Below are 57671 nucleotides of genomic sequence, written 5' to 3'. Positions count from 1 at the left end.
GATCTGAGCAGCAGCGACCTTTATATGTTTTTCTTTTATCGTTTTCGATTCCCGGTTTTCAGTTTTTGAGGTCGAACCGTCAAAAGGTTCACTTCGAATTCTCTCGTAGCTTTCGATTTTCGGTCCCAGGTCAAAGTAGAGCCTGCCTTGAAGCCGCCTACGGTTGTGGGGTGTAGCCAGGGTGACGCCCGACTCGGAGGTTACGATTATGACTCCCCGCTGGACTAGCACTTCGATGGCGCGGCTTATGCTCGCGCTCGCATATCCCGTATGTCGCTTGAACCAGGAGTGGCTAATCCAAGCTCTGGACCGGTTGTATTTCCGACCCGACTCGCGCCAGCCCAGCGTCTGCCTGATAACGACCAGAAGAACTGCGATGGGAGCTCCCTTGAGTTCGGGTAGCAACCGGTCGAGTACTTCGTTCGGGACTTGCGTCCAGTGGCTAGATTCGCTCGTGTGTTGCCTGGCACGCCTCAAATTCGGGCTGTTTTGTGGTTCCATGCACACAATTTGAGCCTCCAACCAGCGCCTTCCAACTAACGTGCCAAACGCGGAAAGGAAATACGCGAAACTCAAAATCCTGGGGGGATTGTCCGGTCGGAATAAGGCGGGAGAGGGGACACTGAGGTGCGCAGCCGCCTGCTCTATTCCACAAATCGTAAGTTGTGATTGGAGCGGTCACGATGCAAGAGAGAAAGTCTCACCGGTGCTCAGAATACGGCTGGATTTCCCAAAGTCTAACTCTAGTAGCATGAAGATATACAAAGATAAAACTTCGATAACGGTGGAGTGCGATCTTTTCCCGAAAGTCCCGATTTAGTCGAAACCATTGGAACTCTGTTCCGTATACTTCCTGTCGCGTGGACGTATGGCAGCTCCGTCACGCGTCCTGACAGAGGTGTCACCTTAATTCATGAAGACAAAAATAGGTCCGTTATTGGCCCTCGGCGGCTTAGCTCTCATCGGAGGGAGCGGGTTCGCAATCAGAGGCAGTTCAGCCCAGACAACCGGCGGTTCGGGATTACCCGCCGCAAACGCCTACAACATCCGCCTAGTGAGTGGAGGCGAGTACGTCAGCCGGTTCGGCTACTACAACACGGCATTTTCAGCGCCATTCACGAACGGCTCGGTCCTCAACGGCAACCAGCATTCGGTCGAGTTGATGTACCGATATACCAACGGATATGAGACGAGCGGCTCGACAACCGGAGGCTCCACGACCGGAACCCCGCCGAGCACCGCCGGCACACCTGGCCCCATGGCGCACGCCGCCGCATTGGGTGCCCAAGTAGTGACTCCGCCGCCACCAACAACCGCAGGAACGACCACCGGGACCACTACCGGCACAACGACAGGTACCACGACCGGAACGACCACGGGGACCACGAGTGGCAGCTCAACCGGCACGACAACTGGCACTACTTCAGGCGGTAATCCCATCGTTTCCACCGCCGTTTACATATACGTGGCGACGCCCGCCCGCCTGGGGAAGATCAACGGGGACTCCAGCCGGGTTCCGACCTCGGCGGCAATGCCGCTCGGCTTAGTGGGCGCAGTAAAGTGCCAGATCTATCCCGGCGACAACATCCCTATCGAGTACACAGCGCCGGGGACCATCGGCAGCGGCGACGTGTCGCTCACAATCGAGTACGCGAACCTCCATCAGGACGGCTCATACACGTACACCGACACCAACATCACCCACCATATCAAGAAGGCCGGATGCCCGGACACGGGTATCGACACCAGGAAGAGCTACGCGACAGCCAACGAGATCCCTTCGGACCCCAACGCCGCGCCGCGCAACCTTAACTTCGGGGACAGCAAGTTCAAGGGCGGGCTGTTCGTCGGTAACATGGCTCCGTCATCCGGCGACCGGAGCGGAACTTCGCGCACGCAGCTCTATCCGCTCGTGACGAACAACACCGACGGGACCATCGCCGGAAAAGATAGTACGGCTTCACTCGCCATCCTGAGCATGCTCCACATGGGAGCGCCCGCGTCGGCAAACAGCGACCTTGAGATCGGCGTCTACCTCCCGAACGTGACGCTCAGCAGCACCTCTACCGCCGACAACGGCGAGATGACGGCCACGTGGGGAACCGGTTGGAGCATCAGCCCAAGAGCCACCGCGGGAACTCCGCCCGACTACACGCAGGATCCACTGGCGAAGAAAACGCTACTGGGTTTATCGAGTACCGGCACGGGAATCCCTGCGGGCGAATACGCGAGTTTCTGCCTTACGAGCGTGTACGACGCGCAGTACAACGCCGGAACGGTCATGGTGCCGAACATGGTGTGGGGCACCTACGCCGACACGCCGAAGATGGCGTTCAACCTCATCTGCCTCGCCGCCACCCAGGAAGCCGCCATAGTGTCCGGGAACTACACGATGTGGCACTGGCTGTGCAGCAACGAGTATGCGGCCTCAGCAACGGCATTCCCTTACACCGACGGCGCTCCACGCCTTTGGCTCGTGACAGGACAAGTCGGGGTGTACGAGCATTGAAGCGAACTCTGCTGATCGCTAGCGCCCTCGTTCTCGCTTCGACGGGCATCATCATAGTCGGAAGGCAAAGCCATATTCGCACCGTTGCTCCTCAACATGCAGTTGAGCCATCCCCGCTTGCAAAGGCTGCTGAGAACTACGCTTCTAAGCCAACCGAAGCGAAGAAGGAATACGAAGGCTTCGTCCAGAAGAACGCAAAGAGCGATGACCCTAAGGTACAAGACCGCGTAGGCGAAGCTCGAATGCATCTTGGATACCTTGCTGCAAAGCAGAAGGACTTCAAGGAAGCGAGGGCTACCTTCCAGACTGCTGCTATTGAATACAAGGGCACTGGTGCTGGTGGTGACTTCGGGACCGTTTCCGACCAAGCTGCTTACCAAGCCATCGTTTGTCTCTCAGCGGAGGGCAAGAAAGACGAAGCGGCTAAAGAGCTTCGCGGATATATGGAGCAACGTCCTCTAAGCCCGCTTGTGAGGGCTTGCTATAACCGGTTAGTCACACTGAATGGCGAGAAAAGCACGCCAGAGCTTGAGCATCTGCTTCAGGTGGCCATCGAGAAGCAGGAAGCGCATATCCGTTTCGAGACGAGCGTTTGCGGACCGAAGACCATCGAATACTTATTGAGCGAAGGACTCATCAAGGGTCCGAAGAAGGATTACAAGGAGTTGGCGAAGCTCTGCGGGACGACGGACAAAGGCACGACCATCGAAGGGATGCGCAAGGGCTTGAAGGTTCTTGGAGTCCAAACCTTTGCATTCGCGCTGAGTCGCAAGGATCTCAAGTCTGCTCCACGCCCCGCGATCTTGCTTCAAGGAGATCACTACCTGGTTCTCAAGAGTATTGCAGGCGATACCGCTACCGTTTACAACACGCTCAGCAAGGCTGAGGAGAAGCTGAAGCTGCCACCGGCAAGCGATACAGAGTACTCCGTGAACGCCATCTTGTTCCAGGCACCGACCCTATCCAATCCATAAAGCCATGAACACAATTTTTGCAAGATCACTAAGTATCACGGCCTGTTTCTTGGCCTTCAATATCAGCGTGCCCTTTGGGGCGGTCTACACGTTCGGGACCCCGCTTCGAGAAGCGGTTGAGAAATCGCGCCAGGCCAAGCCCTTGAAAGCGGTTTTCGAATCCCATCCGTTAACAGCCAAAGATCAGCGGGCGCTCGCTGGGAAGTCCGGTGAGAACCCGTACCTGGCCGGACAAGCGAAGTGGGACGTCGTTTACAAGGGCGTCAACATGATGACGGGCAACTACACGATAAACGCGACGGACTTGAATTTCGAAAGTTCGTACGGTATCCCAGTTGACATCACGCGCGCTTACAGCGCCAACGATGCGAACGAGGGACCCTTTGGAAAAGGTTGGTCGCTCAGTGCCGACGTTCGCAGCACCGCTGGCGGAGTCTTAAAATCGAAAGGAAGCCCAAATCGGTCCGTTCCGATCAATTTCAAGGAAAGAGCAAGTACTGAACAGGATCCTAACATTGCGGTCCAACCCGTTGAAGCTGTCACGGCGATCGACGCCGGTGGGAAGGATGAAACCATCCAGCGCGACGTGGACGGCGTCCTCACGCCGCCTTCATGGGACCAAAACAAGATCGTCAGTCGTTACGAGATAGTCCAAGCAAACGGCAATTCCTACCAGTTGCTTGCTTCAAACCAAGTCACGACGCCGGAGGGTCTTGTATTTGCCTACGCCAAAGAAGGTTCCTATATCAATGGCGGCACGAAGCCCTGGAACAATTCCGCCGCGACGCCAGAACCTGCGAACGTGCTCAAGATTACGTCTGCCAAGGACAGGCAGGGCAACGTAACCACATATTCCTACGGTTCTGGGTGGGTGACCTTCAACAAGGTGGACGGTCAAACGCAGGAGCATCCGCTGGTGAGCGTGCAGATGCCAAGCGGCCACACGATCACGCTTATTTGGGGCGACGGCTCGGTTGGCCATCCGGCCAATCGGGTGTGGAAGGTCCAGGACAACAATGCGATACGGACGGTGACCTACGGCTATGACGCTACAGGCCTCCTCACCACCGTCACAACACCCGGCGGCAAAACGACCACTTATGGATACGGCGCGGCTATAGCTTCCGGTGACTATCCTTCCGTGGTCGCCAGCAATCTCATAACCTCCGTAACCGCGCCAAATGGCCTTACCACTTCTATTACCTACTGGATGGCGACAACCATCTTGTATCCGAACGGGGTCACGCTGTTCGGGCCGCTGCCGTACAAGGTCATTCAGCCGGACGGCAAGTGCACCCGTTTCCTGTATCCCGGTAACGGGGGGAGTACGCACCCGGTCGACAGTCTGTACCGATCGTACTCATCGCATGGCTCATCATTCGGCATGGTCGAGACCGTCGGAGATTCCGCCGGACAGATACTCTCGCGGGTCTGCTACTACCCGACTGTAAGCTTCGGCTCCTACTCGCTAACGTGCAACAACAACCCATACGATTTCAATTCGGCCCCCTACACCCCCGAGCGGCCGTTTGAGGAGTCAACCTACTCTATTCTTGACCAATCGTGCATCTACGACGCAGTCCACACGTACAAATGGGCGCAGGGTAACTACCACGGAGACGGAAACGAAGACGCGATAACGTTGCTCGCAACGCGCCAGTTCGGGCCCTCCGTGTCGCTCCCTCCGCAGTACACCGAACTTGCAAACTATCCGGAGTACAAGTGCGAAACGGTAAGCCAGTACAATTTCATCGGCAAGCCGCTCAAGAGCAGCGCTACCGACTACGTCAAGACCACTGGAAGCGGTTCGTACACAACGCAACATACGTCCAGCATTGACTACGCCTACTGGGGTGCCGACAAATACTATCAGCAGAAGGCCATCAGAGACCAGTCCGGGCGCTACGCCTACAACGACTATTTCGACAGCGCGGCTCCCGCAGGCAGCAAGGGGCAGACCAAGTACGTTTACGATCCGAAGAACGCGGCCTTCATCCTTGACGCTTCCGTGGTTGTGCCCAGCTACACGGCATCTGGCGACGCCTGGAAATACCAGTTGAAGCCCTCCAATCCCGCCAACTATTCGGCGACCTTCGGTTACGACGCGAAGGGCCGCCAGACCGACTCATGGAAGCTCCAGAAAACGACCACGGCGCCGTGGACGTACGTCCAAACCCACACGACGTACGGCGGAGATTCCGACGGGTCGTGGGGACAGGCGAATTCGATCATAGAGGACTTTGGAGGCATCAACCGGACGACTCAAACTCTTCACTACACCAGTTGGGGGATTCCCGACAAGGTCCAGGATGCTTCGGGGCACATCTTCCAGACGAACTTCGACGTAGACGGGCAGGTGCAGTCGGTGGCTCGCGTCGATGGTGGCGCGAATCAGAGCATCGTAAGCTACGTTTACGGAACGACCCCCGGAACGTTGAATTTCGGCCAGCCGGTCGTAATTACCGACGGGTTGTCTGGAGTCACTCAAAATATAACTTACCAGTCTGTCGGCGGTGGCATCGGAAAGACGAGCCAGGTCACCGAAAGCGGAGGAAGCAACCCGAGCTACACCGTTTCTTACACTTACAATAGCGCCGGGGATCGAGAAACCGCCACCTACGCAACTCCTAACGGCTCGCAGAAGTGGGGATACTTCGACTACGTCGCCGTAGGTCAACCGGCGAAGGCTCAGCGCGTATTTCAAACGTTATGTAAGTTGGACTCATCCGGAAACCGAACAGCCGAGGAATTGCACTACGCGTACGACTCGGCAGGGCACCTTAACGAAGCCGCTTTCGCGCAAACTCCGAAGGTCGGATTTACACCTGGCACGGGCAACCCATGGTACGACTCGACGGATGTGGCGTCGTCGAGGGCGCGCGCTCACTACGAGTATGATTTTGCAGGCAGGTTGCAAACGGTTGCCCACTACTGGGACAGCTGGAATTCGACTTCCGGCAGCTACCAATCCGAGTCGATCTTGGCGAATGCCTGCGCTTACGAGACAGGGGGCCTGAACCGCGGCCTTAAGACGAGTTCGGCCTTCTACGTGAGGCAGTCGCCTGGCTCCGCGGCCTGGCAGTTGCAAAGGACGGAATCCTACGGCTACGATCCGCAGCTCGACTACCTGACTAGCGCCAACTACGGCGACGGCCTCGCCAACGCGACGCAGGCTTGGAGCTATGACGCAGCGGGCAATCGCAACGACGCAGTTTGCGATAACTTGAATCGGGCCCTAACGGTAGGTGGCGTAACAGCCAGCTACGACATTCTCGGAAACATGTGGAGCAAGGGTGGCAAGCAGTTTCTCTGGGACGAGCTTAACCGCCTCACGACGTTTAACGCGGGTGGCGGCAACGGGTACATGTTCTATTCTTACCGGGCAGACGGCATGCGGGTCGGCAAGCAGTCGCAAACTGTTCAGACGACCTACCGTTACGACGGGCAGATGGGGGTCGAGGACGTCGAGACGACGGCTGGGACGACGACGGTGACGGATTACGGAGTGGGAGGCCGAGGAGTTGATTACGTTCAAAGAACTCAGGCTTCGAACGTAACCACCGGCTTTCCGATCTATGACGCGCACGGAAACATGGTCGCGACCATATCGAGATCAGGTGCGGGCTACCAGGTCGGGGACCTTCGCTCCTACGACGCATGGGGGCAGATAAGGTCGGGTAACGCAAGCGGCGATCCCAAGGGGCGGTACTGCGCCAGCCTCGGCCACAAGCAAGACGATGAGTCCGGGCTCACGTACATGCGGGCAAGGTACTACGATTCAAGTAGCGGACGATTCATTACCCAGGACTCGAGGATGCACTCCCTGAACTGGTATGTATACTGCGGGTCGGATCCAATCGGGCGAAACGACCCGTCAGGAAAGTTCTTCGACTTGGGCGTAAGTTCGGTTGAAGAGGCGATAGAAAAGCTGAAGGAAATTCAATTTGCGGACCAATGCAAGCTCTACGCGTACAACACAATTACCAAGATCTTCCAAGCGTACAATGCGCAGATCCTGGCGTACATGGGAGCCTTCACCGGAGCATTCGCAACTTCTACTGGGATCGAGATCGAAGGCGAAGGAGGAAACATGTTCATAGACATCGCCAGCCACGAGGCATACATGAATGGAGTACATATCGACTTTCAAACTGCAGTAGGAACGATCCTTCGGCTTTTCGAAAGTGGCGCGGAATTCAACGACGACGTCGCTGGCCAGAGCATCTTCGAAGCGCTCACCGGTAGGGGCTTTTGATATTGTCGGCAGATGAAAGTGGGCTGAACGTCCTCAGAGTCGCCCGACCCTTCGGAGAAGGGTCGGGCGGCATCAGAGGTTGGCTCGTTCGCCTTCTCGGGACGTTTGACTCGCCTTTGTATTTTCAGGCGCGGGTGAAATTCAGCCGTAGCAGCTACGACGAGTGGGGTTACGAACGATACTATTCTTCGTCTGGGGCGTTTGGTGATGACGCGAGTTCATTGGAAGGGAGAATCAGCGCATTTCAACTCGAAACGGGGGACGAGCGCGGTTTCGCCTCCCTTCGCTACGAGCCTTATTACTGCTCCGACCTCGTTGTGGTCTCCAATCTGGGCATGGATGTCCTTGCGGCGTTAGGGGGCGAGGCATGGCCTGGTGCCTCGGGGCTCGAACGGCAGGGAGACAAACGATGATGACCCCAACGATTGAGATGGCTTTATTGGCCGATTCAAGTGATCCGCTGCTGTATTACCTGGTGCGCGTCCTGGTGCTCGATGACGGACGTCTGGCTCGCGTGGACCCGTCGTTCTCCGCAAGTGGACACCTTTTGCGCAACGTGTTTTTGCCCGATGGCCTTAGAAACCGGCTTTCTTTCGGCTTCCTCGCCGAGGAGTTTGCGGTCGGCTTCTCAAGCTATTGCAAAGGGATCTGCTGCGAGAAGTATCTGCTCACTGGCGATACAAGCGCGTTGGGAGAGGCTGCGCTTAACTACCAGGAATCGGCTGAACGCAGAGGGCGAATTCATGAATTCTATGGGGTGCATGTCGAGGAGGCTTTTTCTATCGCTTGCTACTACGAAGGACCCAATTCTCAGTACATGCAGTTCAGTTGCTCGAACGAGGCCTCGGTCGCGCATCTTGCGAAGGCGGTGCAAATATCCGCCGTCTCGTATGCCGGCCGTTGCTCAGCCAGCCAGATTCTGTCTTCCGACTCTTCCGGCCAATGGATAGGCACGAAACAGGATTGGGAAGTCCACTAGTCAGGCGGCGACTCAGATGCCTGGCCGCGTCCGTTTTTCTTTACGAAGTTCGAAGGGCCGTCTCGGCAATTCAGAAAGGCATAACAGCTTCTTTCTCTATATGAGTGCGCCCGCGTAACCTTATGACCAGAGCCGTAATTTCTCCACTTGAGGCGAGCGGAATACGGTGGCTAGGCCTTCCGCCCTGGTATGTCTATTGGACTGCTTTGCAAACGAGCAGTAAAGGCTGACGGCGAGCGAGGAAGAGACTAGAGACCGGTGAACTCGTCAATATCGCCTGGAGTTCGTAAACGACATCAGGAACGCCAGGTTGGAAATTGATTTGGAAGACAAGCTGGAGGCAACCCGTACCTGATCCGCGGAGTCCAGCCGAGCGCGGAGATGACCGGTACTAGATTAATGCCGTGCAACGGCTCCGATTCCTGCGGGACGTTGAACGCTCCGGTGTCCGGGTGCTCGTGGCTTTGCAAAGCCGCGAGCACCCCTAGGCATTTACGTTACAGGCTTTCCAGAGCCTAGGCACGTCGCTTCCGGCATGCCAGCGTGACCAAGCCCAAACCTAGTGCAGCCATGGTCATCGGCTCCGGCACCGCGTCGAATCTCGCGATGAGCGCCACGGGGCTGCCGTAGTACGCGAAGGGCGTTCCGCCGCTCGCGCCGAACCTGAACGGCAGGTGGTCCGCGTTTGCCTCGCCCGCGCAGTTGAACATGCCCGAAACGCCCGTAAAGCCGACGAAGTACGAGGCTCCCTGGGTCACGTGGACCGCCGGGAACGACCCGCCCGACCAACCTGACTGGGGCGAGAACGAGCCTGCTCCCAGCAAGGTGCCGCCGTCGGCCGGGTCCGCCGTGAATATGCTGGCGGTGACGCTCCTCCCGGCCGTGTCGCCCGAAAACTTGGACTCGATCTTGCCGAGGTCGTAGGTCTGGGTGGGCACGTACGTAAAGCCGACGGTGTCGGTTCCGCCCCAGTCCTGGCCCGCGTACGCGGCGTACTGCCCGTTGACTGTGTCGATGGCTTGGGCGCTCCCGAAGGAGGAAAGCGCGCACGAGCAAAGAATCAATGTAAGTGGTTTCATCACGATCTGGCTCCAAAGCCGCCGCGCCCTTCCGGGATGCCCGCGCGCCGGTAAACGTGAAATCGGTCAGGCATCTGCGGAAATGGTACCAGATTAGTACCGACCTATGAGCCAGCTTTTTTCGTGGGTTTCAAGAAAGCCGTAGACCGCAGCGAACACGACGTCCTCCGCGCCCTGATCGCGCGGTGGCGGACGGATGCCGGGCTCAGCCAGCGCCAGCTCTCGGCCAAGCTCGGACGCCCGCACAACTACATGGTGAAGGTGGAAGGCGGAACGAAAGGGCTTGAGGTGGTCGACCTGGTGGACATCATCCGGGCGCTCGGGAGGGACATGGATGCCTCGCTCACGGAATACGGAAGGTTGCTCGGCCCGTAACTTCCCAAGTTCCTTCGCGAACGTCAGCGGCAGCGGTTCGGGAGCCTATTGCGGGCCTCTTCTCTGCCGATGAACTCCTGCAGCTGGTTGGCGGTGACCCGCCTGGACCTGCCGATCCGTATCGACTCCAGCTCGCGCGAGTCCAGAAGGCGGTAGGCGTGCGCCCTGCTGATCGACAGCAGCTCCGCCGCTTCCTCCACCGTGAATGCCAATTTCGCGTGTGTCTGTCTTGCTTCCATGGCTAATGGTGGGCACGCCCAAAGCGGCCAAACCTAATTTCATTATCCGATTAACGCGCGCGTTAATTAAGACGAGCCCCATCATTTCGACCCTTGAAAACCTGCGACCATCTGGCTTCAGGAGCTGAAGCGATGCTGTACCAGGACCAGAGAATAAGCCCACTGCCCGACCATTGGATCGGCGTGCAGAAAGGCTGGGAATACTACGGCAACGACCCGAGGGACTTCCTGGTGTCAATGCCGATCAGCCGAATGACGACCCATGCTCTCATCATCGGAGCTACCGGCAGCGGCAAGACCAACTTGCTGCACCACTTGGTCTCCCAGGACATTTTGGCCGGGCACTCGTTCTGCGTCCTCGACCTGAGGGGCGATCTCGTTGCGGCGGTTACCGAGCTTATCGCTGGCCGGGTCGATCCACGCCTCACCAAGATCATCGACCTCCGCGAGAAGGTGAGGCCCACCGGCTTCAGCCCGCTCCACGGCGCCGGCGAACCCTATTTCCGGGCCCTCAACGTGCTCCACGCCGTTGAGAGCGAGTCCGACAGCTGGGGAGTCCAGCTCTCGGAGACCATGAGGATGGCGCTGATGCTGCTCGCCGAGGTCGGAGAGCCGCTGACCAAGCTGGAGTCGCTGTTCCACGACCGCCACTTCCTGATGAAGTGCGTGGGCATGTCGCGTTCGGGGCAGGTCACAGGTTTCTGGCAGCGCTTTTCGGAGATGGGCAAGGACAGGCAGGCGGCGCTTGCCATGCCGGTTACCAACAAGCTGTCGATGCTGATGTCCACGGATTCGCTGAGGAAAACGCTCGGCCACCCGAAACCGATGGATCTGGGGCGGCACCTCGATATGCCCGGCAGCGTGACCCTGGTGTCTTTGGCCGTTGACGAGCTGCACGGGGCCGGCAGGATGATGGGCCGCATGCTGCTCTCCTCGATCCAGAGGGAGATCTTCGCGCGCGTGAACGTCGCGGAGGGCGACAGGAACCCGGTCAGGATCTACGTGGACGAGTTCGAGCATTTCGGCTCCGAGGAGTTCGAGAACATCCTCGCCGAAGGGCGCAGGTTCAAGGCCAGCCTGGTGCTGGCGCACCAGACGCTGGCCCAGCTCAGCCCGAGGATGCGCGCGATGGTGCTCGGCAACGTGGGCACCAAGTTCGTGCTGCGGACCGGGAGGGAGGACGGGGCGGTGCTGTCCAAGGACCTCACGGGCGACCCCAAGGCCGTCGATTTCACGTCGTTCTCGACCGGCGACGCCCTCATGTGGTCCAAGGGAACGGAGCCGATCCTGGTCGAGATCAACGAGCCCATCGTCGGCAACGTGGGCCTAGGCAGCGAGGCCGCAAGGGCTTTCGTCCGCCAGGTCAGGGACCTCGACGGTCCCGTGGTCTTCGAGGAGGCCACCGCCGCGGAAGCCGATTCCTGCGATCCGCGCTCCCCTTACGACCGACCGGCACCGGATGAGAAGGCGTTTCGAAGCCGACATGTTCCGGGACCCGAAAGGAAACCGGAACGCGAATCACCGCCGCCTAAGCCCCAAGCAGACACTGAAGAGCGGCATCCGACGGCGAATCCGGAAAAGCCTTCCGTTGCCGAAACTCCCGAGGAAGGCCCTGACCGAAAGGAGGCAAGGGTGGACATGCTGGAGGACTGGCTGTGCGGCTGACGAGGCGCGACCTACAACTCATGCGGGACGTCGCCCTCAGCCACGTCCTTAGCCGCGACCAGATCATATCGCTCGGCTACTTCGGCTCCGTTACCAGGGCGAACACGAGGCTCCGGGACCTTCGGGAACTCGGTTACGTGAAGGCGGTCCAGACGCCGTTCTACGCGCAGCAGATGTACGCGGTAACGCACCTCGCCTGCGACGTCCTAGGAGACAGGATCTCGCCCCTGGTCGCATCCCGAACCGGTTCGCCCAGGTTCCTACAGCATGCCCTATGCGTCACGAACGTGAGGATCGCCATGCTGGCCAAGGGCGCTACCTCATGGCGCTTCGAGCAGCAGCTCCGCGCCGGGTTCCGATACGGCGGCAAGGACTGGCAGGTGAGGCCCGACGGCCTCGCGGTGTCCGACCAGGCCCTTTACGCGGTCGAGGCCGACCTGGGCCACGTCGGTCCCGCCAAGTTCCGCGACAAGCTGCTTTCATACGACGCCTTCGCCGCCTCGGGCGAGTGCGGGCGCAGGTGGGGCGAAACCAGTTTCACACTCCTCGTCGTCACGACCGGCAAGCTTCGGGCCTCCCGGCTTGCCCGGCAACTACCGAGCAGCAGCGCCTTCAAGCTGATCTGCAAGCCTTCCGAAGAACTCGGCATCCCGTTCGCGGGTGCCTGGAGCTGAACGTTATGGACAACTATAATACAAATCGACGCAACCCCGTCAACATCCCCATAACCGGCGTTACGGACATCGTATCGCTGCCCTCCTCGGTCCGCCAAAGGCTCGACAACGCCGTCGGCTTCATGGGCCAAGGCAGGATGGACGACGCCAGGAACATGATCGCGCAGGCCGGGGCGGAACTCGCCAGGACCAATCCCGAGATTCTCCTTCTCCTCTACGCGATGCAGAATGGCACGCGGGGCATCGAGGTAGAGGAAATCGTCACCGACACAAACGAGGTGGTCACCCCGCGCAGGTTCATGGGATTCCGCTTGGAGGACGACGTCACCATCACGACCAACACGCACGCCACGAGGCGGCGGATAAGGTTGGTGTAGCGGCCCGACTCCACGAATCCCCAAAGAGAGCAGGTCGTCGGATGCATTTGCGAAATACCTTGCAGATGCGGCTACAACGGCATCAGCTTTTTATGTCCGAGCCACAATTCAACTGTCTGGCTTAGTCCAAACAAAACTGACCCTCTACCGAGGATCAGTTTTGTTTGGGTGCATGGCTTACCTCCATGTCGTTTAACGGGGCGTGGACACCGCTACCCGCCCATCGAGTCAAAGCGTGCTAAATGCCGGATGGATCCGCATCCTTCGCCAGGCCACCGTTCCCGCCTGACGGCTTCGTCTAGAACTTCCCATCCCCGTCATGCAGAAAGCTAGCGTGGCTTTGAGAGTCGCCTACCGTCACGAACCTGCCGCCGCTTCCGTCGTTCCTCGCTCCTTCCTGAACCCTCCTAAGTCCAATCCGCGCTTGTCTAAGTCTTCTCGTTGCGCCTTCTTCACTTCGACATAATCCGCGTCGGCAAAGACTGGTTCACCGATCAAGTACTTTAATCCCGCATAATCGTCCTTTAGGGCAATCCGCAATGCAGGAACAAACTCCAGCTCGGTGCTATCAAGCTTGAACGCCTTCATACCGGCTTCTAATGCCTGTGTGTGTATGTCCCGGAACATCCACCTTTGCGGGTCTTGCGGAACCTTTGCCTCGCCTTCGGGGTTCTGACTGTCTTCAATGCATCTTTGGAGACTGAACGAATGGTAGCCGATGCAACCCGTCGGGCGGTTTGCGTAGCCAATACAAAGCCCGTCTACATTCAACGGACATAGGGAAGCCCGAAGCACCTGTTGCAAAGGCGCGAGGGTTGCCGTTTCCGCTTCAAATGCGGCTATTCGGTCAAGCAAGGCTTCCATATCTTCGGGGGGCAACTTCTTTTTCAGGTAATGGGCAAGCGTAAGAACCTCGGGGGCAACAACGCTAACCCGAATCGTGCAACAGTAGTGACAACCGGGCTTGCAAGCCAAGTCTAAAGGTTCGGGTTCGTTGCCGAAGTCAACGCGTGTAGGCATTAGGTTTTGTAGGTGTTCAAAGGAACGGTGTACTGCGCGCGTTCCTTCACGTACCGACGCTTCGCTTCGTTCCTTGTCCATCGGTTGAAGGAACATGGCCGCCTTCTCTAAGAAGGCGAAGACGAGCTCCTTGTGCCGGGGGCTTCCGTCGTATTCGGGCGGTACGTTGTCAAGCTGGGGTGGAAGTTGTACGTCGTACTTCTTGTAAAGCCCGAGGATGCTGTCCCAAATCTTCTTGTTTTCCTTTGCCTTCTGTTGCTTTCCCATTACGAAGGTTCTACCCGCACCAGCACTGAATCGGCTCGATTTTTCCTTGGAAGGCCCGTTCTAGGGAATTTGCGCCATTGCCGTGGCGATTCTCGAAGCATCTGGTAGGGTCACGGGCGGTTGCTGAGTTGTCATGCCGTTCATTGCGGGGCTTGCCAATATGAACGGCTCCGCAATTTAGTGCAGCAACCCTACAGCATCGGAGTGGGCAATTGGTTCAGAGGAAATGCGGCACACGTACACCGCGTCAATGCCGCAGCAGTCTTCAACGGTTCGATCCGAGGAGCAAATATGTCTTACAGTCCACCTTGCCAGTTGATTGGTAACTGGCTAAGAACGCTCTAACAATTCCTTTTGAACATGGTGAAAGCTTCGGGCAAACTTCCAAATAAACGGAGGGGGCAGCGATGAGGCGAATACGTACACCCCTTTTTATTCAATTTGGCTCCAATACGTCGATACTTAGCTGTCGTTCTTGGATAACACGCCGTAGCGTTTCGGGGCGAACAGACACCGCTGCGGGTCTCTCAAAGGTCTCTCAGATGGTGGAGAAACGGGGGAGACCACTTGAGACCTCGGCGGACTCAAAAGCTTGCGGTTGTAGCCGCAATTTCCTCGTTCACACCGAGGTGGCCAGGATCAAATCCTGAACCGCCCACTTTGTCGACCATTTGTTTCACCGTCTCCGCAACAAAAATCGGCACCTCGACAACCACCCGCCTCTACATCTCCTTTTATGAGAGGCGCTGGTCACTTCTGAGGGCCTTTCAAGAGTGTCACCACATCACGACTTGCAGGTTTCAAGGTTGCATAGTCCAGGGATTGCGATTCCTTCTTGAGATCTCCATTAACTATGGCTCCCAAATCTGTGGTCGGGGAAGGCGGCAAGATTCCTTCAGCCGATCTCAACTTTGCAACTAAGCACTGCCAAGTGGAGCCGGTGAATGTATATGAGTAAGTCAGCCGCCCGCGACCGTAAGGCTACGTTGTTTTTCGCCGACTTCGGCTATGCCAAGACGGAAACCGCGATCTGCAAGTACTCGCTCGAAATCACCCTGCTATCGTTGGCCGCTTTATCTGCTGTGATTTGCTGCTGGACTCTTTCCTGAAAGACCCAACCGCCACCCCGAGGATCACAGGGATCCCGAGAAACGAAAAAATTCTTGCCCACTGCTCAAGCTTGTCACCAAGTTTTTCCGGGGTAGCAACCTCAGCCTTTTGGGCTGCTTCAATACCGACTTGTCGGAAGACTGCACTATGAACGAATTATACTTTCGGAGCATCACTACTTATGCCATCACATTTGTTTCGTAAGTGACTCACAAAGACTCGGTACAATGTCCTTTATCTCGGGGTCGACTGCACATTTCATGCACCTTGTTCATCTCAGCCCTCGGATGTACATTGTTTCTGCTATCGTAAGTCTTTAAACAGAGAGTGTATATGATGAAACCAGCGTCAACGAATGAAACCCTGTCTGTGGCAAACCAGCTTGCTTTGGCCCAGGTTTACCGCTACCTAAAACTGCGCGTTGGAGACTTTCATGTGCCTTGCCCGTATTTCAGTAATGACGTCTATCTTCAAATTCGAGACGTGCTCAATTCAAAGGGCGTTGGAGCTGATGTACTTGAGGCTATACAGGACACGATAAAGACAAGGAAAGCTTGTTATGGCTGGTCGGCAGGTAAGGCAATGCCTGAGGAACTGGAAGGTGCGATTCCCGAACTCATTGAGCGGTCAGGTCTACACAAGGGTAAAGTAACACCTTATGGCGTCTTAGAGTTAATGAAGCTAAAGGGCCTCGGAGTGGATTGTTCGGGCTTTGTTTTTAACATCCTCTTCAGTACTCTTAAACAACTGAAGCTCGAAGGCGAGTTGATAGAGTCGTTGGCCTGGCAAGGTGACGAGCGAGACGTCTTTCATGCCGGTTCGGCTACATTCAATTTCCCGGCGTCAACTATTATCCCTCTCAGCGATGTATCACCCTTAGACATAATCCTGATTAAGGAGGATTCCAAGATTCTCCATATTGCGCTCGTCGTTTTTGAGCACAATCAACTGTTGGTGGCACAATCGAGTCTGAGTTCAAATCCGTCTGGGGTAACGCTGGTACCGTTCCACGCAAAGAATGACGAAGTCTTATTTGACTTAGAAATAGCCATCGGACGGTACTGGGATGACCTTTACCGATCAGGAAAGCTTACATTTAACAGGCTCGCATGCCTAAGATCATTGCATATTTAGCCGCGATAACGCGGGAGAAGAACTCAAGAATGGAAGATGTCACTGTAGAAGTCAGTATTGTCTCACGCGATCCACGGGACCTTATGATACAAAGAGAAACTTTGGACTTAGCCGAGAGCTTAAGAAGTTTGCAGCCTGAACTCAAGACAATTCAGCTTGGCCCCACGCCAGATGGATTGACTGCAAAAGATTCTGCTATCGAACTTACAAACGGCGCTGTCAAATTGGTTCTCCCTGCTTCAGCGGCTGCGTTGGTCTTAAAGGCTTGGATACAGGAGTATTTTAGATCTCGGAGTGCTAGGAGAATAGAGATCAAGATCAAAGGGGGCAGCAGTGCTATTTTTAGTGGTTATAGTGAGAGTGAACTCGGCCGTCTATTTCCATTGGATAAATCTGCAACTGGTGAGTAATTGCTGATGGCGGGTACTTCGTGGATCGTTTGTATCGGTGTGGGAAGCAACAAGGTCTATCCACAACTGGTGTGCCCAAGCGCTGATGCGACCGCGGTTTTCCAGAGGATTGCATCGGATTGGGAATGCCCACGAGAACAAAGCGTCCTCATTCTCGAAGAGGACGCAACCTCCAAGATCTGTAACACCGCGCTGATTAGAGCTCTGACCGAATCTCGGCTGAATGATAAGGTGTTCATTTTCTTGTCTGGTCACATGAATCCAAATGTCCAAGAGGTCACCGCATCATTTGTGACGTACGACTATGATCCCACTCGTCCGAGTTCTGGAATCAATCTCAGGAGACTCCGGCACCTAGTTGAGGACAGCGTTGCCAAGGAGGTTATCGTATTCTTAGATGGCTGCCACGCCGGTGTGATTGGTCAGGGCCTAAGTGCCGATACTCCTCATCGAATCCAGTTCACTACCGGTGAAATGGATTCGTCAGTCGCCACAAAGCTCTTTCTTGCGGCGGTCTCTTCTGGCTGCAAGGCATACGAAAGTCAGGGTTCTCTTCTATCTCAGGCCACAGCTTGCTTCGTTTGCGCACTAGCCGAATGCGACAGCCGCACCCAATCTATTTCTGTTTACGAGTTGCTAGAAAGACTAGCTTCCGATCACAAAACTGGAAAGTTGGTGGCTGAACCCGTAGTATCTGGAGTAATAGTCGGCTCACCTACCTTGTATCGAGGTTTAGGATCTAGTCTGGCTCGCATCCCAAGTATGCCATCTTGGCTTTTCGATCTTGAGGGGCAAAAGAAACAAGACTTGACTGACAAGAGTGTATTCATTGCTGATTTGAACTTCCCCGACGGTAGCTCAGTTTTAAAGGGTTCAAGAATACGAAAGGGATGGCGGATTAAGAACGCAGGTTCTCAAGTGTGGAAAAACAGGTTCCTTTCATATGTAGGGTCTAAGGGGACAGGCACCGTTAACGCCCCCGTACTTACTATCTTGCCTGACTTGGCACCCGGCCAAGAGGGTGATGTGTGGGTAGATATGCAATTGCCGGATTACCCCGGCTCAATTTATGCAGAATTTAAGATGGTTGATAGGGGCGGTGATTATCTCTTTCCTAACTTACGAGGGCTATACATAAAACTTGAAATTGTCGAAGCCGAGTTCTGAGAAACTATATGAGCAAGGACGAGTCAGACCGGAGACGACTCTTGAAGCTAGGATAGAGGTCGTTGCGAAAGCGAGGCCGGTTGTAGCTTTGCCTTTATATCCGCGCATCGCAAACGTGGAGACGCCTACCCCCCGCAGCTTAATCCAATTTCTAATGAGCCAATGTGGACACGAGATTTTGAACATCGTAGAAGCACGTGTACATTGCAGAAGTGTCAGTAGATGAACAACCACTGCAAAACAGACGAAGGAATTCCTGTGATACACGTGGCTTACTTGCCAGAGTAGCCAGCCGCGAAAAGAATCGATAACTCCAAAATTCCAGTAGGACTTGCCAAGCGTGGTCGAAAACGGCGGGGTCGAGTGCCTTGAGCCAACCTAAATTGTTTGTCATCTAATGAATAATGGCGTTCCTAACATCCGCTACCATGTCCACCATAGTCCCGTTGGGAGGCCGAGCCTTACAAGCAACTCTGTTGAGGATGATAAGAATGATAGAGAGCAGAACAAGAAGTGCCTCGACTCGTGCTGCCGTACGTAAATCGTTCCAAGCAACGGGCATGAGCTTGGCGGCCCTCTCTCTTGAGAGGTAGGAGGCCATCATCTCAATGCCAGTTTGGGCAACAGCAATTCGACCATCTAGAAAAAGGTCAAAGTGAGATGCTTCGAGATATGTTGAGACGGCTCGACGGAGCCGATCTCGCCGATCATTCCAGGCATTCCACATCGTTTCGATGAATGTCATGCACCCGGTAGCTGCCTGGACAAAAGCCTAATTCGAACGTCGGTTTCTGGGTGATTCGAGTTTCAGGCCTGGTCCAATCCGCACGAAGGGATTCTTCTTCGCGCCTTCCCACCGACCGCTAAGGTCCAATATACGATCCGGCAATGAATCCAAGGCAGAGTTCGAGGAATTCGGAGATCTTTCTCGCTCCGTCGATTTCGCCATCTCCATGCGCAAGACATGGGTTAGCGTGAACCCGCCTGCCTTGTAGGCATCTACCTGCTCTGGTGCGGCAACGGCTGCTACTGGAACAGCCACATTGCTCCTCTCGGCGACGGGGCGGACTCCGATGCAAGCCTGTGCCTCGTGCCGGTCAAAACGAAATTGGGAAGGGCCCTGCCGCGTTTCATGGATATGATCCAGTCTAGGCACGTGATCGAGTCTATCAAGAGATATCTGGAGTTTGATAACGTGGATTTGACGAGTCCGAGCAATTGACGACAAATCCGCATTTGGTCTCTCAAAGGTCTCTCGAATGGTGGAGTACTTGAGGGACCAGTTGAGACCTCTGTAGACTCGAAATTCTGCGGTTGTTGCCGCAATTTCCTCGTTCACACCGATGAGGTCACAGGTTCAAATCCTGTACCGCCCACGACCTATCAGGTTCAAAATCTAAGGCGACTCTAATTATATTAGGTCTTTTTTGCGCTGAATGAACCAAACTTGGCATGATGGCTCCTTCTAGAAAGCCGAAGTGGTCAACAACGGACATTCCGAAAGACTATTCATGTCAGTTCCTGCCGGCAGCCGATCGCTCGGGCTTCTGACAACGAGTGGGTTTGACCTTCGTTCTGCCTCGTGAGTGCCCTCGACCTTTGGGCTCGCTTGGCACAGCTTGGAGCGAAAAGGATCGACCATTGTAAATGTGATCCCCGCGACGATTCGGGTGGTTCAGACTTTGGTCGGGGCTATGCCATGCACTCCACGTTTGTAAGAGAGAATTCGAGTTTCCGCGTATTCAATGACGAGGACAGTATCCCAGGCAAGTCAGCATATTGAGAATTAGCCACAAATTAGTTGAAACCGAGAACGGTTTTGGCGAATACCTCCGGGCGTATTTCACACTTCCAGTCCAATTTGTATCGAGATCTTGCTACTAGACTCTCGCTTTCGGTACATAGTACATGTCAGTGGCTCGCATCGATCTACTTGTTTACTCGCGCCAAGTTGGTAAGCGCGAGTGTGCCGTAATCCTCTACATTGACGAAGGTCAGTGGAAGCCGGTGAGCGGAACCTCAAACTTCGACCGGGCATCGGTGGCAAAAGGATTCCGATGGGGATGTCAGGTCTATCGAAAAGCCGTTAAGGCTGTCGAGGACGGTGGGGCAGCGATCCCAATCATCGAATTCCCGAACGATGCAGCGGCACAAAAGACGTCGTTGGCTGACTTCGGTCGTAGTCACCGACCCGGAAAGTACCTAATCCATATTCGCGGCGAGCGATCTGACAAATGGTTCGGTCCGGTCGATCTTGAGGAACTATTTTCGAGCGAGTCGCTAACGATAGCGGAGTTGTCCGGTCCGACTTGGACGCCGGAACGAATTTCGGAGAGGGATGGCCTATTAGTTGTACCGTACAAGGCGGACGTTCCTCCCCAGACCAGCCAAACCGACGTTAATCAGATTAGAGAGGAAATTGAAGCCTGCTTGAACGAGACACGCCTGGCAGCGATAAAGACTGCCGTACAGTGGCTACCTCAAGCCATCAGTCTCGCCGAACCCAGCATCTGGATCGAGCCTCTTATGCAAAGGGCAGAGGCCAGCACGGATGGTTTGCCACTTAAGCTGGCCGATCGTCTTCTTCACTCTCCTCTCTTTGCGACACGATTTGAAAGCCTCCGTGATGCCATTTGTGCCGAAGCGGAGGCACAGGCGGATGTCTTTCGGAAGGAAGTGGAGGCGCTCCGGAAAGAGCAATCGACTCTTCTTCAACAGCGACTTGAAGTGACTAAGGACGCTCTGAAGCGCATAAGCGAAGACGAGGACACCCTTGCGCTAACGGCCGTTCTCGGAGCCGCTTTTAATCAATCGCGCGAGTCGCAATTCGAACCCGTTTATCTGGACCTAAAACCTATCGAGAGGGCCATCGACAAGCTGGGACCGCCAGCGGACTTGCGTCCGATCCTCGAACGAATTGCTGAGAACGTCGTGAGGAGCCAGGAGCCTTCCAATCAGGGAAAGACGATAGACCTGGAGCCAATAGCAGAAGCCATTCGATCGCTGAAGTTATCTAGAGATGCTGTAGAGTCATCACCAAGATCTGCGGAGCCGTTGCCTGAATTTCCAGCATCGACCGTTCTTGCGACAGTTGAGCTTTCAGAAGCGTTCGAGAACGAAGAGCAGGTAGTCGCGACGGCGGCATGTCTTGCGAATAAAGCCCCAATGTTCTTCGGGCTTGGTTCCGTTGAACGGCTTGAGGATTGGAGTAGGGTCGTTGCCGGAGGAAGGGTGCTGTGGTGGCCCGTGCCCGCTAACCTGTCCGACGTCCGGGGCCTGCTGGATAGCAGGGAAATCCGGCGCTGGATCGAAATAGCTTCAGAGCTCTACGACCGCGCCTTCGTGTTAGCCCTTGACGGCATCAATAGGGCCCCGACCGAGGCGTACCTAGAGCCGTTACTGCGTCTGAAAGACATCAACGCCACCTTGCCCGGATTGGGCAAAAAGTGGCCACAAAACCTGTGGGTTGCCGGGACTCTTTCGAGCGGAGCGTGTGTGCTTCCGACTGCCCCAGGGGTCTGGGAAAGAGCCCTTCCCATTCCAAACACCGGAAACTTAACGGTGCGGGGGACCTTCACTGAGCTCAACTACTGCGAGGTCATCGAAGATGCTAAGCATTCGATGCCTCTCGACACGTCACCCCACCTTGGAACTCTTCCATCCCTTCCGGCGAGGGCACTTGGAAAGGCATTAGGGAAACTAAGAGCTCAAGAAAAGAATCTTGCCATACATTCACTTGCTGTCGCTTCGTGCCTTGCCAGCGCGTCAGCCTCGATGCCCACGGCATTTCCACCAGATCAGGTGAAGGCCTTTGCACCACTTTTCCCGTCGTAGCCTACAGCTCCCGGACCAACCTTTCGTCGTTCGCATCCATTGGCCGTCTTACCGCCCTAAATATTGAAAACGGCCTGATCGTGCCTATTGCCTGAGCCACCGCCTGCACATCCTCATGATCGGTCGTCCAAAGGGGGTGAACGATGACCACTGGAGAGAGTCCATCTTTGCGGAAGACGGGAAGCCTTTCTGAGTTGGAGAGCTGATAACCCAGATCCCGTAGCGACAAGGCCACCGATCCGCTACCGGGTACGAGCAGAGAAGACCAAGGGGCCAGCGAAGGAGAGTGCAATTCACCTCGGGCCAGCCTTGCCATGTCGATCGCGAGTCGCCAGTCGAGAATCCCGTGATGAGGGCCGTTCGCATAGTCCCGGAGACACCGTCCGCACGAGGAATCGCACCTCGCAGCATGGTCGAGCCACTGTTCGACGAATTCACCGGATATCGATAGCGACTGAAGCGCTCTCGTTAACGTGGAGCTTTCGAACAGATGAGAGGCGTACCCAGCGCCATTTTCGAGCGCGTCGCTTAAAAAGACTTCGCCCCGGAGCCCGCTTTCGCTCACCCACCCATCGCCGCCAAAATGACCTGCTCCGGTAGTCCGTAGCCCAACCTCCAGTTCGCTAGTCTCTACGTCCAACTCTCGCACGACTGCTCCACGAAGCATAAAGCCAAAGGACGACCAAGCCGCACGGCCCTCCACAGTGGTTGGATCGGCAAAGTTGCCCTTAGGAAACCTCATGCCTAGTAGAAGCACGTCGGTCACCTTCTTGCTCAATAGCGAGATTGCCTTCTCTCCTCCCGTCGCCGAACGCCAACCGGCCTCTTCCAACTCGGCAAGAACTTTTGGAACAACGTAGACTCCTTTTGCGGGGGTGGCAGTTCTTCCTGGAAGAGGTCGCTGAGCCTCGACGAACGTGAATCCGTCTCCCGTCGGCCCTGCGTTAAAGGTGCGGACTTCGCCGCGTTCTGTTTGCTCTTCGGCATCTGAGGCTCGCAGGCTGGCTTGCAGTCCCAGAACTTGCTTAAAATCGGGAGAATCTCCGAACGCAACCAGTGGTTGAGTGGAGGACCCAGCATGTCCGTCCCAGCCATCGTCGTCCTGAGCGTGCAAAGAGGAAACAAAGCCACGAGGCTCCCTCGTGTCATAGACGTCGAAAGATCCTCCGCAGCTTGGACAAGAGGCATGTCGGTCGGCATCCGCAAAGACCACGGTCCGACAGTCCATGCACATACCGATTTTGTCGGGGTTTGGCTCTGCGAACGGTGGGAAGAATCCTTCTTCGTATCCGGAAGGCCCAAATCCCGCCACGCCGACGGAGGTATGCACCATCTTGTCCTTCATGACTGTCGATCCTGGTGCAAAGGAAGTGATCGCTAAGTCGAGGTTCCGGTCCACGACTCCTCTCGTCGGGGGCCAGCCAGGACCGCCTTTTCTCGTCGAGAAATATCGAACCCGAGTGGGAAATCCGAACATTGGAAGGACGCCTAGGTTGGCTAGCCTTTCTCCTAAGGCAGCAGAGGAGTGCAACATGGTGGACGCTTCATCAACCTTGTCGATAAGCTCTTCTTGAACGTAGCAGACCAGCCGGTTTGTAAGGCCCTGAAGCTGACCGGGATCCCGACCTCCGTCCCAAGCTGTGCCTAACGCCATCGCCTCAATAACCTCTCTGAACCCCGAACTTTGTGAGACATCTTGGAGCCGGTCCGAGAGTAGCTGCCTTATGCGTGGGTTCCAGTCTTCGGCAAGACCGAACTCACCGTGCACGCCGTCGGCCGTTCCTGCCTCCGGCGCGTCCTCCTTGGTGGGCAACGACTCTCCCAGTTGGATGAGTGTCCTTTCCAACTCTGGAATCTCCAAAGTTATCGGTTCAATCCGAGTTGAGTTTATTCGCTCACGCTTGTCGTTCGCCTTGTTGATCATTCTGATCATCGCCGCGACGTATGCTCGACGTATCCGACCATCCCTTAGAGCTCTCTGGATATCTTGATTTTGGTAAGCGTCTCGGAGGGCCTCTTTTGCGATGACGCGGCGAAGAATGGACTCCCTCGCAACGTCCACATACGCGGAGGGAACTCGGTCTCCCGTGATGCTCTCTGGATGACGGAAGTAATACTCATCGTGCGAGCGGCCACGGCAGTAGGTGAGGGCGATTGCCAGCGGATTGGCGCGTCGTCCTGCGCGTCCGACCCGCTGCTGATAGTTGAACCGCTTTGGAGGCACATTGGCCATGACGACGGCGCTAAGGGGACCGATATCGACGCCGGCTTCCATCGTCGTCGTAACGCTCAGAAGGTCGATGCCCAGTGGTGCAGGCTTTTCTCCTGCACTGTCCTCTAGCTCAGGAAGGAAGGCCTCCTGAAACCATCTTTGGCGCTTCGCTCGATCTTTCTTGTCGGTTTGACCGGTCAGCTCCTCGGCATTGAGCCGGAATATCTTGCCCCCGTCTTGGGATAAGGCGAGATAGTAGTCGTCTTCTTCTGAGGAGCGATCCCGACGCTCCACTTCGACCAACTTGCCACCGTCGGCTCTGCCGAGGAGAAGAGAAAGACCTCGCTGAGTGCTGCCGCAGGAAGGACAGAAGACATAGTTCTCCAAGAACCGCTTAGCGCAACGCGGGCATTGATACGCACGGGTTCCAATCGGTGGGGTAAGGCTAAGTCTTGACGGCTGTATAGCTGGGCGAGTCGACTCTCTTCCCCGCACTCGCCACCTTTGCTCCGTTAAGATTCCCCTCTCCCTCAACTTACTTATCAAGTCGGCTGTGTCTGAGACGCCGATGGCACGGATGTAGTCCAATATTGCCTTAGGAAAATCAGTCTCTGGAGAGAAAAATTCGGGCTTTCGTGCACTCGGGTACCGATGCTTCACACCGCATATCCAGATAAGCGCTTCCGCGCCCCTTCGGAAATCCGGTGGGTCGGTTCTACTACCATCATAAGTTAACCTTCCCCGATTCAAACCTTCGTATGTTCGAGCTTGATGGGGGAAGAGTTCTTCCATAACAAGCCGTTCAGCAAGTTTCCTTAGGACCGTGCGGTGACTGCTGTGAGATTCGGTAGAACCTTCTTTATCGGCCTTCCACTTAGTCTGTTCAGGGCCTAGACCGTCGGTCGACGACCAATGAAAGCACTCAGACCACGGTTCTTCCAGCTCATCCGAGCCATCGGGAGAAGGCATGGTGAACGTTCGTGCCGCTTGGACCGTGCCTCCAGGACACATCCCCTCGTCCACCAATCGCTGCACGGTGCCTGCCACAAGATCTCCGAGTGTGATCTCCGGCCAAGCGCGTAAAGTCCATTCCCAGAGTCTTCGCCTCTCGCGGGACGCTGTGCCGTCAGCCCATGCGTAGCCTGCGTCGTAGAGATTCTCGTCGAGGAAAGCCATCGCGTCCTTCCTCTGACGTCGATTCGGGACACTCATTGCTGAAAGCCGTAAGGCGAGGGGTTTGTTGATGCTTTCGATGCGACTTAACAGGTCTCGATCGAGTTCTCCTCCATCGTCAATAAGAGAACGCACTACGATCGGAAGGCAGTCCGATACACGATTTGCGGCCTCCTCCATCGAAAGTCTAACCATATCTTGTAGATGGTCGCTTTCGATTCGGGTAGCCAACCTGGCCGCGTCCTGGCGGCTGTCGGTAAATAAGACCAGCTTCCTCTCTCGCCGATCAAAATTCGGGGCGTTCCCCATCATCTCCTGGAAGAGACCTTCGGCAAGGACCTGGGTGACTTTTCTTAATCCGGTACGATGGTTTCGTAAAGGTGACGCTCCTTCCACGTCCATACGAGAGTGATCGCAGCCGCACCTCGGGCATCGTGGGGGCAGGCAATGGACCGCCTCGTTTTCGCTGGTATCGAAGAGCCACCCGGTTCGATCCGCTTCATACCTCGCCCTCTTTAGCTCACCGGTTCTGGGGACGAGAACGGCCGGCAACCACTGGGCCACAACTTGAATACCACCGCGCGTAAAGGTGTACCTACGACTGTCAGGGGCTTCCTCTGTTTCTGGCCAATACACAGCGTAGTTCTGGACGGTTCGCTGGAGCATTCCAACCTCGGGAGCTCGTTCGATGTCCGGCGCATCTGGCGTCAAGTGCCAAGGGTCGGGGGATGCAGGTCTATATCCACCTAGGAACGCCTCACCGCAGGACGTACAGACGATTAAGTCCAGAGTTCGCCCGCCACACTGATTGCAGGAGTAACGGCTCTCGTCGAACAACGCTCCAAGAGTCTCTCCGCCACCGCTGCACTTTGGATCTGAGCAGGCCCAGATGTTGCGAAGATTCCTGAAAAACAGATGTCCACGTACCCTGATTGAAGGCTCTTTTCGGTCTCCCGGTCTGGTCGGTCGAATGGCTAGCATCCCAGCCAGAAGGAATCCCTCGAGTGCATCGCATGCTGTCTGTTCTGAATGGCCAGGAAAGAGTCGGGCAGCTACCGTGGAAACCCTCGTTGCGCGAACCCTTGCTATACCCTCCTCCTCCGCCGCACAGGCCTGACGTAACGATGCTCTGGGCTCCAGTACCTGAAGCGCCACACCAAGAGCAAGCGCGTCGTTGCCAGTGGCACCTAACGCTTCCGTCAGCTGACTCACCGCGTTTTCAACAGCCTGGTTTGATTGCCCCCATGCCGGTGCAGGCTCGCCTTCAGACACTCGTGCGTTCCGAAGGTCACAAGCGAAGTTTACAAATGGGCTAACAGGAATATTGGCTGACGAATGCGAAACGTGACTAGGGTCCGATATGACGTTAAACCTACTCGCCGGCCGACCGAAAAACCCCTCCAAGAATGCATCGCTCTTTTCTCCGGCCTCCAGACTTGCTGATGTCGCCAAGATCCGAAGCTGTCGTGAGTCAGGACGCAGTCCGAGCCTGTGGGCGAGCAGTCGGAGAACGTAGCCGACCTCCGTACCCGGAGTGCCTCGGTAGCTGTGCAACTCGTCGACGACCAAGGTTACAAAGTTTGAATCGTTTTCCTCAAGCCAAGAACGGGTCTGCTCGAATATAGGATTGTCGATGCTTCGGTTCAACATAATGTTGAGCATCGGATAGTTAGTGATCAGAATGTCTGGCGGTTCGGTTTGCATGTCCCAGCGGGACCACATCTCGGGGCCATAAGGATCTGGCTGGAAGTGACGCACAGACTCATCAAGGCCACGCGTCCTACCCCATTCTTTCTTCTGATCCCGAAGAGTTTTGGCCAATCGCTTGGCCGCCGAACCACTCCGTACTGGTCCTGGGATGGGAGTGTCGCCGGTGTAACGACCAAACGTGATCCGATCCCCTCCATGTTGTTGCTCAAGCATCGCTACCACCTCTTCTGTAAGCAGCGCCCGTCGTAATCGAACGAGTTGGTCCTCGACGAGAGCGTTGAGAGGATAGAGAACGAACGCTCGTACCGCCTTAGTTCGCGGGCTCGGGTTTGCTCTTTGTGCAGCCCACTCATCTGCCTTCTCGTCTTCCCACCAAGCAGCGTCTTGCCGATACCTTCCACCTTCACGCCAGAGCTGAGTCGACAGGTGCGCGAGCAAGGGAAGAAGAAAGCACTCCGTTTTTCCAGAACCGGTCCCGGTTGTGACGACCAAATCGCTTTCCTCCTGGACTGCGTAAACTACCGATTGCCACTGGTGCTGGTAGAGGCGCTTTGCCCCACCCATTAAGGAAGGCGCAAGTGTGTTAAGGGGCTCGTATGCATCGCCCAGCATCGTGCCAAGGTTTTCCGGTGCCACGTCGCTGAGCATGTACTCAGGCATCGGCTCGATTAAGGGTTCAACCGCAAGACTCCGATCTTCCTTAACGAGGTCATCTCGCGTTCTACGAAGTCGTTCATCCCTTAAAGGGAAAGCGCTGCGAAGGTAAAGGCGATAGAGACGGGAGAGTCGCCGGTGTGCACCAAGGAGGTCATGCATAGAAGATCAACCAGGAAGCTCACGAAATGGAAGCTTGGTCAGCAGCATATACCATATGAAGTCTGTGATGCCCTGATAAATGCGCCACAACCGCTTCCGATCATCCTTGACTATATGGGCAGACAATCCAGAGGCACTGACTAAAGCAGTCTCGATCGGGCGGGGAGGCGAGTATCGTACCGGAACGGCGAGCGATTCGCCAAATCGTCGGACAGGGAAGGCTCCGAGGGCAAAGGCCCGAGCCGGTCCCTTCGCAACGCACCGAGGGAGTTCGCCCGCCCGCAGAATCACGCCGTACTTATCTTCTTCCTCTCTCCAAATTAGCCCTCCGCGCTCCGACTGGGAGCGTTGGTCCCGCTTCCACGACCGATCATATGTCGTAAGCATGTTCGGCCAAAGCAACTCTTGCGGCCTGGACTCTAACCACTCCGTCCATGTCTGTGCCTGGATGCACTGAGCGCCAAATCTGTCCACAACGATCTCTCCAAGCGATTCAAGCTCACTGATAGGCATTGATACCTTGGGTGGAACCGGCGAGGGCCTAGGCTGTGCTGCTCGCTGAGCGCTTCGGGCTATCGTCCAAAAGGCTCGGTCTCTTGCTCCGGCTGCGAAAGCAAACCCCGGGCGCGAATGGTCGACACACCAGACGCGCTCCGGAATGACCCAACGCCCCTTGGGGCCGCGTACTATGTGTCCTAAGTCCTCGTACAGAGGCACAACGAGGTTGAGATCATCGTCTACGAGAGGCTCGACGGTCTTACGCAGGGTATACGCCGTGCCCCACCCCCTTCCGGTCAAGGCGGCAAGGATAAGGTCACCTGTTGTGGGCTCTAAATCCAAAGGATCTGGAACCAACAAGGGGATTTTGAAGGCTCCGAATTCCAAGTCGTCCGGCAGCCAAGACAGGGCGTGGTCAACGCATTCTGCACATTGCGCAATGCGATTCAGGCGATGAGTTCGGGGCATTACAGGTCGTCGGCAGTGGCGACAAGTCGCAGTCAATTCAAGGAGTGCCATAGGCTAAATCCAACCTTCTGGCACGGGCGTAAGAGACTCGACAGCATCCCAAGGCACGATCGAGAATCGAGACATTCTCCCTGCGGTTACTAGCTCGTGATCTCCGACCTCTAGATTCGTAAGAGAATAAGGTATTTCGGCCGTTATATTGATCGCGCTGCGGTTAATAGTTGCTCGCAAAGAGTGTTCACTAACAATCGAGCCCGATTCTCCCTGAATCAGGATAGGCGTACGAGATCCTGGACGATCAGCTCTAGCACCGCCCACAAATCGAATCGAGCCTGCATCGGACGTCCGGAGCGAACCGGAGAAAGGCTGGTCTAGAAATGGGACTTCAAGAACAAATGCTTGAAGCTCCACCCACCCTGGAGCGACTTCGACCACGGCTTTCCATTTACAATGGTTCCGATCGCGTTGTTCCTCGAGTTCATTCAGATTGCTCCGAGGCAATAGAAGCCAATGCTCCTCTCCAAGATCAGGGAGTCTTCCTGATGCCGGGTCTGACAGGTCCGTTTCCGATTCTACAAAACGATAGTACCGCTTTCCCCAGCGTACGGCCCGAGGGCCCTTGTGCCTTGGACGCACCGTTAACGAAGTCTCAACACCAGGGGTGAACTCATGCTCTAGCCCGATGATTGGGCCAAAACGCACCTCGCTGCCATTCCAACCTTTTGAGAGTGCTAGCTTCAGAACGTAGCAGATCCTCCCTTGTCGCTCACGACGTTCGTAGGACCTCTGAACTGGGCAACCTCCGGTCGGTAGACGGTCCAAGGCATTCTCCACGGCCGTCTGAACCTCGGGGTCCTGCCACCGCTTCTCCCACAGGTGAGCAAGATGCTGGCGGCGACTGAATGCGGCCGGAGAGCAGTATCTGCCATTGCGAGCAGACATGAGGGCATATCTAACATCTGAGCCTGAGCATGCTGGTGAGGCAAGATAGCGTTCATCCGCCAAAGTAAGGATCGCTTGCTCTAAAGCGTGGCCCCAGTTCCTCTTATTGCCGGTATAGCCATCCGATGACGACTTAAAGCCTAGACTCTTAACATACCGATGCCAAGCTCCCCAGAGAGCAACCTCGGGGCTGCCCTGACTGAGTTCCCCGAGTCCGCTTCTCGTTCTGGTTGGCTCCCCACCAAGAGCAAGCTTCAGGTGAGGGAAAAAGGCCTCTCCACCGGTGGACTCTCCTACCTCATCTCCAGAGCGAACAGCCGCGAGAACCAACAGAGTGAGGAACGCCGTACAGGTCGGCGGACCATTCAGGGGCAAGCGTTCAGATGGTGGCAGAACGAGGTGAGTTTCGGTCCATCCATCATTGGGATTGACCCGAAGCTGACGACGAACGGCGGAAACAAATGAGTCGAAACCGTCGTCAAGGCCCCATTCACGTAGTCCTAGGTCGCCCAACACTTCTTGGGTGAGCGAGAGATGAACTATGCCACTACTCTCGGCCTGATCCATCACCCAGTCGGAAATTGCCCGCGACCACTCATCGGCATTTATCATTCAGCACCAGACTGCCATTTTACGAAAAAGATGTCAAAATTCCCACCGAAATTATGGGATCGGCTTACCCGGCCATGGTCTCTCAATTGGAGGAGCTTTTGAGAGACCCAATGAGACCTCCGTAGACTCGAAATCCTGCGGTTTTAGCCGCAATTTCCTCGTTCACACCGAAGGGATTACAGATTCGAATTCTGTACCGCCCACCAGATTTTTGAACCTAAATTCTCGGCATATTGACCGAGAGCAGGATTGAAATCCCCTCCAGGTCTCTCAATCAATTGAGAGACCTTTGAGAGACCAAGTTCTCTTTCGACCGCCCGTCAAGTTCAAATCCGCGCGATGACTCCTTCGGAAGCGCCGAAGGGGTCGTGCCCGTGAGCACGGCAGACCGTGGCACTTGCATTCGAAACTCGCAGGCGGGGAACAGTGATTTACGTGTCTTCAAGTCTGGGAGCAGACCAATCTCGTCCTCCGAATACCGCTTGCCCCTCGGTGCCTTCTTACCGTTCTCGTTTGCCATCGTTCATCTTCAAGACGAAACTGACACTTTGCGTGCGTTATATTAAGGGGAACAGGTCAATTGTGATCAACAATTTAAGGACCTCACAAATGGACGACCAACTTTCAGCGGATTCTTGGAAAGAAGAAGTAATAGACGACCTGGAGTCGAGAATAAATCTAAGGCTCACGAATCGCGATCTACTAAAAGCTTTACTATGTAAATATGGCACCCGTACAAAAAGGCTCATTAATATAGTGCCAGATAGAGTGCATGGAACGCTATACTATTATGACTTAGGTATGGACGCCTTTTTCCACGAAGTGTTTATCCTGTGTGGAAACGTTAGAAAAGAAGAATTCGATCGTTTCCAGCTAGAGTTTGCAGACAAGATCATCGTAATCCAGCAACTTATCGAAGAAGGAGACCTTGAGGTTCTTCGCGCGACCGGAAAGGAAATCATTTTTGCGGACCTGGACGAACTTAAAGTGTAGCGTCTCGTCTTGGTCGTCAGCGTAATCCCGCGTCCTATTCATGACTGCCGACTAGAATTAGAACTCATTACACAAGATGCGCGGGTCCGCTAAATGCACCGGCTACATACGGAATATCGCTGAATTTTGATCCCTGTTCTGCCAATTTCCACTGAACTTGGTGTCCACACAAGATATCAAACTGAAGGGCACTTCTGATCTTCCATGCTTCGCATATTTTGCTATCCGCAGGGATTAGTGCTAAGGCTGAGAGATGTTGCTCGGCTTTGTACATCAATGTATCCTGTCCAATCTCAGCGTTCACCCCTAATACTCCAAATCCCCGAGTCATAGCGTCGGTCAATAAAAGGTTTGATTCGCTCGAAATACACTGCCGATCTTGAAGTAAGCAAAGGCTTCGCTCTGCCGACCCGAGGACGCCAAGTAGTGACTTACTGTTTCCACTTGCGTTCAAGCTATCATCCACCCCGGCAAGAGCGACGTTGAACTTCTGATTCACCCGGGCACCGCTCAAATACTTCGAGATGTCTCTTATCGTCTCCGCTGCGAGTAGCGCATACGCCTCACCAAACCTGCCTCTCAAATATTGCTTTCCGCCACGCTCACGAATGATCTCCTCCGCGACATTTAGCCCTTCCCAAAGAACGTAGTACCCTGGACCTTTATTTCCCTTACTGCAATTCTTGACTGCGATTCCAACAAAACGCGCTAAATCCAGTCGTGTCGCTTCGACCTCTTCTTTGGTAAGTTGATAAAAAGCCTCCGGATAAGTCGTAAACAGCCATTGCGCCTTCCTAGAAATACGAAGGGCTAGGTCAGAACGCTTGCCAGCATTGCAGATTTCCGTCAGGTCTCCCACACAAGAGATCAAGGAGCGAATAGCGCCTTGATCTACCTGTGATTTTTTGATCTCAGTAAAAAACGCATGATGCCAGCGATCGACGAGAACTGGTGAGAGGGAAGCCGGGGTAGCTTGACCATTGAAAGTCTTGATCCGTAGTTTTCGAATGGATTGAAGACTCGCTTCCGATAATCCCAAGGGCTCTCGTCGCTCCCCGGCGAAGTCTAGGGCGGCATAGTCAAATACGGAGGTGTCCGGACATAGTCGCAGAACACTCGCTTCTTGCTGGACGACCAACAAGCCGGTCAACGTCGAGCAGTCGCTTCGCTTCGCGCATGTTTCCAGGAGGTCTATCAATTGTGACGCACTGACAGGGCGCGTGCCCTTTGTCAGGTGCTCCAACCAAGTTGCAGTTCTCCCGTCTTCTTGGACGGCACGACGTACCCGCTTCTGGGTCATCGGGGAAAGCGAACCGTAGATTCGTCGAATATCTTCTCGAACGTCCATCTCAAACCTTGGCTCTCCATTTTTAACAACGTAGTGATTTCGACTATCGTTCCGTCACCGTCGCGTGACAGTGCGGCCGATCATACATCCCGTTATGGCGAACGTGTTGGCCGAGTTGTATACGCGGCTCGAATACATCTCTCGCCTCCGGTACGACTTAGCATTATACGATACGAGCGTGATTGCGAGCCGCGAAGATTCGATCCTACGGTTACTGGCTTTTCTCTGGCCAACATGCACCGGACTTCGTGAACGAGACCTGTCAGCGAGACTTTTACGTGAATTGGTGCGTGAGCCGAAAGGAACAGGGATTTGCCGCTCGCGCTAAAGCCGCCTTGGCAGTGGCCATATTTACCAGGCATTGCCTCAGGAAATATCGAGTTCGCATTGGACTTGATGGTGGTTGTCTTTGAACCACTACCCAATTCGATGGGAATGACCTAAGCCCCTAAATTCAGCGACATAGGCCTACAGCCTTCGACTGTCGAGCGGTTTCCGCACCCGCGTTGAACGATGCTGATTTCTAGCGGCTCGGAAAAAATCGAGTGAATTCCAAGTCAAACCCCCACCTCTCGGTTTCCATCCTCTCTCAGGAATTCAGTGAGCGCTGCGGGTAGGAAATTTTACAAGTCTCGGTCTGGACAGGTTTTCCGTCCGTTTGGGACGGAAAACAAAGACAGAGACAAAGGGCCACGCGGCGGAATCTATCGTCGATGTGGAGGTAGGCAAGGCACACGAATGGGCATCAATGAGCCCGCGTAACGCCAAAGCCTAATCAGAAAATGAGTAAGTCAAAGGACCGATCAGAGATTGTTGCTAGTCGCGACTCTATCCCTGAAGCGGAAAGTATCTTTAATGTTACGAACCCTTTCGCCCCTGGCAAGCAGGCGGAGAGTGGGGCAAACGTGGATTCTGGCGTTGACGGTTCGCAGGTAACTGCCGAGGTCGACATCCGAGAGGAATTGAATGCTAGGTTTCCTTCTCTGTTCCAACCGCTATTTACCTTTCTAACTGGCAAGGCCCCGGCTGAGGCGGTAGCCCCTCGGTGGATGCGACGCCGGCTATGGCGAGTCCTCGCTGCGCCTTACCACACCGTTGCGAAGCAGTTGTCTGAGGCAATCGCGGCCTGCGGTGCGGTCATCCTCTGTGCTCTCGTTGCTAGCGGTGCACCATTTATCTGGCTGTTCGCTTTGCCGTTTTGCTGGCTTCTTTACGTGAACGGGGCCCGTGGCTCCCAGGTGGAATCAATTCACCAGGCGATTCATGGTGCCCTAACCGGCAACGCAAAGATTGACTGGATATTGTCGGAGTTGGCCTCCGCACTTGCGTTCTGCAATCCGCCTTACCGATATCGTGTCGATCATCTCAATCATCACGATCTCGACATGTTTGCCTCCATGGAAGACCCGGATGTGCAGTTCATGTTCGGCATTCTGGGGATCGAGCCCGGTCAACCGAAGGTCAAACTCTGGCGTCGACTGAAGTGGGCTCTTGCCTCTCCACGAGTTCATTGGATGTTCTGGCGGGCACGTTTCAAAGCGGTGTTCTCGTCGGTCGAACCTGCCATTCACGAACTCAAAGGCGACGATGGCGCCCGTTACTCTATGAAGGGCAAATTGGCCATCGATTTCATAAAGTTGGTTGCCTCGACCCGACGTGTTCTGGCAGCGACGATCCATGTTGGCCTGCCCGCTCTAGCGACTCTCATTGCTTTGTACTTTGGTCAGTGGTGGCCATTGGTCGGTGTTCTGCTTGGCTTGACGCTGCCGAACACTATCCTCTACCAGGTAAGTGCCATCAGCCATTTCGTCGCAGAGCATCACTGGCGATGGCGGAAGTTATCCGAAGAGGGGCAACCAAGCGAGGTGATGGAAAAGCTTACACCTGCACGTTACTTCGCTGAGCCCCTTCCTAAGAAGGGTTCCCTGCCGGCATGGGCTCTCTGGTGGACAAAAATGCTGTTCTTGCACTTGCCGTCCCGCTTGTTCGTAAGTACATCGAGCCTTCCTTGGCATTGGGCTCATCACTACCAACCGACTGACAGAGACTGGGTTTTCGGTCCGTATTGGGCCGTAACCATCAAGCGTGATCTTGTCGATAGCTTGGGTGCCGGTTACAGCGAGCACTGGGGGACCCATAGTCAACTTGATGCGGCATTGCAGTCGTTCTCAGACCTTCGCCCTTTCACTGCGGAGGAGCGAACTGCCGCCATCAGCACTTGCAGCAGCCCTGCGGTGTACGACGACGTGTTTCAAGGAATGTAAAAGATGGCCTACCTCGACAATCAAAAAAAGTTCGTCGTGATCCTCAACTCAAAGACTTCGATCCCGAGACTGGCTAATGCCTTAGTCCACGCTATGATCGGCCTCTCCTCCGGCATCAAGCCGGAGGACGCCCAGGTGAGCCGATACGAATCTGCCGACAGCCAGTTCACAGCACTTATCAGTCGCTATCCAGTCATCGTTCTGGAAGCCAAAAACGGATCTCAGTTGAGGGCCCTCTATGAGTCCGCACGGAATATGGGCTTGGCAACCAACGCGTTCGTTGGAGAAATGATCGCTGAGAGCCACGAGGCGCAGATGGTTCACGTACGCAGCAAGCCCGCATCCGATCTGGACATGTGGGTGGTGGCTCTCTACGGGGACGCTGAAGATCTGCGGCCTCTGACCAAAAAGTTTTCGCTCATGCGAGAACGAGCAGGTGAAGGTGCTTTATGAGGTGTGGCTGTCCGGGTGAGTGTATTTGGACGAAGTGCAAATGCTCCGGTGTGGAATTTCAGAGCGTCATTCACTTGATCCGCTCTGGCTTCCTACTCAAGGACATCCAGGATGGGCGAGGTCCCGGGAGGATAGGGCGAGGCATCGGTAAGAATTGCGGGGAGTGTTTGCGACATCTAGCCTCCGCGTTAGAAACTAGTAACGGACCGACAGCCGAGTTCGGAGGACAGAATCTTGCTTCCGCGAGGATTGTCTCGAAGAAGCAGATCGCGCGGCAAACGCTTGGGCTAAAACTGGTAACCAAAGATCTTGTAGCAAACGCTGCTCAAACTGTGTTTTTGGGAAGCGAGTCGTGCCGTAAGCCCTTCACTATCGTTGGATTCGATTCTAGTAGCGGTGTGCTCGAACTTGCCGTTAAGCTAAATCCGACGGGGGACTGCACCCCTTGGCTCTTCGCCAAAAGCGAGGGCGACTTGGTTTGGATGGAGCCGCCGTGTGAGAGCGCTGTGTCCGAGTTAAAAGCCAACAAGGTGATTTGCTTTGCTGCGGGGATCGGGATCACTCCAGCCATCGGGTTGGCACGACGCGAACGTCCGTCCGGAGTGCAAGTGTGCATTCACGCTACATTTCGGAGCAGAGAAGAGTCCCCTTTCCGCGAACACGTCGAAAAGTTGGTCGCGGAAGGAGTCGGCCAAATTCACTACACCTGCAGTAAAGGCAGGCCGACACAACTAGACTTCCTTGAGGCCATCGCTCGTTGGGACTGTGGTAGCGACGCGGTGGTCGTCTCCGGACCACCCGCATATGTAAGTCATGTGGCCGTCGCACTCTCAGCGAGCGGGGTTCCACCGAATAGGATCGTAACCGAACGCGTTATCTAGTCAAGCAGTAGTTCTTAGCCGCACGCAACTAGCCGTTCATGCGGCCAAGACGCTGCCCAACACCACAGTCTAGCCGCACTGATTACAACGCTCTAACACTCAAGGCCTGAAGACGTATTTCACGCCGATACCCTCAGAAAGATCATTGAAAGTCGCCTCAGCTGCCTCCAACGTGCGCTCGCCTGAAATTAGCGGGGAAAGGTCGAACTCGGTTAGCCAAAGCGCAGCCAAACTGACCGCTTCGGTTCCAAAGTGAAATGGAGACAGAAGATTGATCTGGTCGTAGTGCAGTCTGGCCGCATCGAAGGAAACCCGCGTTCCAGATGGGAGACCGCCAAAGAGCATCGCAGTTCCTCCGCGGCGCAGAAAACCTACGCTTCGCTCCCATACCTCAGCCTGACCGGTACATTCAATAACGATATCAAATCCTTGCCTGGGTCCATCGGAAACGCTTGGGTAATTCGTGGTTACGGCACCAAGTCGAGCGCCGATCTCCAGTCGGCTCTGATTTCTTCCTGCAAGTGTCACCATTCGCACCCCCATATGCTTCAATGCCGCGACAAACATAAGCCCGATCGCGCCAGGGCCGATCACCAAGGCGCTCTCGCACGGCAGGAGATGATTCCGTTTCATCTCAAGTATTCCTTGGGCAACGCATGCCAATGGCTCCAAAAGACTCGCAATTTCAAAACTCAGATGTTCTGGCTTCATTCGCAGATTGAGCTTAGCGATGCGCTGCGGAACGAGTAGATATTCGGCGAAAGAGCCGAGCACTTTGGTCTCCATGATCGACTCGCAGAGGTTATCTTGGCCAGCGAGACACCAGTAGCAACTTTGGCAGGGAGCGGAATGCACGCCCATCACCTCATCACCTACATGGAATTCAGACCCCTCTCCTGTCGCCGCGACAACGCCGCTATATTCATGACCAAAAGGGCCAGGCATGGGGATTTGAGGGTGCCCGCGCCTGTAAGCCTTGAGGTCCGTTCCACACGTGGTTGCGGCTTGCACTCTTACAAGCACCTCCCCTCTGCCGGGATCGGGGATGGCTACATCTTTTAGTTCAAGCAAGCCAGGTTCCTTCAGAATAAGCATTTTCATGGTTCAGTTGAATTCTGGTCGACTAGGACGTTGTCTGTCGAGGGCGTCTCTTCCGCTAAGAGCCCTCCAGCCGAATCGCCCGATTAAAAAGGGCGGCGTTCGTTTGAAGAGTACACGTGAGAACCGTGCGCTTGCCACGACGTCGGTTTGGTCTCTCAAAGGTCTCTCAATTGGTAGAGAATTTGAGAGACCAACAGAGACGCTGGTAGACTCAAGAATCTTGCGGAGAACCTGATATTTTTTCGTTCACACCGAAGGGGTCACAGGTTCAAATCCTGTACCGCCCACCATCTACTTGAACTGAAAATGTCCGGTCAAGGCCATTTCCTCTTCAGAGTTGACCTCAATGGGCAAGAGCCGTGGGCTACCTGTTCATGTAGCCATGCATCCGGAGCCAGGCGGTGAAGGATTCGAACCATCCGGTGCTGGTTGTTGTTTTTGGGTACATTCCGAAGCCGTGTCCGCCTTGTTCGTAGAGGTGGAACTCTACGGGGCGCTTTGCTGATTTCCAACTGTCGATTAGGCCGTATCCTGCATTTCCGAAGATTGGGTCGTCTGCTGCGAGGGCGATGAAGAGAGGTGGGGCGTCGGCCGGGACCGTCACTTTGTTGAGTGGACCGTAGATCATGCCGATGAAGGCTGGGTTGATGGCTTTGCCGTGGAGAGTGGTGGACAAGGTAAGCGCCGCGCCGGCAGAGAATCCCATCATGCCGACCTTGTTTGGGTCAACGTTCCATTGCTTGGCTCGCGAACGAATGAGTTCGAAGGCTGCGGTGGCATCGGCAATCTGAGGGGCCAGTGTGACGGATGGATCTTGCGTGGTTGGAGGTCGCCTTCCAGCGCCCGAGAACATCTCCCGCATGGACGCCTCAAATCCCGCCATGTCTGCCGGGGTGGGAATGAGCCGGTACTTTAAGACAAACGCCGCGACTCCCTTTTCGGCAAGGGACTTCGCGACATTCCAGCCTTCGTTCTCCATGGAGAGCGTTCGGAATCCACCGCCGGGGGCAATGATCACGGCGGCGCCGGTGGCTTTCGACTTATTTGGCAGGAAGGGTGTGAGGGTCGCGATGCTTACGTTGCGGGCGAACTTGCTTCCGTATTGTGAGTGCCAAGCTTCCTCGGCTGTCGCGTTCGGCAGCTTCCCTGTGGGGAGGACAATCGCGTTGGGTTGCTTGGGGATCTCGATCGGAGTCATTTTGTCGCCTTGGGCGCTTAGGCCAGATACTACGAGAAGCGCAAGAGCAATATTCATAGACATTCATCCTCGAATGAGATAGGCAGTGTTGACGTCAACATTACCAGATATCCATTTGCGTTCATACTGTAAAAAATGGCTCGACCAACAATCCGCGACGTGGCTGCACGTGCTGGTGTTACCGATATGACGGTTTCACGGGTGGTGAATCGATCTGGGCCGGTGTCGGATGCTGTTCGCCTGCGGGTTGAGCAGGCTATTGAGGAATTGGGATATGTTCCCAGCCGCTTGGCGAGGGGGCTTCGGTCTAGCCGGACTCATACGATTGCCCTGGTGCTTTCCGACATCACCAATCCGTTTTTCACCACCATCGCACGTGGGGTGGAGGATGCGGCGAGTGATCGCGATCTGCTGGTGATGGTTTGCAATACCGACGAATCTGAAGACGAAGAGATTCGGTATCTCGGGATGCTGGCAGGGCAGAACGTGGACGGTGTGCTACTGGTTCCAGCCAAAGGTGCTGAGAAGGCGTGCGACCTTGCAGAGCGGCGGCGGCTTCCGCTTGTGTTGCTGGAAAGAAGGATCCCTGGCAACGCGCATAGCTTGGTTCATTGCGATGTTCGATCGGGCGCGCGCCAGATGATGGAGTACTTGCTGGAGCTTGGGCATCGAGAGTTTGTGCTGGTGACTACGCCCATTGGCGTGACCACTGCTGACGACCGGGTTCTTGGCGCGTTTGATGCTTTGGAGGGGACCGATGCCCGCGCGACCGTCATTGCCGAGCATCTGAATCGCGAGACTGCGGGCAAAGTGGTCGAACAGTGGATGGCCATGGATCCTCGTCCGACGGCGATCTTTGCCTTGAACAATCTGCTTACTATCGGAACGCTTAAGGCTTTGAGGGAGAGGGGGTTCCGGGTTCCTGAGGATGTCTCGCTTGCTGGGTTTGACGATTTGCCTGCTCCGTTGTTGGAACATCCTTTTCTTACTGTGGTTTCTCAGCCCGCCTATGAGATGGGCAAGGCGGGGCTTGAGTTGCTGTATGCAGAGATTTCGAGTTCGGAGCAGGCGCGAGGCGAAGTGACTCTCCAGCCTGAGCTAGTGATCAGGAGTTCTTGTGGTCCTCCAGCGAGTTGAGGCATCTACTTACCTTCAAGCACGGCACTGACCGATTTGTAGGCCGGTTTGGGGATGTAGTCTTTGTCGAACAGGAGTGCCGCCCCGTTTTTGCCTCGGCTGAATCCGGGGATCCAGGAGTAGCGGTCTGTGAAGCCCCACACTTGAACTCCACGGCAGTTTCGGGATGAGAGAGCCATCTTGAATACGGAAGCGTAAACCTCCGACTGTCGGTCGAGGTCGGCGGGATCTTGAGGCAGGAGACCGTATGCGGGGTCTCCGACTGGCTTCGACTGTACTGGCATGGCTACATCCAACTCGGTGATCATGTATGTGAGGCCGAGCTTTCTAATATCTTCGATGAGCTTGTAGTAGCCGTCTCCAGGAACGATTTTTGTGCGGCAGTCGATGTGATATTGGAGGCCAAGTCCGTTGATTGGCGCTCCTTTTTCTTTCAGCCATTTGGCGAGGGCCAGCATCTGCTTACCTTTTTCGCCTCCGCTTTCGACGGCGTAGTCGTTGTAGTAGAGTTCGGCTTTGGGGTCGGCTTCGTGAGCCCATTTGAAGGCGAGTACCAGGAACTCGGGTCCGAGTTTACGGAACCAGTAAGAGTTCCGGAGGTTGAATGGATTCCCGTTCCCTGGTCGGTCGTCGATGGCCTCGTTGATCACGTCCCACATGGCGATTTTGCCTCGGTAGCGACCTGCAAAGGCAAAAATGTAGTCGTGCAGAAGTGCGGATGCCTCCTCCTTGGAAACATCTCCGGCGGGGCCTTTTATCCACTGGGGGAGCGTGTATCCGTTGTCGCTGGCGTAAACCAGCACGTGGCCCCGGACCTTCAGTTTGTTTTTCTGCGCCCAGCCCTTCTCGCCAGGGGCTCCGACCAGGAAGTCGCCAGCAGTAAAGTTGTATTGGCGTGGTCCCATCCAGACCGCTGGCGGCTTGAACTCGTTCTCCAGCTCTACAAAGTCGAAATTCGAGGTGACTGTCTTGGCAAAACGCCCTTCGTCCGCGTCGTTCTGAAGGTTTCTTAGGGGCACTTCGGATCCCAAGGCGAGCCTTCGCTTGCGGCTAAGAGCTTTGAGGCCTGCCTGGCTGCTTGGGAATGCAGGGGCGACGTTGCCTGATGGTTGGCTCGCCGAAACGGCCATGAGGAAGGAGAAGATAGAGATTATCATGAGTGCGCCTGTGTCATTTGTGGCTTTCTACTTGTTGAAACCGTAGCCACTCGATTTCAACCGGCCCGTTGTCCTTGGCTATCACGAATAGGTTGTGAATCCCCTTTTGTCGTGCTCGGACAGGAACGCTGACCTCTGTTGCTTCTTTGCTTGGAGGAATCGGAACCTCGGCGACAATTGGACCTTCGAGGCTGTCTACTCGAATTTGCAACATGCCGCCCTTTTCAGACTTGGCTCGCAGGGTGACCTTTTTGGATCTTCCGCGCCCGAAATCGACGCGATCGTATTGGAGCCAGCTCCCTGCTGATGCGAAAGTGGTTTTCCAACCTTTGAAGGTGTCTGACGGATTCAGGAAGGCGATGGAGACTCCAGAGTCGCTTACTTTGGAGTAGCGATCGATCTTGATCTCGCGATCTGCGGGCATGATTCCGACGCCTCGAAGAGTGGGGACGACCTTTTGGATGGTGCCGTCTGGATTGAAATTCAGGTAGTCCGCTCTTACGGATCTGGCTTTGTCAAAATTGGGTGAGTAGTCGTTGTGGTGATAGAACAGATACCACTGCTTCTTGTACTGCACGACGGATTGATGGTTCGTCCAGCAACCTGGGATCTCGTCCATCAGCACTCCGGCGAAGGTGAATGGGCCGAGCGGGCTTTTTGACATGGCGTATTCCAACCGCTCGGTCGCCTTTTCCACATGGGGGTAGGTCATGTAGTAGATGCCGTTTCTTTCGAAGAGAAACGGGCCTTCTTTGAGGCCTTTGCTTGGGAACTCCTTGAGGACGACTGGCTCCGATGCGAGCTCGACCATGTTGTCTTTGAGCTTGGCGCCGTAGAAGTTTCCGCCAGCCCAGTACAGGTATGCCTGGCCGTCTGTGTCGATAAACACGTTGGGATCGATTCCGTTCGCCTTTTTGATTGGGGTTGGCTCTGGGATGTATGGCCCTTCCGGTTTGCTGGCGACGGCTACACCGATGTTGAAACCGCGACCTGTCTTTGGGCCTGCGGGGAAATAGAAATAGAACTTGCCTTTGCGCTGGATGCAATCGGGCGCCCACATGCTGTAGCCGGCCGGGTCTGTCCAAGGAACCTTTGTCTGAGTCACTACCAGTCCGTGATCCTGCCAGTCGATAAGATTGGATGAAGAGAAGACATGGTAGTCCTCCATACAGAACCAACCCACGCGGCCCTTCCCGGTTGTTGCCAGGATATCGTGTGAGGGAAAGAGATAGATTTTGTCTCCAAACACTCGCGCTGTGGGATCTGCGGAGAACTGGTTCCTGATGATAGGGTTTTGAGCCGATGCTGGAATAGAAAGCGCGGCAAATCCCAAGAGCAGGCCTACGCAGAGGTTCTTTTTCTGACTCATGTAACCGTCATTAAAGCACCACTTTCTTCTGATGTTGGAGTTAAAATGAGATTCGCGCATAAATTATGTTGACGTCAACATCATTGTGTGGAGAAATCCGATAAAGAACGCCGAGGTTCCATGACACTCACAGCACTTCTATTCATCGCCACGTTGGGCGGCAATTCTGCGCTCGCTCAGACACCCAGTTCTCCTGCCGCTCCTGAGGGGTCCGTATTGGCCTCGGATGCGCTTGCGGGTCAGTCGTACCCAAGGTATTTTCCTGATGGTCGTGGGGTGTTTTATTTGTATGCACCGGGTGCCAAGTCGGTCGAGTTGGGCTTTAATCGCAACCGCTCGATGCAAAACGACGGGAAGGGGCATTGGACGATTACTACCGAGCCGATTGGTCCAGGGTTTCATCCCTATGAGTTTGTTGTAGACGGCGTACGCATGTGCGACCCAGCCACGTTTCACTACTACGACATGGGGCGTTACGTGAGTGGTATTGAGATTCCTTCGCCAGGCGAGGAGTTCTATGCTCGAAAAGACGTTCCTCACGGCGACCTTGTGGAATCCACCTATTACTCGGAGATCACCGCCAGTTGGCGAAAGCTTGTTGTGTATGTACCGCCTGGATACCACTCCAACTCTTCGAAGCGTTATCCGGTGCTGTATCTGCAGCATGGTGCGGGGCAGAACGAGACATGCTGGTCTGCGCAAGGGAAGGCCGGGCTGATCATCGACAACATGATCGCAGAGAAACAGTGTGTTCCTATGCTGGTGGTGATGCCGAATGGATACGCGAGCCGTCCGGGCGCTGCTCCGGCCCCCACGAGACCGCCTGGCTCTGGTGGACCTCCGCCTAACTTCACGCGGATGTTCGAAACGGTGGGCGAGGTGCTCAACAAAGAAGTTGTTCCGTACGTGGATTCTCGATTTCGAACGGTCGCGGACCGTGATCATCGGGCCCTAGCGGGTCTTTCGATGGGTGGAATGCAGACATACGCCATTGGCCTCGATCACCTCGACAAGTTTGGATATCTCGGCGGATTCAGCGGCGGCGCTGGCGCGTTCGGCGGCGCGGTAGACCTTAAGACGTTCCACGACGGACTCATGGCTGACGCGGATAAGTTCAACAAGAAGGTTCACCTGCTGTTCCTCAGCAGTGGCACGCGAGAAGAGCAGATGATGCGAGGTGTGCTTGCTTTCCGGGACACGGCTGTCAACGCGGGCATCAAGATCAAGTATTTCGAGTCGAAAGACACGGCCCACGAATGGCAGTCTTGGCGCCGGAGCCTCCACGAGTTTGCGCCTCTGCTGTTTCAGGTGAAGTGAGTTCATGAGGTTCGGGTCTCTCTAGATACCCGTCCACACACCCACTTCTAGTTTCGCGAGGTTATGACTTGGCGTTTAGGAAGTCGTTCACCATCGGGATGATGAGGGACATTCGCTGTATGAGAGTCACGTGGGTGGTGTTGGGCAAGATGGCTAGTCGAGATGGGGTGCGTGGGCCCATGTCGCCGTGTGTCTCGCCTCCTTTGAGACGGAACATCTCTGCGACGTGAGCAAGACGGACTCCGTCTGCATCGCCATGGATGAAGAACATGGGTGCCCTGGTTGATTTGAGCTTGTCGGCTCCGAAGTCGTACGGCTTGGAGGCCGTGGCGACGATGTGCTGAACGAACTTCGGAAAGTGGTCTGGAGTGGGACTCAGCTTCTTGTAATCGGTTTCGATGGGAGAACCTTTGAAGGCTTCCGCCGTGAGTTGGGAGATAGATTCGAGCGCTCCGGTGACCATACCATCGCTGCGGAACGTGGACGAGATGATCACAGCCTTTCGGACGTGGTTCGGGTGTCGGATCGCGCACTGCATTGCCACTTCGCCCCCCATGCTGTAGCCGATAAGGTCGGCTCGCGGGATCTTGAGATAATTGAGCAGTGCGGCCACATCGTCGGCGAGGTTTTCGGCAGTCATGTCTCGGGGAATGTCTGCTGTGCGGCCATGCCCCTGCATTTCGATGGCGATGACTTTCCTTGTTTTGGAGAGCTCGCCGATCCACCCATCCCAATTGTTGGTGATGGTCATGAACGCGCCGTGAAGCAGGACCACCGGCTCGCCGCTGCCGTGGACTTCGTAGTAGAGTTTGAGCCCATTAACTGGCGCGAAGCCAGTTAATGGTTTTTCCTGTGCGGAAGCCAGTGTCACGGCGAGCGTCATCAAAAGCAGAAGGAGCTTTAGACGCAAGTTGGTTGCTTTCGCCAGATAGATCCGGAGATTCATTTTATCTCCGCACCTGATGCTAGGCTGGCGAGGAGCTCTTCTAGTTGTTGGAGGACTTCGGGCATGGCGCCGGAGGATCCTGTGTCGACTGATTCTGCCGAGGGGTAGTGGTCGAGGATGGACAGCAGCGTTTTGCCTTCTTTTTCTTCGAAGGTTATGGTGGTGATGGTTTGGCCTTCTTCACCTTCATCGTTGGTCCAGACGATGCGGGAGTGCGGGGTTACTTCTAGGTAGGTGCCGAAGAACTCCATGGTGGAGCCTTCGTGGAGAAACGCCAGGCGGTAGCGCCCCCCTGCACGGATATCCATTTCGCAGTCAACTAGGTTCAGCCCGTATGATTTGGGGACCCACCATCTTCTGAATAGTTCGGGTGTGGTGCATGCTTTGAACACGAGGTGTGCGGGGGCGTTGACGGTGCGAGTGACGAGGACTTCGCGGTCGGAGATCCTCTCCACCTGCGTTTCGATATTGTTTACTTGCATTTGATTTTTCCTTCTGTTTTAGTTTCTTGGTGTCGGCCATGCGGGAGTGCCGAAGCCGTAGACCCGGTTCGGGTGTGGGGCATCATAGGGTTCGCCCCCATCGAGGCCAAGTTCGAAATGAAGCATGGTCATCTGACCGCTCTTGCTGATGATGTGTTGGGCCATATGGAACAGATAGCCGCGGATGGTTCGGCTATGGCCGTCTGGGCTATATCTGGGTTCATCCATCAAGTGGGGCTCAATGGTTTGGATGAGCTCACGCCACGCATCCATTTCGCTTTCGAGCAAATCTAACATCTGGACGCGGTGCTGTGGAGGATCTGGAATGGCCACCTGGCATTTCGGGTCGATCACCGTGATCTCCTGCCGATCGGTCCGCAGCCACATCCACGAGTGCTCGCATATTTCGCGGGCAGTTGGGGTGCGTTCGGAGAAGCTCCAGTTCCATTTTTCCTCGGGAATTTCCCGTGCTCTACGAATGATTCCGCCGGTGAATCCACATATAAACTGCTCGAGCCCCCGGATCTCGCTTGATGGGGAATCCTCGTATGTGCCCACGGGGTTACTGTGCCCCTATGCTATTTTCATCCCTAAGGGCACTGACATGGGCCCACCTTGTAATGCGATGATTACCTTCCATTTGCATTCTCCTTGAGTTTTAGTTCCTCGACAACCAGGTCCAACTCGTCGAAACGAGCTGCCCATAGTTGGCGGTAGCTCTCGATCCATGCGGCTTCTTCTTCCAGCCTGCGTAGCCCGAGCTTGCAGGTCCGTACACGTCCGACTTTTTCTGTGGTGACGAGTCCGGCTTGTTCGAGGACGCCGATATGTTTCTTCATGCCCGTGAGGGTCATTTGGAACTTTTCGGCGAGGGCTGTGATCGATGCGTCCGCACGCCCGAGTTGCTCCAGGACGCCACGTCGGGTGGCATCTGAGAGCGCGCCGAACGTGGCATCGAAGTGACTTTGGCTATACTGAACCATGTGGTTCAGTATAGTACAGGGTTGGTGAGAATGCAAGAAAAAGTCTTATTTCTTGAAAGGCTGGTAGAAGCCTCGTTCGACCATGTCGTATGGATCGGTGATGATGGGGGTGGCGTCTCGCCATAGCCAGCGCATCATTTCGGGCAGGATTTGGCCTCCGAAGCTTTGGCCGTGGTTGTTCATTCCCCAGGTGTAGTTGAGGTCGTAGCCTTTGGCGGTGAGGGCTTTTTGGAGCCGGACGTTTTGGAGGTACCAGTCCCAGCGGGGATCGTATCCGTCTTTGCGTACACCTCGGTTGTCGTTTCGACCGTCGCAGAGGAAGACTCTGATCGGCTTCTTTTTGCTCTTGAGGACTCGCTCGGTATAGATGTCGCCGCCGTGGATGTTGGTGAAGCTGCCGACGATGCTGAGGACTTTGCGGAAAGCGTTTGGTCTTTCCCAGGCGACCATGAAGGCGGCTATGGCACCGGAGCTGGCTCCGCCGATTCCGCGCATTTCTGGGTCTTTCGAGATGTTGTAAGTCTTGTCTAGCTCGGGCATGAGCTCTTCTGTGATGACTTTGGCGTACTTGTCGTCGGGGGTGTTGTATTCGACCCCTCGGTTGGTGAAGCCGTCGCCCCAGCCGCGTTGTGGGGAGGGTTCGTCTTGCTCGGGAGTTCGGCCTGGGTTGATGAACACGCCGATCATCACGGGGATCTCGCGACGGTAGATGAGGTTATCCATCACGTTCTGAGCGCGGGTTCCGCCGTTCTCTTGCTTGAAGGCCTGGCCATCTTGGAAGATCATGAGGGCCGCGGCTTTCTTGGGGTCGTATTGGGCGGGGACGTAGACCCAGTAGGTGTGCTGTGTGCCTGGGTAGACGTTACTCTTGATCACAAAGGGGCCTTTGATTTCGCCCTTTGGGACGCCTGGCTCAACTAGGGAGTCGGGGCCTAGGTGGTAATGGGAGTCGGGGTTTTCCGACTTCACGGCTTGGCCAATGGCGACGCCGCAGGCAACTGCCAGCGTGATTCCTAATGCATAAGCAACTTTGCTTCTCATGCATGGACCTTACCCCGGTTGTTATGAGGACTCTTTAGTCTTCCTGCTCGACTCGAAGTAGGCCTTGAGTTCTTGTCTCGTTTGAGTTGGGAACTGGTGCGAGGTCTTGGCGATGAGGTCGATGAATGCGTTGATCTCGTCTGGAGTGCGGGGGAATCCGGCGTTTCCGGGGATGCTGCCTGTCTTGGGGCGATAGCTGTCTCCTAGCTTGTCGCCTTTGGGCGAGAGTATCACCAGGTAGGGCACGTCTTTCTCCGGTGCGCCTCTTAGCTTCAGCATCTCTTGTTCCCAACCTGGGTTCTCGTTTTTGCGAAGCTCATCTCGCTCGCGTATGTCGATCTCCGCTAGGACGTAGTTCGCTTGCAAAGTGGCGTGAAACTTTTTGTCGTTCCAGAGCTTCTCGAACCGCTTGCACCAGGGACACCATGACGCGTGGAAATACACGAGTACGTTCTTGTGCTCCTTCAGGGCGACGCGTTCTGCGTTGCGGACGACCTCGGCGGCGGATGGTGGTGCGGTGAGTATGACCGAGAAAAGTGCTAGGGAGAGTAGAGGCATGTTTGGGCTCCGGTTGCTGTTATTCTACTTAGTCTATGGACTATGCGTTCGAGCCACCGTCGTGATTAGACCTCTGTTTACGAAGGTTGGGTTGCTGTAAGATGACGACTGGACTCATCAGGTTTCGATGAAGTTGCTATCATGACGACATTCACCTACTCTCTTCTTTGTGTTCTCATCGTAGGTTGTGTTTGTATAGCGGCATATGTGGCATCTCGACCTGCATCTTCGGTTCGCTTCTGGGGGAATCTGGTTAGAACGAGAGCTTCCGAAGCACCTGAGGCGGATTTGAGCATCGGTTCGTTGCATGAGCAGCTGGCACGCATAAGGAAACTCGCACCTGGCAAGGCCTGCCTTGGCTACGTGACGGCGGATGGTTCTGAACACATTGCGATCGAGAGAACTCCCGAGGTTTGGTCTATCGAAATTTTGTCCTCGATCACGCAAATTCAGACCGCGAAACGTTGGCTAGAGACAGTAGATGCTCGTAATATAGCCATTGTTGAGGAAGGTTCTTTTGCCCAGTTTGAATTTTCGCTTGCGATGAATATTGAGTCGATTATTAGCGATTTGGCTCCGTTGGTTAAAGCAGATACGCCTTTGGATAGCTATCGTGTTGTGATTGACGATTTTTGATAGGGTGATTCCGACTTACTGAGATTGGTCAGTACAAGTCAGCCAGCAGTTCCTGCTTTCTTCTAGGCTGTATTTCAGTTTCATTTGACCAAGATACCGTCGCGTGCTGGATCAATCTCGTGCTGTAGACTTCAGGATCAGATGCATGGGTATTCACTAAATAGTCCTTATTCTGTCAAGAACTGCTTGGTTCTAACCTGCTTCGATAGTCGTTGAGGCCCCAGTACGCGGACGCGTTCGACACCGCCAGACATCTCCACGACGCTCTCAATGCCTTTGCGTTCGAGAAATCGCCGGTATAGGATCCGTTCTGCAAAGTCTTGGTAAAGAAATGATTCAACTCCAAGATTACGTGGGGAGGGAGCGAAACAGATTGCTGTGAACATCAAACAGTGAATCATTTTTGCTTCCTGCTAGGTCTTTGATGGTCGAGACGAGCAAGATCTTCGCCACTAGCTTATCCCACTCTAGAACTGAAACACCTCTACGTCTGGTAACTCAGAACCTTCGACGATTTTGTGCCATAGCTCCCACGAGATCGATGCTGCACTGGCTAGGTCTTCCGGGGCAACCCATGTATATGACGATTCTTGCAGGGAGGTTCCACCATTTATTATTCGAGAATCAATTAATTTGAGGTCGATGTCCGGTATCGAACTGTTTGAATGGGCGATTCCTTGCGAGGAGACTCGGAGCAGCATCTCGAGCCCTGCGTCAGTTTTCTCAAGCGAGATCACCGGCAAATACGTGGCTTTTCGTGTTAATGCGATACCCCACAGCCCTTCTAACTTTCCGAGTGTTCTTGCCTTCTCAATGAAGGCCTCCTTTAACTCGTCTGAGGTTTTGTAGAGATTAGATTCAATATCTAAGCTGGCAGTCCTTTCTGACTTGCGCTTTGGTTTCCAGAAAATCAATACATCACCCTACTGGCTGCTGACCTGTCCTAAGTTTGTAATGTTGACGTGCGAAGTGGGGGATTGTAACCCTCACTTCGCAACATTTGGGCCGGCACTAGGAGCCGATGATGGTTTGTTGGCCGGGGCCGACTTGCAGCGACGAGCCGTTTACTGGCATGCCGTCAATTGATGTGACGGACGACGGCAGGCTCACCGTGGCTGTAACACCTTTCGGGACTTTGAGTTTCACGACCAGCTTGGAATCCTGGCGATCGATGCGGAGTGTGATGTCGCCGTGAGGGGTTGGGATTGTGCCTGCGGCCCACTTGAGATCTCCTAGGCGGGGCGCGATGGTGCAGGTTTTGAATCCGGCGCCGGTTGGCTGGACTCCTAGCACGCATTCGGTGAGGAAGGTGGTGGCGCCGGCTGACCAGCCGTGACAGAGGCTTACGTGATAGCCTGCTGCGTCGTTGTCGTGTTCGTCCCACTGGAGGTGTGCGTGGAAGTTTTTCTTGTTCCAGTCGGGGCCGTAGGTCTCATAGAATGTGGTGGCTCCGTCCTTGACCATCTGGCCCCAGAAGCTGCGGACGTAGTCAAGACCTTCTTGCGTGTGGCCAGCGCCCGACATGGCTTGTAGCACGTAATTGCCGTAGTAGGGCGAGACGATGAACTCGGTTGGCTTTGTGTCGGGTGCGAAGATGCCTTGTTGGAACATCTTGCCCGCTTGGTCTGGGGTGGCGACGCCCGATAAGATGGCCATGGCGTTGGGCTGTTTTCTTTCGCTAAAGATGCCTTGCTCGGTTAGGAGATACTTTTGGGCTGCGAGGGTGAGACGCTTGTCCCAGGCTGCGTATTTGGCGGCGTTGGGTTCGTCTGCGAGCTCTTTGAGGAGGAAGACGGCTTCTTTGACGGCCCTCACTAGGAACAGATGGGTTGCCGTTCGTGAGAGCGGGGTGTCTTTGCCAAAGCCTGGCGACCAGTCTGTGTAGACCCAAGACCCGTGCTTGTTTGCAAAGAGGTCTTTCTCATCTACATCTTGCTGGCAGAACTCCAGCATCGACAACAGGGCTTGGTGCTGTGTCTTGAGATAGGTCTTGTTGTCGATGTGGCGGTAGAGGTCTGCGAGGCCTGCGATCCACGAGTAGGAGTAACCTGGAATTCCGTTGACGTGGCTCTTTGGGAGCTCGTTGGCTGGTCTGCCGCCTTGTGCACCATCGCGCAGTTTCTGGATGGTTTGCTCCATGAGGAACTGATCTGCGAAGACGTTGTTGATCACCTCGCCTGTCACGTGCAGATCGCCCATCCACACCCATCGGTCGCGCTTGGGGGCGTCCCAGATGTCTTGCTGCATGCAGGAGTGGGCCGTGTAGGCGCCGGTGTACCAGACCTGAGTCAGCAACGGATCTGAGCAGTCGAAGCGGCCTCGGTACTGGACTGGGTAGTACAGGTGATCCAGAGTCAGGTTGAGGCTCACGCGCTCTTGTTGTGCTGGAACCGTGATGGTTGCGAACCTGAGCGCTGTGTACTCCGTTGCGTTACCCGAGGCAGTGACCCACGGCTTGGCGAGGGCTTCTCCAGCGGACTCGCCGGTGCCAATGGTGAGTCCTGGTGTCGGGCTTTCGTTGAGGACGCGGCCAGTTAGCTCCTTGCCGAAATCGAAGATGACCTTCCAGTTGGAGGCGCTGTTCGTTCCGGTTGGGCGGTTGATTGTTATGTTGCTGGTTGCGTTGTGCCAGATTAGACCATCTGGATCGCCTTCGTAGGCCCATCGGGTTGGCGAGATCGGCATGTGGAACAGGTAGGGCGGGACCTCGTCCAGGGAGACAGGCCAAGCCTGCAAGTTTGTGCCCCAATTGCTGCCGCCTACTCGGCCTTCTTCGGTTGCAGGATGCCAGTTGTCGTCGCTGAAGTTTGGTTTGACCCAGGTTGCATCGGGCTCTTCGGTGCTCACTTTCCAGGTTTTGTCGGTGAGAACAGCGGGCCTGCCATCGATCTCTAAACGGACGACCAATCCGGCTGCATCTCCGTCGTTGTGGGCTTGTATGGCGATGGCGTTTTGGCCCTTTTGAAGCAGTGATGTGACGTCAACAGACTGCACTTTCTTCCATAGCTCGCGGTCGCCTGGATCGTTGGGGGTTGCGGTTGCTTTTTGGCCGTTCACGTAGGCGACAAAGCTGTTGTCGGCAGTTACGTACAGCATTGCCCTGGCAGGAACCTTTGCGAGCTTAAATGCTCGTCTCGCGTAGATCGTCTGGTTGTCCGAGGTCTTCGCGGCCCAGATCCAAGTGGCGTCCGGAGCCTTCTTGGTTTTTGCATCCGCCTTAGGAATGGGGCGGCCGTAAGTTGGGTCGAGCGTGGGTGGGTTGTGCTGGGCGGATGCCATCGCAGAACCAAACAGAATGAGATAGCAAAGCTGACGATGGATGATCATTTGTTTCCTGCTGGAGTGGCAAATTCTCATCGATGAGCTGCCGAGAGAGGTCAGCCCAACGATACCCCTTGTCGTACGACAGGTGTTCATCGGTTTGCCATGGCATCGCATGTAAATGCACCGTGTAGTTGGATGGCTCTGACAATATGGATTCGCCGGAACGCTGGTAACCTGCGGGACGCTATCTAGGTGAACCTTCTATGATGCCCCTTGCTGCCTTGCTCCTCACAACTCTTGCCCAGGCTGCGGGTGCTGGGGATGTTATCAAATCGTCCGAGCCAGGACTCATCGAGATCAAGATGCCACCGGATTGGACTCGCTCAGAGGCTGACGGCCGCATCACTTTTGTTCACGCTGCAGATGATATGAATGCGGTTTCGCGTGTTATTGTGCTTGGCGCTACACCTAAGTCAGGCTCGCTGGCCCACACCTTCCGAGATGCTTGGTCGACAATTCGTACTGGACTGTTGAAGAAGATGTATCCCAACAATCCATTCCCAGAGCATCTGGTGCCGCTCATCTTTCGAAACACAAAGGGGGTTCCGATTGCACTGGACGGTGACCAAGGCGTGATGCTTTATATGGTTGATTGTGGGGATAAGGTGGTACCGATCATTTGTCTGTTTGGGCGCGAGTCTTTGAACTCGTCGATTGATTACGCTCAATCGACCAAGCCGTCTGCCTTGGCTTTGGATATGATCAAGATGGCCAACGGGATCTCGTTGACGGCTGGCAAGCCAGAACCTGCACCCCTTTTCGACAGAGCTGAGCTGTGCGGGACCTACCACCATGTGGGAGTCGCCCAGATGGCAAAGTGGAGGAGTAGTGGAGGGGCGAATCGGGGGGATGCGTCGTCCGGTCGTGACGAGGAGTTGGTCTTCTCATCCGACGGCAGTTTCAGCGAGACCTCGACAATCGTGATCGAAGGCGGGGCTAGGAAGCCCGAGCATCTTAGCGGCACTTGGACTTTGAAGGACGACAAGATTGCCATTCACTACAGTGGCGGGAAGGCTCCGGATTTGATGCTCACGCTCTTTGGCCTTGGTCCTGACCGTCAAGCAAAGGTGTTTCGTGCGTATCTGATTCATGAGAAATACGTCGACAAGTTCTTCTATGAGATGTTCCGCCGAGGCGCTGAAATGAACACCTACTACTACACTCGCGAAATGAGGTGAGGTCGCTTAGGTGGCGGATTTGCTGATCTCTCGGAGGGCATGTACCAGTTGGGAGACCTCTGCGAGTGATGTGAACAAGTTCGGCGAGATTCGGATGCCTGCCACGTCCTGGCGATTTGCGGTTGTTACGTGGATGCGGTATTTCGTCAGAAGCGTGTTGGCCAGATCCGGAGGCTTTACGCCGTTTACGGCGAGCGTCAGGAAGGGTGCGCATACCTTAGGGTCCATGCTGCTCAGGAAGTTTATGCCTCGGACTCCATCGAGTTGGCGGACGATCTCCGAGCGTAAGTGGAGGAGACGGGCCAGTTTTGTATTGGCGCCGAGGCGGTGGTGGAGTTCGATGGACTCTTTGAGCGCCAGGAAGGGGGCGATGGAGTGGGTGCCTCGCTGCTCGAAACGGCTGATCTTGCCGTGGAGGTCGAAATCGGAGGGGTTGAGCGGCCAAATCCTGTCCATCCAGTCGCGCCGCACCGCTAGGACTCCGGTTCCCACGGGGCCCATCATCCACTTGTGCAGGCACGCTGCGTAGATGGCAGGCTTGCCGTCTGGTGGAAGGATGCCGACTGACTGTGCGCCGTCGACGAGCAGGGGAATCTTGGCTGTATCGCACCGCTGGCCGATCTCTCCGACTGGCAAGATTTGACCCAACAAGAACGTGACATGAGAGGACACCACCAAGCAGGTCTTACCGGTGATCTTGTCTGTAATTCGCTTGAGAAGTTCTGCGTTTGGGAGCGGCTCGCCGCCTAGGTCGGCGGTGGTGACCACCGTTTTGTGACGGCGGGAACGCTGGTCGGCGGCGGTGAAGGCACGTGGGTATTCCTGGGAGGTCAGCAGGATTTCGTCACCGGGAACGGCATCTACCCCGCTGATGGCCGTGTGCAGGCCGTATGTCGCGTTGGGGACGAGGGCCACTTCCTCCGCGGAAAAGCCGATGATGGCGGCCAAGTCTTTGCGCACTCCCTCTAACTCGTGGTCCTGCTTGCGCCACATGATGTAGCTGGGGTCTGCGGCTGCGCGTCGGCTCTCCCTCGCCATCGCCTCCTCCACGACTTTGGGCGGCGGGTTCACGCCCACGTGGTTGAACACGATGATGTCGGAGGGGATGGTGAACGCCGAGCGAAACTGCGTCCAATACGCCTCGTCTGTGGGATCGGGGACATCCGTCGACAGGATGGCGATGTCCCGTAACGTGGTGTTACGGAACGCCACGAACGCGGCCATCCCGCCGATGAGTTGTCGTCTGGATATGTCTATGGTTACTTCTTCTTCTTTTTAGACGGGGGCATGTCCATTCCAATGGTGAGTACGGCTGTGCCTTTCGAGTTCATGCTGCTGCCGAAGTGGAATGTCAGAGTTGCGATTCCATCATAACGAGCGAAGGTTCCGTCCGCCTGTTTATTGGATCCAGTTAGCTTTACCTTGATGCCTTTGAGAGGATCGACCCCGTCAATACGGATGCGATCGTACAAGAACACTTGCGTCGGTTTTTCCGAGTGGGCTCTTATCTTGCCGTTTTGCGTGTCTTCATATGCTGTCGCCTGGCCGGTGACGACTTCGAGTTTTATGTAAGCCTCATCCGCATCTGCTGATTTGAGAATCGTGCATTCAAAGGCTCTGCCTATGGCGCCGCTGGCGCCAACAGGAAGATAGAGCGAACCCACATTGGCGAGGCGGGTGGATGAGGTGTCTTTTTCGCAGATGTCTTCTGTAGTTGTACGGCCATACGAGTCGTTTACATTGAAGGTGACCAGACCGGGGCCGTTGGGTGATGGCTTGAAAGTGTAATTCCGCTCGATTGTATTCGCTTGTTTGATGGTATCGAGGATCTGTTGACGTTGAGCTGCGGGAAGTTGGCTGAGCGTTTGGGGATCGATGGTCGGCCTCTCGAACGGCTCGTCCAATGTCATGATTAGGTTCTCGATACTGAGTGACCTCTTGATAATGGTCGACTGGACGGTCTGCATGGCTTCTCCGCTTTTGCTACTGCTCTCCGCTCCGTTTATTTTGAGATGGAGGCCCACCCGGGCCGCATTTGGCTCCCAGTCCTTGACTTGGAGCGTAATTTCGGATGTGCCTGCCCACTTTAAGCGGTAGAGGTACTCCATGAGCGGCCCGATGAATCCCGCTGGATTGGGTCCGTCTTTAAAGCCCATGGCACCGAAAATCGCGTCGGTGAGATCCTGCGAGACGTCGCCGTTCTTTTTCACTTCTGGCGTCATTCGCACGATCACGGACTTCATTGCAGGGCGGATCAGAGCCGGGTCTAGGTCTTTGCTCTGAGCGCAACCTTCCACTTTGACTCGCGCCTCTCCATTCGAATTGGTTGGCACGTTGGAAGGGTTGCCGTTCTCTTTCCACTGAACGATGCCCGTGTTTTTGAGTGCCGAACCGTTTTCCACGATTTCCCAGGCAGTTTGGACGTCGCTCAAGGCACCCGTCTGGGGCATGTCCATGTCGAAGCCCAGGAAGCCGGCGACGACTCGGGCGTCCTTCATCCAGTTGGCGTACATGTTTGGGTCGAGTCTGACTTTTCCGACCAGGGTCTTTTCCTTGCCAGCCACCATGTCCTGGGTGCGAACGAGCGGCTGTCCCCCCTCGACTTCGATGGAGGATACGAGACCGGCGTAAGTCTCGATAAACTTCACGATGGCGTTAGCCAGGTTGGCTAGGCCGACAGCATTGCTCAGACCCTCTGGGCCGTAGTGGTCGTGAAGAAATGAGACGAGGGTTGTGACCGAGCCGACGAAACCATCCTCCTGCCAGCCCTGGAGGTAGTCGGAGGCAGCAGGCGGAGCTACGGGCAGGATTGAGGCGAGCAGATTCTCGTTGACGTACGGGAAGACGTTTACTAGGGCAGGCTTCGCCTTTTGCTTTGCTGCGAAGGCGATCTCCGAGGTGATGACTCGGGTGATCACCAACGCTTCCAGCGGGTCTACGTAGGCGTCGGCATTAAAGAGTGTGTCGGCTGGATTGGTGTGCCGGGATGCGAGCAGCGTGACGAACAGCGCGCTCATTCGAGTCTCTTTGCTATCTGCAAGCGTGCCGTCGATCAGCCATTGCCGGACCAGCGGCAGGGTCTTGATATCGACCTTGCCGTACTTCAGAAGGGAATCAAATGCCGAACACAGGTTGCCCAAGCGGCAGCCGTTTCCTTTCCGATCCATTGCACTAAACGTCTGAATCTCGTAATCGGTGAGGGCGAGTTTTAGGTCAACGGTGCCAGCGTGGTCTGCGATCTTTGTGTGATCTTCTTTACGGATGGTGAAACCGGCCAACCGCGCCATCTCGGTAAAAATGGGAACTGGGTCCTTGCTGGCGTCTTGCAGTTGGGCAGCCAATGCGGACATTTGTGAAGCTGCGTTACCCGTGCTCCCACCTGTCTGCCCCTTGGAGGTGCCAAGGAGAGGAGGCAACTCTACTGTTGAGTTACCACCGTCGGATTTTTGGTCTGTCTGGTTCTCGGTTGTCTTTAGCTTCAGAGTCGTGGCGAGCGACAGGAGTTCCTTTTCTTGGGCTGCAATGGTCTTGTCGCCCTGGCTGACGACCGCCATGAAAGCGCTCAGCTTGCCATCGGTTACGTATTCGTAGAGCTTCTTGATGGGGCCAGCGATATCGTCGGTGACTGCCGTCTGTGCAAGGTAAGTGAGGCCGCCACTTTTCGACTCGACCACCTCGCTCATCTTGCTCTTGGCTTTCTTTTCTGAGCTGGCGATCAATTTGCTAAAATCGCTGCTGGCGCCCTTTGAGGAAACCGGGAGGGCACGTGAGATCACCACGACGAGGGCTTCACCCTTGGCGGAAGGCGGGCAGGTCAATATGACAACGTCTTTGCCCTGCTTAGCTTCCCAGCCCGCGGGTTTGTTGAAATAGACACCGCCAAATTCGTCGGCATAAGCCTGAGTACTAGCAACGAATGCGATGCCAGCTAGTGCAAACCGAAACAACCAATGACTGCAACGAGTTCTCATTTTATAAACACACTCCAATTAGCAAAAAACAGTTGGGGGCTAACGAAACGTCCGACCGATCATCCGTGGGTTCGTTTGGGCAAGTAGAAGTAGCCACCTATTGCAAGCATGCCAGGCTGCGCCATGTAGCAGTCGTACACCCGGTAGCTCTCAGCGCCTAAGTTGAGCACGAGCAGGTAGCCATGTACGGAATAGGTGCCGTGTAGGATATCTGGGCCCGTGTAGTCGAGATCCTTTATTGAGCCTACAAGGCCGCGAAACATGGAAACGGATCCGTCCGCACCAAACACAAATGAGCCGGTGCCTTTGATCTCCCATTCGCCAACCAGGGCCTTAGCGGAAACTGGAGTGCAGGGTCGGAACACGTCCCGACCTGCTTTGAAAGTTTCCCCGTACTGGTCGCGTCCGGCTGTGAAGGGCGTTGTGGTCGTTCCTGAATGGTACGTGCGCGCCATGCGATCACCAGAGATCTCCCACTTACCGACATAGTCGCTGGTGTGGCGGGTTTCGGCTTGCATGTCGAACAGGTTTGGGCCGCCTAATTGGGGGTACATCACCAGCGTGTGATCCGGGAGGAATAGGTGGTTCTGGGGGGTTGGGAGATTGTTTGTCGAATAGGTCCACCACAAGCCCTGAGGTTGGCCATTCACGAGCTTGGCTGCAGGTATGGCGGTGCCGCGTCCACTCGGTCGCCACTTGACATCCCCCATGTTCGCATCGACTTCCGCATAGGGCACACCGCTTGCGGCCTTGTTCTCTGGCTGACTCGGCTGCAGGGTGGTGAGGAGCAATTGAATGGCCTCGCGTTGAGTATCCATGGTCTTCTCCCCTTGGC

General features: G+C 55.3%; 48 protein-coding genes (1 of these 48 cut by a window edge). 21 read left to right on the top strand and 27 right to left on the bottom strand.

Going from position 1 to position 57671, the window contains the following annotated elements:
* Window positions 1-1089: 1089 nt before the first annotated feature.
* Window positions 1090-1440, bottom strand: a complete 351-nt coding sequence (locus ACZ51B_RS15380; RefSeq protein ID WP_464294223.1) for a hypothetical protein — start codon at window positions 1438-1440, stop codon at window positions 1090-1092.
* A gap of 415 nt (window positions 1441-1855) precedes the next feature.
* Between ACZ51B_RS15380 and ACZ51B_RS15375 the strand changes: the two genes are divergently transcribed.
* From ACZ51B_RS15375 to ACZ51B_RS15355, 5 genes are read left to right on the top strand one after another with little or no spacing between them, the layout of a single operon-like run.
* Window positions 1856-2509: a hypothetical protein gene (locus ACZ51B_RS15375; RefSeq protein WP_464294222.1), complete on the top strand. Its 654-nt coding sequence runs from the start codon at window positions 1856-1858 to the stop codon at window positions 2507-2509.
* On the top strand, window positions 2506-3483 hold the full coding sequence (locus tag ACZ51B_RS15370; protein ID WP_464294221.1) for a cysteine peptidase family C39 domain-containing protein: 978 nt from the start codon (window positions 2506-2508) through the stop codon (window positions 3481-3483). The genes ACZ51B_RS15375 and ACZ51B_RS15370 overlap by 4 nt, the downstream gene beginning before the upstream one ends.
* 4 nt (window positions 3484-3487) lie before the next feature.
* Window positions 3488-7738 (top strand): RHS repeat-associated core domain-containing protein, encoded by a 4251-nt coding sequence (locus ACZ51B_RS15365; RefSeq protein ID WP_464294220.1) that lies wholly within the window; start codon window positions 3488-3490, stop codon window positions 7736-7738.
* A gap of 2 nt (window positions 7739-7740) precedes the next feature.
* Window positions 7741-8151 carry a hypothetical protein gene (locus tag ACZ51B_RS15360; RefSeq protein ID WP_464294219.1) on the top strand — a complete coding sequence of 137 codons (411 nt, stop codon included), beginning with the start codon at window positions 7741-7743 and terminating at the stop codon, window positions 8149-8151.
* Complete coding sequence (locus ACZ51B_RS15355) at window positions 8148-8717, top strand: hypothetical protein (protein ID WP_464294218.1); 570 nt, start codon at window positions 8148-8150, stop codon at window positions 8715-8717. The genes ACZ51B_RS15360 and ACZ51B_RS15355 overlap by 4 nt, the downstream gene beginning before the upstream one ends.
* 515 nt (window positions 8718-9232) lie before the next feature.
* Here the strand turns inward: ACZ51B_RS15355 and ACZ51B_RS15350 are convergent.
* Window positions 9233-9796: a PEP-CTERM sorting domain-containing protein gene (locus ACZ51B_RS15350; RefSeq protein ID WP_464294217.1), complete on the bottom strand. Its 564-nt coding sequence runs from the start codon at window positions 9794-9796 to the stop codon at window positions 9233-9235.
* A 123-nt stretch (window positions 9797-9919) separates the two neighbouring features.
* On the opposite strand from ACZ51B_RS15350, the gene ACZ51B_RS15345 reads away from it, so the two are divergent.
* Window positions 9920-10171, top strand: coding sequence for a helix-turn-helix domain-containing protein (locus ACZ51B_RS15345; protein ID WP_464294216.1), 252 nt, complete (start codon window positions 9920-9922; stop codon window positions 10169-10171).
* Between the two features lie 23 nt (window positions 10172-10194).
* On the opposite strand, the gene ACZ51B_RS15340 is transcribed toward ACZ51B_RS15345, so the two are convergent.
* Complete coding sequence (locus ACZ51B_RS15340; RefSeq protein WP_464294215.1) at window positions 10195-10410, bottom strand: helix-turn-helix domain-containing protein; 216 nt, start codon at window positions 10408-10410, stop codon at window positions 10195-10197.
* A 132-nt stretch (window positions 10411-10542) separates the two neighbouring features.
* Here ACZ51B_RS15340 and ACZ51B_RS15335 point away from each other — a divergent pair, with 132 nt between their 5' ends.
* The 3 genes from ACZ51B_RS15335 to ACZ51B_RS15325 are packed head-to-tail and all read left to right on the top strand — an operon-like array spanning window position 10543 to window position 13126.
* Window positions 10543-12075 (top strand): type IV secretory system conjugative DNA transfer family protein, encoded by a 1533-nt coding sequence (locus ACZ51B_RS15335; protein WP_464294214.1) that lies wholly within the window; start codon window positions 10543-10545, stop codon window positions 12073-12075.
* 20 nt (window positions 12076-12095) lie between these two features.
* Entirely contained in the window at window positions 12096-12749 is a 654-nt protein-coding gene (locus ACZ51B_RS15330; RefSeq protein WP_464294213.1) for a replication-relaxation family protein, read from the top strand.
* A gap of 5 nt (window positions 12750-12754) precedes the next feature.
* Window positions 12755-13126, top strand: a complete 372-nt coding sequence (locus ACZ51B_RS15325; protein ID WP_464294212.1) for a hypothetical protein — start codon at window positions 12755-12757, stop codon at window positions 13124-13126.
* Between the two features lie 357 nt (window positions 13127-13483).
* Here ACZ51B_RS15325 and ACZ51B_RS15320 read toward each other — a convergent pair whose 3' ends face one another.
* Window positions 13484-14413 (bottom strand): hypothetical protein, encoded by a 930-nt coding sequence (locus ACZ51B_RS15320; RefSeq protein WP_464294211.1) that lies wholly within the window; start codon window positions 14411-14413, stop codon window positions 13484-13486.
* Between the two features lie 950 nt (window positions 14414-15363).
* On the opposite strand from ACZ51B_RS15320, the gene ACZ51B_RS15315 reads away from it, so the two are divergent.
* The 4 genes from ACZ51B_RS15315 (at window position 15364) to ACZ51B_RS15300 (ending at window position 18234) form a co-directional block, all read left to right on the top strand.
* Window positions 15364-15522: a hypothetical protein gene (locus tag ACZ51B_RS15315; protein WP_464294210.1), complete on the top strand. Its 159-nt coding sequence runs from the start codon at window positions 15364-15366 to the stop codon at window positions 15520-15522.
* A gap of 334 nt (window positions 15523-15856) precedes the next feature.
* Window positions 15857-16657 (top strand): hypothetical protein, encoded by an 801-nt coding sequence (locus ACZ51B_RS15310; RefSeq protein ID WP_464294209.1) that lies wholly within the window; start codon window positions 15857-15859, stop codon window positions 16655-16657.
* A gap of 29 nt (window positions 16658-16686) precedes the next feature.
* Window positions 16687-17067 (top strand): hypothetical protein, encoded by a 381-nt coding sequence (locus tag ACZ51B_RS15305; RefSeq protein WP_464294208.1) that lies wholly within the window; start codon window positions 16687-16689, stop codon window positions 17065-17067.
* 6 nt (window positions 17068-17073) lie between these two features.
* Window positions 17074-18234, top strand: a complete 1161-nt coding sequence (locus ACZ51B_RS15300; RefSeq protein WP_464294207.1) for an NBR1-Ig-like domain-containing protein — start codon at window positions 17074-17076, stop codon at window positions 18232-18234.
* A 394-nt stretch (window positions 18235-18628) separates the two neighbouring features.
* Here ACZ51B_RS15300 and ACZ51B_RS15295 read toward each other — a convergent pair whose 3' ends face one another.
* Both ACZ51B_RS15295 and ACZ51B_RS15290 read right to left on the bottom strand, forming a co-directional pair.
* A complete protein-coding gene (locus ACZ51B_RS15295; RefSeq protein WP_464294206.1) occupies window positions 18629-18979 on the bottom strand; it encodes a hypothetical protein in 351 nt (116 codons plus the stop codon).
* Window positions 18980-19006: 27 nt separating this feature from the next.
* Window positions 19007-19573 (bottom strand): hypothetical protein, encoded by a 567-nt coding sequence (locus ACZ51B_RS15290; RefSeq protein WP_464294205.1) that lies wholly within the window; start codon window positions 19571-19573, stop codon window positions 19007-19009.
* A 569-nt stretch (window positions 19574-20142) separates the two neighbouring features.
* On the opposite strand from ACZ51B_RS15290, the gene ACZ51B_RS15285 reads away from it, so the two are divergent.
* Window positions 20143-22068 carry a hypothetical protein gene (locus ACZ51B_RS15285; protein WP_464294204.1) on the top strand — a complete coding sequence of 642 codons (1926 nt, stop codon included), beginning with the start codon at window positions 20143-20145 and terminating at the stop codon, window positions 22066-22068.
* Window position 22069: 1 nt separating this feature from the next.
* Here ACZ51B_RS15285 and ACZ51B_RS15280 read toward each other — a convergent pair whose 3' ends face one another.
* The 4 genes from ACZ51B_RS15280 to ACZ51B_RS15265 form a co-directional block, all read right to left on the bottom strand.
* Entirely contained in the window at window positions 22070-27979 is a 5910-nt protein-coding gene (locus ACZ51B_RS15280) for a DEAD/DEAH box helicase (RefSeq protein WP_464294203.1), read from the bottom strand.
* 6 nt (window positions 27980-27985) lie between these two features.
* A complete protein-coding gene (locus ACZ51B_RS15275) occupies window positions 27986-28996 on the bottom strand; it encodes a hypothetical protein (protein WP_464294202.1) in 1011 nt (336 codons plus the stop codon).
* 3 nt (window positions 28997-28999) lie between these two features.
* Window positions 29000-30499, bottom strand: coding sequence for a hypothetical protein (locus tag ACZ51B_RS15270; RefSeq protein ID WP_464294201.1), 1500 nt, complete (start codon window positions 30497-30499; stop codon window positions 29000-29002).
* 274 nt (window positions 30500-30773) lie between these two features.
* Entirely contained in the window at window positions 30774-31019 is a 246-nt protein-coding gene (locus ACZ51B_RS15265; protein WP_464294200.1) for a hypothetical protein, read from the bottom strand.
* A gap of 89 nt (window positions 31020-31108) precedes the next feature.
* Here ACZ51B_RS15265 and ACZ51B_RS15260 point away from each other — a divergent pair, with 89 nt between their 5' ends.
* Window positions 31109-31492 carry a hypothetical protein gene (locus ACZ51B_RS15260; RefSeq protein ID WP_464294199.1) on the top strand — a complete coding sequence of 128 codons (384 nt, stop codon included), beginning with the start codon at window positions 31109-31111 and terminating at the stop codon, window positions 31490-31492.
* A 67-nt stretch (window positions 31493-31559) separates the two neighbouring features.
* Here ACZ51B_RS15260 and ACZ51B_RS15255 read toward each other — a convergent pair whose 3' ends face one another.
* Window positions 31560-32840: a hypothetical protein gene (locus ACZ51B_RS15255; RefSeq protein WP_464294198.1), complete on the bottom strand. Its 1281-nt coding sequence runs from the start codon at window positions 32838-32840 to the stop codon at window positions 31560-31562.
* 782 nt (window positions 32841-33622) lie between these two features.
* Between ACZ51B_RS15255 and ACZ51B_RS15250 the strand changes: the two genes are divergently transcribed.
* Window positions 33623-35104, top strand: coding sequence for a hypothetical protein (locus ACZ51B_RS15250; protein ID WP_464294197.1), 1482 nt, complete (start codon window positions 33623-33625; stop codon window positions 35102-35104).
* A gap of 3 nt (window positions 35105-35107) precedes the next feature.
* Window positions 35108-35557 carry a DUF2000 domain-containing protein gene (locus tag ACZ51B_RS15245; RefSeq protein WP_464294196.1) on the top strand — a complete coding sequence of 150 codons (450 nt, stop codon included), beginning with the start codon at window positions 35108-35110 and terminating at the stop codon, window positions 35555-35557.
* A 325-nt stretch (window positions 35558-35882) separates the two neighbouring features.
* Here ACZ51B_RS15245 and ACZ51B_RS15240 read toward each other — a convergent pair whose 3' ends face one another.
* From ACZ51B_RS15240 to ACZ51B_RS15230, 3 genes are all read right to left on the bottom strand, one after another.
* Window positions 35883-36128: a hypothetical protein gene (locus ACZ51B_RS15240; protein WP_464294195.1), complete on the bottom strand. Its 246-nt coding sequence runs from the start codon at window positions 36126-36128 to the stop codon at window positions 35883-35885.
* Window positions 36129-36537: 409 nt separating this feature from the next.
* The gene (locus ACZ51B_RS15235; RefSeq protein WP_464294194.1) at window positions 36538-37539 is read right to left on the bottom strand and encodes a zinc-dependent alcohol dehydrogenase; all 1002 of its coding nucleotides are present in this window, start codon (window positions 37537-37539) and stop codon (window positions 36538-36540) included.
* Between the two features lie 364 nt (window positions 37540-37903).
* Window positions 37904-38800 (bottom strand): alpha/beta hydrolase, encoded by an 897-nt coding sequence (locus ACZ51B_RS15230; RefSeq protein ID WP_464294193.1) that lies wholly within the window; start codon window positions 38798-38800, stop codon window positions 37904-37906.
* Between the two features lie 72 nt (window positions 38801-38872).
* On the opposite strand from ACZ51B_RS15230, the gene ACZ51B_RS15225 reads away from it, so the two are divergent.
* Window positions 38873-39874: a LacI family DNA-binding transcriptional regulator gene (locus tag ACZ51B_RS15225; protein ID WP_464294192.1), complete on the top strand. Its 1002-nt coding sequence runs from the start codon at window positions 38873-38875 to the stop codon at window positions 39872-39874.
* Between the two features lie 5 nt (window positions 39875-39879).
* Here ACZ51B_RS15225 and ACZ51B_RS15220 read toward each other — a convergent pair whose 3' ends face one another.
* Together ACZ51B_RS15220 and ACZ51B_RS15215 are read right to left on the bottom strand one after the other, a co-directional pair.
* Window positions 39880-41031: an endo-1,4-beta-xylanase gene (locus ACZ51B_RS15220; RefSeq protein WP_464294191.1), complete on the bottom strand. Its 1152-nt coding sequence runs from the start codon at window positions 41029-41031 to the stop codon at window positions 39880-39882.
* A 13-nt stretch (window positions 41032-41044) separates the two neighbouring features.
* Window positions 41045-42400: a family 43 glycosylhydrolase gene (locus ACZ51B_RS15215; protein ID WP_464294190.1), complete on the bottom strand. Its 1356-nt coding sequence runs from the start codon at window positions 42398-42400 to the stop codon at window positions 41045-41047.
* A 120-nt stretch (window positions 42401-42520) separates the two neighbouring features.
* Here ACZ51B_RS15215 and ACZ51B_RS15210 point away from each other — a divergent pair, with 120 nt between their 5' ends.
* Window positions 42521-43717 (top strand): alpha/beta hydrolase-fold protein, encoded by a 1197-nt coding sequence (locus ACZ51B_RS15210; protein WP_464294189.1) that lies wholly within the window; start codon window positions 42521-42523, stop codon window positions 43715-43717.
* A gap of 61 nt (window positions 43718-43778) precedes the next feature.
* On the opposite strand, the gene ACZ51B_RS15205 is transcribed toward ACZ51B_RS15210, so the two are convergent.
* From ACZ51B_RS15205 to ACZ51B_RS15180, 6 genes are all read right to left on the bottom strand, one after another.
* Window positions 43779-44663 (bottom strand): alpha/beta fold hydrolase, encoded by an 885-nt coding sequence (locus tag ACZ51B_RS15205; RefSeq protein WP_464294188.1) that lies wholly within the window; start codon window positions 44661-44663, stop codon window positions 43779-43781.
* On the bottom strand, window positions 44660-45145 hold the full coding sequence (locus tag ACZ51B_RS15200) for an SRPBCC family protein (RefSeq protein ID WP_464294187.1): 486 nt from the start codon (window positions 45143-45145) through the stop codon (window positions 44660-44662). Before ACZ51B_RS15200 ends, ACZ51B_RS15205 begins: the two co-directional genes overlap by 4 nt.
* Before the next feature lie 18 nt (window positions 45146-45163).
* Entirely contained in the window at window positions 45164-45703 is a 540-nt protein-coding gene (locus ACZ51B_RS15195; protein WP_464294186.1) for a hypothetical protein, read from the bottom strand.
* 71 nt (window positions 45704-45774) lie between these two features.
* Window positions 45775-46128 (bottom strand): ArsR/SmtB family transcription factor, encoded by a 354-nt coding sequence (locus ACZ51B_RS15190; RefSeq protein ID WP_464294185.1) that lies wholly within the window; start codon window positions 46126-46128, stop codon window positions 45775-45777.
* 45 nt (window positions 46129-46173) lie between these two features.
* Window positions 46174-47169, bottom strand: coding sequence for an alpha/beta hydrolase (locus ACZ51B_RS15185; protein WP_464294184.1), 996 nt, complete (start codon window positions 47167-47169; stop codon window positions 46174-46176).
* Window positions 47170-47190: 21 nt separating this feature from the next.
* On the bottom strand, window positions 47191-47727 hold the full coding sequence (locus ACZ51B_RS15180; protein WP_464294183.1) for a thioredoxin family protein: 537 nt from the start codon (window positions 47725-47727) through the stop codon (window positions 47191-47193).
* Between the two features lie 141 nt (window positions 47728-47868).
* Between ACZ51B_RS15180 and ACZ51B_RS15175 the strand changes: the two genes are divergently transcribed.
* Window positions 47869-48363: a hypothetical protein gene (locus tag ACZ51B_RS15175; protein WP_464294182.1), complete on the top strand. Its 495-nt coding sequence runs from the start codon at window positions 47869-47871 to the stop codon at window positions 48361-48363.
* 467 nt (window positions 48364-48830) lie between these two features.
* On the opposite strand, the gene ACZ51B_RS15170 is transcribed toward ACZ51B_RS15175, so the two are convergent.
* Window positions 48831-49277, bottom strand: coding sequence for a hypothetical protein (locus tag ACZ51B_RS15170; protein ID WP_464294181.1), 447 nt, complete (start codon window positions 49275-49277; stop codon window positions 48831-48833).
* A gap of 97 nt (window positions 49278-49374) precedes the next feature.
* Window positions 49375-51690 carry an alpha-L-rhamnosidase-related protein gene (locus ACZ51B_RS15165; RefSeq protein ID WP_464294180.1) on the bottom strand — a complete coding sequence of 772 codons (2316 nt, stop codon included), beginning with the start codon at window positions 51688-51690 and terminating at the stop codon, window positions 49375-49377.
* 200 nt (window positions 51691-51890) lie between these two features.
* Between ACZ51B_RS15165 and ACZ51B_RS15160 the strand changes: the two genes are divergently transcribed.
* Window positions 51891-52865, top strand: a complete 975-nt coding sequence (locus tag ACZ51B_RS15160; protein ID WP_464294179.1) for a lipocalin-like domain-containing protein — start codon at window positions 51891-51893, stop codon at window positions 52863-52865.
* Between the two features lie 6 nt (window positions 52866-52871).
* On the opposite strand, the gene ACZ51B_RS15155 is transcribed toward ACZ51B_RS15160, so the two are convergent.
* The 3 genes in view from ACZ51B_RS15155 to ACZ51B_RS15145 are tightly spaced (at most 59 nt apart) and all read right to left on the bottom strand, a layout consistent with a single transcriptional unit that may run on beyond the window.
* Window positions 52872-54089, bottom strand: a complete 1218-nt coding sequence (locus tag ACZ51B_RS15155; RefSeq protein WP_464294178.1) for an aminotransferase class V-fold PLP-dependent enzyme — start codon at window positions 54087-54089, stop codon at window positions 52872-52874.
* 35 nt (window positions 54090-54124) lie between these two features.
* The gene (locus ACZ51B_RS15150) at window positions 54125-56836 is read right to left on the bottom strand and encodes a hypothetical protein (RefSeq protein ID WP_464294177.1); all 2712 of its coding nucleotides are present in this window, start codon (window positions 56834-56836) and stop codon (window positions 54125-54127) included.
* Between the two features lie 59 nt (window positions 56837-56895).
* A protein-coding gene (locus tag ACZ51B_RS15145; RefSeq protein ID WP_464294176.1) for a hypothetical protein crosses the window boundary here: on the bottom strand, window positions 56896-57671 show its 3' portion. Its footprint extends 430 nt past the window's final position; the window shows 776 of its 1206 coding nt (coding positions 431-1206); its start codon lies off the right edge, out of view — the gene reads right to left on this strand; the stop codon is at window positions 56896-56898.

The organism is Fimbriimonas sp. LA-C6, from assembly GCF_055398105.1.
Note: the sequence above shows the minus strand (reverse complement) of the source record. Positions and strands in the feature narration are given on the sequence as shown.

Excerpts from the sequence above, each read along its gene's own strand:
- ACZ51B_RS15380 (WP_464294223.1), bottom strand. The coding sequence starts at position 1,440 with ATGGGATTACCGCCTGAAGTAGTGCCAGTTGTCGTGCCGGTTGAGCTG.
- ACZ51B_RS15375 (WP_464294222.1), top strand. The coding sequence starts at position 1,856 with ATGGCTCCGTCATCCGGCGACCGGAGCGGAACTTCGCGCACGCAGCTC.
- ACZ51B_RS15365 (WP_464294220.1), top strand. The coding sequence starts at position 3,488 with ATGAACACAATTTTTGCAAGATCACTAAGTATCACGGCCTGTTTCTTG.
- ACZ51B_RS15355 (WP_464294218.1), top strand. The coding sequence starts at position 8,148 with ATGATGACCCCAACGATTGAGATGGCTTTATTGGCCGATTCAAGTGAT.
- ACZ51B_RS15350 (WP_464294217.1), bottom strand. The coding sequence starts at position 9,796 with ATGAAACCACTTACATTGATTCTTTGCTCGTGCGCGCTTTCCTCCTTC.
- ACZ51B_RS15340 (WP_464294215.1), bottom strand. The coding sequence starts at position 10,410 with ATGGAAGCAAGACAGACACACGCGAAATTGGCATTCACGGTGGAGGAA.
- ACZ51B_RS15335 (WP_464294214.1), top strand. The coding sequence starts at position 10,543 with ATGCTGTACCAGGACCAGAGAATAAGCCCACTGCCCGACCATTGGATC.
- ACZ51B_RS15330 (WP_464294213.1), top strand. The coding sequence starts at position 12,096 with ATGCGGGACGTCGCCCTCAGCCACGTCCTTAGCCGCGACCAGATCATA.
- ACZ51B_RS15325 (WP_464294212.1), top strand. The coding sequence starts at position 12,755 with ATGGACAACTATAATACAAATCGACGCAACCCCGTCAACATCCCCATA.
- ACZ51B_RS15320 (WP_464294211.1), bottom strand. The coding sequence starts at position 14,413 with ATGGGAAAGCAACAGAAGGCAAAGGAAAACAAGAAGATTTGGGACAGC.
- ACZ51B_RS15315 (WP_464294210.1), top strand. The coding sequence starts at position 15,364 with ATGAGTAAGTCAGCCGCCCGCGACCGTAAGGCTACGTTGTTTTTCGCC.
- ACZ51B_RS15310 (WP_464294209.1), top strand. The coding sequence starts at position 15,857 with ATGATGAAACCAGCGTCAACGAATGAAACCCTGTCTGTGGCAAACCAG.
- ACZ51B_RS15305 (WP_464294208.1), top strand. The coding sequence starts at position 16,687 with ATGGAAGATGTCACTGTAGAAGTCAGTATTGTCTCACGCGATCCACGG.
- ACZ51B_RS15300 (WP_464294207.1), top strand. The coding sequence starts at position 17,074 with ATGGCGGGTACTTCGTGGATCGTTTGTATCGGTGTGGGAAGCAACAAG.
- ACZ51B_RS15295 (WP_464294206.1), bottom strand. The coding sequence starts at position 18,979 with ATGACATTCATCGAAACGATGTGGAATGCCTGGAATGATCGGCGAGAT.
- ACZ51B_RS15285 (WP_464294204.1), top strand. The coding sequence starts at position 20,143 with ATGTCAGTGGCTCGCATCGATCTACTTGTTTACTCGCGCCAAGTTGGT.
- ACZ51B_RS15280 (WP_464294203.1), bottom strand. The coding sequence starts at position 27,979 with ATGCATGACCTCCTTGGTGCACACCGGCGACTCTCCCGTCTCTATCGC.
- ACZ51B_RS15275 (WP_464294202.1), bottom strand. The coding sequence starts at position 28,996 with ATGGCACTCCTTGAATTGACTGCGACTTGTCGCCACTGCCGACGACCT.
- ACZ51B_RS15270 (WP_464294201.1), bottom strand. The coding sequence starts at position 30,499 with ATGATAAATGCCGATGAGTGGTCGCGGGCAATTTCCGACTGGGTGATG.
- ACZ51B_RS15265 (WP_464294200.1), bottom strand. The coding sequence starts at position 31,019 with ATGGCAAACGAGAACGGTAAGAAGGCACCGAGGGGCAAGCGGTATTCG.
- ACZ51B_RS15260 (WP_464294199.1), top strand. The coding sequence starts at position 31,109 with ATGGACGACCAACTTTCAGCGGATTCTTGGAAAGAAGAAGTAATAGAC.
- ACZ51B_RS15255 (WP_464294198.1), bottom strand. The coding sequence starts at position 32,840 with ATGGACGTTCGAGAAGATATTCGACGAATCTACGGTTCGCTTTCCCCG.
- ACZ51B_RS15250 (WP_464294197.1), top strand. The coding sequence starts at position 33,623 with ATGAGTAAGTCAAAGGACCGATCAGAGATTGTTGCTAGTCGCGACTCT.
- ACZ51B_RS15245 (WP_464294196.1), top strand. The coding sequence starts at position 35,108 with ATGGCCTACCTCGACAATCAAAAAAAGTTCGTCGTGATCCTCAACTCA.
- ACZ51B_RS15240 (WP_464294195.1), bottom strand. The coding sequence starts at position 36,128 with ATGGCTGGAGTGATCCCGATCCCCGCAGCAAAGCAAATCACCTTGTTG.
- ACZ51B_RS15235 (WP_464294194.1), bottom strand. The coding sequence starts at position 37,539 with ATGAAAATGCTTATTCTGAAGGAACCTGGCTTGCTTGAACTAAAAGAT.
- ACZ51B_RS15230 (WP_464294193.1), bottom strand. The coding sequence starts at position 38,800 with ATGTCTATGAATATTGCTCTTGCGCTTCTCGTAGTATCTGGCCTAAGC.
- ACZ51B_RS15225 (WP_464294192.1), top strand. The coding sequence starts at position 38,873 with ATGGCTCGACCAACAATCCGCGACGTGGCTGCACGTGCTGGTGTTACC.
- ACZ51B_RS15220 (WP_464294191.1), bottom strand. The coding sequence starts at position 41,031 with ATGATAATCTCTATCTTCTCCTTCCTCATGGCCGTTTCGGCGAGCCAA.
- ACZ51B_RS15215 (WP_464294190.1), bottom strand. The coding sequence starts at position 42,400 with ATGAGTCAGAAAAAGAACCTCTGCGTAGGCCTGCTCTTGGGATTTGCC.
- ACZ51B_RS15210 (WP_464294189.1), top strand. The coding sequence starts at position 42,521 with ATGACACTCACAGCACTTCTATTCATCGCCACGTTGGGCGGCAATTCT.
- ACZ51B_RS15205 (WP_464294188.1), bottom strand. The coding sequence starts at position 44,663 with ATGAATCTCCGGATCTATCTGGCGAAAGCAACCAACTTGCGTCTAAAG.
- ACZ51B_RS15200 (WP_464294187.1), bottom strand. The coding sequence starts at position 45,145 with ATGCAAGTAAACAATATCGAAACGCAGGTGGAGAGGATCTCCGACCGC.
- ACZ51B_RS15190 (WP_464294185.1), bottom strand. The coding sequence starts at position 46,128 with ATGGTTCAGTATAGCCAAAGTCACTTCGATGCCACGTTCGGCGCGCTC.
- ACZ51B_RS15185 (WP_464294184.1), bottom strand. The coding sequence starts at position 47,169 with ATGAGAAGCAAAGTTGCTTATGCATTAGGAATCACGCTGGCAGTTGCC.
- ACZ51B_RS15180 (WP_464294183.1), bottom strand. The coding sequence starts at position 47,727 with ATGCCTCTACTCTCCCTAGCACTTTTCTCGGTCATACTCACCGCACCA.
- ACZ51B_RS15175 (WP_464294182.1), top strand. The coding sequence starts at position 47,869 with ATGACGACATTCACCTACTCTCTTCTTTGTGTTCTCATCGTAGGTTGT.
- ACZ51B_RS15165 (WP_464294180.1), bottom strand. The coding sequence starts at position 51,690 with ATGATCATCCATCGTCAGCTTTGCTATCTCATTCTGTTTGGTTCTGCG.
- ACZ51B_RS15160 (WP_464294179.1), top strand. The coding sequence starts at position 51,891 with ATGATGCCCCTTGCTGCCTTGCTCCTCACAACTCTTGCCCAGGCTGCG.
- ACZ51B_RS15155 (WP_464294178.1), bottom strand. The coding sequence starts at position 54,089 with ATGGCCGCGTTCGTGGCGTTCCGTAACACCACGTTACGGGACATCGCC.
- ACZ51B_RS15150 (WP_464294177.1), bottom strand. The coding sequence starts at position 56,836 with ATGAGAACTCGTTGCAGTCATTGGTTGTTTCGGTTTGCACTAGCTGGC.